This is a genomic window from Xanthomonas hortorum pv. cynarae, from assembly GCF_002939985.1.
In the GTDB taxonomy this organism is placed as follows: Bacteria; Pseudomonadota; Gammaproteobacteria; order Xanthomonadales; family Xanthomonadaceae; genus Xanthomonas; species Xanthomonas hortorum_D.
Genome location: NZ_MDFM01000017.1, coordinates 57,672 through 100,620 on the forward strand (window position 1 = coordinate 57,672; position 42,949 = coordinate 100,620).

27 protein-coding genes and 3 pseudogenes (1 of these 30 running past the window's edge) are annotated in these 42,949 nt (G+C 65.3%); 14 read left to right on the forward strand and 16 right to left on the reverse strand.

What is annotated here, in order from left to right; translation table 11 throughout:
* From btuB to XcyCFBP4188_RS13125, 6 genes and pseudogenes are all read left to right on the forward strand, one after another.
* A protein-coding gene (gene btuB / locus XcyCFBP4188_RS13100; protein ID WP_104592276.1) for a TonB-dependent vitamin B12 receptor crosses the window boundary here: on the forward strand, positions 1-519 show its end. Its footprint begins 1,359 nt before the window's first position; 519 of the gene's 1,878 nt are visible here — the last part of the coding sequence; the start codon falls outside the window, past its left edge; it ends in the stop codon at positions 517-519.
* Positions 520-558: 39 nt separating this feature from the next.
* Positions 559-714 (forward strand): annotated as a pseudogene (locus XcyCFBP4188_RS13105) (cobyric acid synthase); the annotation flags it as partial.
* Positions 698-1,125, forward strand: a pseudogene (locus XcyCFBP4188_RS13110) (bifunctional adenosylcobinamide kinase/adenosylcobinamide-phosphate guanylyltransferase); the annotation flags it as partial. The pseudogenes XcyCFBP4188_RS13105 and XcyCFBP4188_RS13110, both read left to right, overlap by 17 nt.
* On the forward strand, positions 1,122-2,168 hold the full coding sequence (gene cobT / locus XcyCFBP4188_RS13115) for a nicotinate-nucleotide--dimethylbenzimidazole phosphoribosyltransferase (protein WP_006452414.1): 1,047 nt from the start codon (positions 1,122-1,124) through the stop codon (positions 2,166-2,168). The pseudogene XcyCFBP4188_RS13110 and the gene cobT, both read left to right, overlap by 4 nt.
* A pseudogene (locus XcyCFBP4188_RS13120) lies at positions 2,165-2,412 on the forward strand (histidine phosphatase family protein); the annotation flags it as partial. The gene cobT and the pseudogene XcyCFBP4188_RS13120, both read left to right, overlap by 4 nt.
* Before the next feature lie 59 nt (positions 2,413-2,471).
* The gene (locus XcyCFBP4188_RS13125) at positions 2,472-3,386 is read left to right on the forward strand and encodes an AraC family transcriptional regulator (RefSeq protein WP_228996006.1); all 915 of its coding nucleotides are present in this window, start codon (positions 2,472-2,474) and stop codon (positions 3,384-3,386) included.
* Here the strand turns inward: XcyCFBP4188_RS13125 and XcyCFBP4188_RS13130 are convergent.
* From XcyCFBP4188_RS13130 to ybaL, 8 genes are all read right to left on the reverse strand, one after another.
* Positions 3,284-4,579: a type III PLP-dependent enzyme gene (locus tag XcyCFBP4188_RS13130; RefSeq protein WP_006452411.1), complete on the reverse strand. Its 1,296-nt coding sequence runs from the start codon at positions 4,577-4,579 to the stop codon at positions 3,284-3,286. The genes XcyCFBP4188_RS13125 and XcyCFBP4188_RS13130 overlap by 103 nt on opposite strands.
* A complete protein-coding gene (locus XcyCFBP4188_RS13135; RefSeq protein WP_006452410.1) occupies positions 4,576-6,345 on the reverse strand; it encodes an IucA/IucC family protein in 1,770 nt (589 codons plus the stop codon). The genes XcyCFBP4188_RS13130 and XcyCFBP4188_RS13135 overlap by 4 nt, the downstream gene beginning before the upstream one ends.
* Entirely contained in the window at positions 6,323-7,531 is a 1,209-nt protein-coding gene (locus XcyCFBP4188_RS13140) for an MFS transporter (protein ID WP_006452409.1), read from the reverse strand. The genes XcyCFBP4188_RS13135 and XcyCFBP4188_RS13140 overlap by 23 nt, the downstream gene beginning before the upstream one ends.
* Complete coding sequence (locus XcyCFBP4188_RS13145) at positions 7,528-9,330, reverse strand: IucA/IucC family protein (protein WP_043910515.1); 1,803 nt, start codon at positions 9,328-9,330, stop codon at positions 7,528-7,530. Before XcyCFBP4188_RS13145 ends, XcyCFBP4188_RS13140 begins: the two co-directional genes overlap by 4 nt.
* A complete protein-coding gene (locus tag XcyCFBP4188_RS13150) occupies positions 9,327-10,553 on the reverse strand; it encodes a siderophore biosynthesis protein PvsA (protein ID WP_006452407.1) in 1,227 nt (408 codons plus the stop codon). Before XcyCFBP4188_RS13150 ends, XcyCFBP4188_RS13145 begins: the two co-directional genes overlap by 4 nt.
* Positions 10,554-10,805: 252 nt before the next feature.
* Positions 10,806-12,938: a TonB-dependent receptor family protein gene (locus XcyCFBP4188_RS13155; protein WP_006452406.1), complete on the reverse strand. Its 2,133-nt coding sequence runs from the start codon at positions 12,936-12,938 to the stop codon at positions 10,806-10,808.
* Entirely contained in the window at positions 12,939-13,700 is a 762-nt protein-coding gene (locus tag XcyCFBP4188_RS13160; protein ID WP_006452405.1) for an HpcH/HpaI aldolase family protein, read from the reverse strand. It lies immediately after the preceding gene.
* 217 nt (positions 13,701-13,917) lie between these two features.
* Positions 13,918-15,615: a YbaL family putative K(+) efflux transporter gene (gene ybaL / locus XcyCFBP4188_RS13165; protein ID WP_074058044.1), complete on the reverse strand. Its 1,698-nt coding sequence runs from the start codon at positions 15,613-15,615 to the stop codon at positions 13,918-13,920.
* Between the two features lie 488 nt (positions 15,616-16,103).
* Here ybaL and XcyCFBP4188_RS13170 point away from each other — a divergent pair, with 488 nt between their 5' ends.
* Positions 16,104-17,297 carry a cytochrome P450 gene (locus XcyCFBP4188_RS13170; RefSeq protein ID WP_006452403.1) on the forward strand — a complete coding sequence of 398 codons (1,194 nt, stop codon included), beginning with the start codon at positions 16,104-16,106 and terminating at the stop codon, positions 17,295-17,297.
* Positions 17,298-18,116: 819 nt separating this feature from the next.
* Here XcyCFBP4188_RS13170 and XcyCFBP4188_RS13180 read toward each other — a convergent pair.
* The 3 genes from XcyCFBP4188_RS13180 to XcyCFBP4188_RS13190 all read right to left on the reverse strand — a co-directional run bounded on the left by XcyCFBP4188_RS13180 (position 18,117) and on the right by XcyCFBP4188_RS13190 (position 26,168).
* Complete coding sequence (locus XcyCFBP4188_RS13180; protein WP_095575216.1) at positions 18,117-20,516, reverse strand: TonB-dependent receptor plug domain-containing protein; 2,400 nt, start codon at positions 20,514-20,516, stop codon at positions 18,117-18,119.
* A gap of 350 nt (positions 20,517-20,866) precedes the next feature.
* Complete coding sequence (locus XcyCFBP4188_RS13185) at positions 20,867-23,254, reverse strand: TonB-dependent receptor plug domain-containing protein (protein WP_006453068.1); 2,388 nt, start codon at positions 23,252-23,254, stop codon at positions 20,867-20,869.
* Between the two features lie 514 nt (positions 23,255-23,768).
* Entirely contained in the window at positions 23,769-26,168 is a 2,400-nt protein-coding gene (locus tag XcyCFBP4188_RS13190; protein WP_104592277.1) for a TonB-dependent receptor plug domain-containing protein, read from the reverse strand.
* 184 nt (positions 26,169-26,352) lie between these two features.
* Between XcyCFBP4188_RS13190 and XcyCFBP4188_RS13195 the strand changes: the two genes are divergently transcribed.
* Together XcyCFBP4188_RS13195 and XcyCFBP4188_RS13200 are read left to right on the forward strand one after the other, a co-directional pair.
* Positions 26,353-28,212: an ABC-F family ATP-binding cassette domain-containing protein gene (locus tag XcyCFBP4188_RS13195; RefSeq protein WP_104592278.1), complete on the forward strand. Its 1,860-nt coding sequence runs from the start codon at positions 26,353-26,355 to the stop codon at positions 28,210-28,212.
* Between the two features lie 50 nt (positions 28,213-28,262).
* Positions 28,263-28,763 carry a YcxB family protein gene (locus XcyCFBP4188_RS13200; protein WP_104592279.1) on the forward strand — a complete coding sequence of 167 codons (501 nt, stop codon included), beginning with the start codon at positions 28,263-28,265 and terminating at the stop codon, positions 28,761-28,763.
* Positions 28,764-28,786: 23 nt separating this feature from the next.
* Here XcyCFBP4188_RS13200 and ampR read toward each other — a convergent pair whose 3' ends face one another.
* Positions 28,787-29,662 (reverse strand): LysR family transcriptional regulator AmpR, encoded by an 876-nt coding sequence (ampR, locus tag XcyCFBP4188_RS13205; protein WP_074058039.1) that lies wholly within the window; start codon positions 29,660-29,662, stop codon positions 28,787-28,789.
* Positions 29,663-29,762: 100 nt separating this feature from the next.
* Here ampR and bla point away from each other — a divergent pair, with 100 nt between their 5' ends.
* Positions 29,763-30,668 carry a class A beta-lactamase gene (gene bla, locus XcyCFBP4188_RS13210; protein WP_006453063.1) on the forward strand — a complete coding sequence of 302 codons (906 nt, stop codon included), beginning with the start codon at positions 29,763-29,765 and terminating at the stop codon, positions 30,666-30,668.
* Between the two features lie 780 nt (positions 30,669-31,448).
* Here bla and XcyCFBP4188_RS13220 read toward each other — a convergent pair.
* Both XcyCFBP4188_RS13220 and XcyCFBP4188_RS13225 read right to left on the reverse strand, forming a co-directional pair.
* Positions 31,449-33,593, reverse strand: a complete 2,145-nt coding sequence (locus XcyCFBP4188_RS13220) for a phosphocholine-specific phospholipase C (protein WP_104592280.1) — start codon at positions 33,591-33,593, stop codon at positions 31,449-31,451.
* Between the two features lie 228 nt (positions 33,594-33,821).
* Positions 33,822-36,221, reverse strand: a complete 2,400-nt coding sequence (locus XcyCFBP4188_RS13225; RefSeq protein WP_104592281.1) for a TonB-dependent receptor domain-containing protein — start codon at positions 36,219-36,221, stop codon at positions 33,822-33,824.
* Between XcyCFBP4188_RS13225 and XcyCFBP4188_RS22615 the strand changes: the two genes are divergently transcribed.
* Complete coding sequence (locus tag XcyCFBP4188_RS22615; RefSeq protein WP_139051524.1) at positions 36,196-36,465, forward strand: hypothetical protein; 270 nt, start codon at positions 36,196-36,198, stop codon at positions 36,463-36,465. The two genes, XcyCFBP4188_RS13225 and XcyCFBP4188_RS22615, sit on opposite strands and share 26 nt — an antisense overlap.
* A 488-nt stretch (positions 36,466-36,953) precedes the next feature.
* Here the strand turns inward: XcyCFBP4188_RS22615 and XcyCFBP4188_RS13235 are convergent, their stop codons facing one another.
* On the reverse strand, positions 36,954-38,198 hold the full coding sequence (locus XcyCFBP4188_RS13235; RefSeq protein ID WP_006451728.1) for an MFS transporter: 1,245 nt from the start codon (positions 38,196-38,198) through the stop codon (positions 36,954-36,956).
* 449 nt (positions 38,199-38,647) lie between these two features.
* On the opposite strand from XcyCFBP4188_RS13235, the gene XcyCFBP4188_RS13240 reads away from it, so the two are divergent.
* Together XcyCFBP4188_RS13240 and XcyCFBP4188_RS13245 are read left to right on the forward strand one after the other, a co-directional pair.
* On the forward strand, positions 38,648-38,950 hold the full coding sequence (locus XcyCFBP4188_RS13240; RefSeq protein ID WP_006451727.1) for an FmdB family zinc ribbon protein: 303 nt from the start codon (positions 38,648-38,650) through the stop codon (positions 38,948-38,950).
* Between the two features lie 92 nt (positions 38,951-39,042).
* A complete protein-coding gene (locus XcyCFBP4188_RS13245; RefSeq protein ID WP_043909845.1) occupies positions 39,043-39,657 on the forward strand; it encodes a hypothetical protein in 615 nt (204 codons plus the stop codon).
* Positions 39,658-39,844: 187 nt separating this feature from the next.
* Here XcyCFBP4188_RS13245 and XcyCFBP4188_RS13250 read toward each other — a convergent pair whose 3' ends face one another.
* On the reverse strand, positions 39,845-40,618 hold the full coding sequence (locus tag XcyCFBP4188_RS13250) for a DUF3011 domain-containing protein (protein WP_006451725.1): 774 nt from the start codon (positions 40,616-40,618) through the stop codon (positions 39,845-39,847).
* A gap of 156 nt (positions 40,619-40,774) precedes the next feature.
* Between XcyCFBP4188_RS13250 and aspS the strand changes: the two genes are divergently transcribed.
* Positions 40,775-42,526 (forward strand): aspartate--tRNA ligase, encoded by a 1,752-nt coding sequence (gene aspS, locus XcyCFBP4188_RS13255; RefSeq protein WP_074058033.1) that lies wholly within the window; start codon positions 40,775-40,777, stop codon positions 42,524-42,526.
* Positions 42,527-42,949: the final 423 nt, after the last annotated feature.

Genomic DNA, 42,949 nt, shown 5'->3' on the forward strand with positions numbered 1-42,949 from the left:
ACCTGGACGCTGAGCGCGTTCCAGACCCGCATCGACGATTTGATCGCCTACGACGCGGCGTTGGTGGATGCGGCGCATCCGTTCGGGCAGCCGAACAATATCGATCAGGCGCGCATCCGCGGCGTGGAAGCCGGTTACGACACCGAGCTGGCCGGCTGGACCGTGCGCAGCGCGTTGACCTGGTTGCAGCCGGAAGCCGATGGCAGCGTCAATCAAGGCAACTGGTTGCCGCGGCGCGCGCGGCAGAGCGGGCGTATCGATGCGGACCGCAGCTTCGGTGTGTTCGGCGTCGGTGCCAGCCTGTTCGGCTCCGGCAAGCGGTTTGACGATCTGGCCAACACCGAGCGCCTGGCCGGTTACGGTCTGCTGGATCTGCGCGTGAGTTATGCAGTGAATGCGGAGTGGAAGGTGGCGCTCACTGCCAACAATGTGTTCGATCGCCAGTATGAAACCGCACGCTGGTACGCGCAGCCGGGGCCCAATTATCTGCTGACGCTGCGTTATCAAGCAGCGCAGTAAGCCCGGCGATCACACCGGCCGTGCTCACCGTCGGGCGGATCCACACTGCAGCTGCGCAAGCCATTGCATCGCGTGCACGGGCGGCTTGCATTGAACGACGCGGCGGTGAGCGGCTACGCGATCCACTGCGGCATCAGCACGGGCGCTGCGTTGACGCGGCCCTTGCTGCAACAGGACGACGGCCGCGCCATTGGACGATGAGATGCGCGCACGCATCGCGCATCACCGCAGCCAATGCCCGCCACATTGGCAGTGCGTGGAAGAACCCATCGCGTTGGCTGCCCGCTCTTGCAGGCACTGGCCGCGCCCGACCGCTGCGTGCTGGGGGATTGCCTAACGCTATGGCTGAGCAGCCTGCTGGGCGACCCGGATGCCGGCGTATTCGTGCGCGAGCGTGAAGCCTTGCTCGGCACCCTGCCGCAGTTGCCGGGGCAGATCGTGCTGGTCGGCAACGCGGTCGGGCAGGGCATCGTGCCGTTGGGTGAACCGACGCGCCGGTTTGTCGACGAGGCCGGTCTGCTGCATCAGACATTGGCGGTACAGTGCGAGCGCGTGGTGTTCGTCGTGGCCGGCTTGCCGATGGTGCTGAAAGGAGACGCGGTGTGAGTATCGATTGGATCCAGGGTGCCTGTGCGGTGCCGGATGCACGTGTGCGGGCAGCGGCGCTGGCCCGGCAGGGACAACTGACCAAGCCGCCTGGTGCGCTGGGTCGGCTGGAACACCTGGCCGTGCAACTGGCGGCCTGGCAGCGCAATGAATCCCCCACCGTGCAGCGGATCTGGATTGCCGTGTATGCCGCCGACCACGGCGTCGCGGCCGAGGGCGTATCTGCGTTTCCGCAGGCGGTCACCGGCGAGATGGTGCGCAATTTCGCCCGCGGTGGCGCCGCCATTGCGGTACTGGCGCGCGAGCTCGGCGCACGCCTGGAAGTGGTGAATCTGGGCGTGGTCAACGACCCGGGCGAGTTGCCGCGGGTGCGTCGTGCCTGGATCGCGCCGTCCAGCGCCAACATCTGCGAGCAGCCGGCGATGACATCCACCCAGTTGCGCGATGCGCTTGCCGCAGGCGCCGAAAGCATTGCACAGGCAAGGAGTTGCGATACGCAGCTGTTTGTCGGCGGCGAAATGGGCATCGGCAACACCACTGCTGCTGCCGCGCTGGGCTGCGCGCTGCTCTCGCAGTTTCCGCAGGCCATGGCCGGCGCCGGTACCGGGCTGGATGCCGAAGGCATCGCGCACAAGGCGACCGTGATCACCCGCGCGCTGGCCCTGCATGCCGATGCCTCTGCGCCGCTGGAGCGGTTGCGCCGGCTTGGCGGTTTCGAGATTGCCGCCCTGGTCGGTGCCTATATCGCGGCCGCGCAGGCCGGTATTCCGGTGCTGGTGGATGGCTTCATCAGTACCGCCGCAGCATTGGTCGCCACCCATCTGAATGGCGGCGTGCGCGAATGGCTGTTGTTCGGGCACCGCTCGCAGGAGCGCGGCCATGCCGCGTTGCTGCGCGCGCTGGATGCCGAACCCTTGCTGCAATTGGACCTGCGCCTGGGCGAAGCCAGCGGCGCAGCCGTCGCCATTCCGCTGTTGCGTCACGCTTGCGCACTGCACAACGGCATGGCCACCTTCGCCGAAGCCGGCGTCTCCGACGGCTGAGTACGCAGATCAGCATGTTGCGACACGGCGGTACCGGCCAGCGCAGCTATCGCGGCCAGCTCGACGACCCGCTTACCGCGTTGGGCTGGCCGCGATAGCTGCGCACGGCTACCGCCGAGGCGTCTGCGATGTGGTGATCGCCTCCACGCTGCAGCGCTGCGCATTGTTCGCCACCGAATTGGCAAATGTGCGGTGCGACGCCTGGCTGCAGTGCAGCCGATTGCGCCGCCCTCACTGCGCAAGATCGGGACCGCGCGTCACGCCGATCTGCGCGATGCTGGGGCTGCCAACAAGGAATCGTCCATGCCAGCAGCCTCCGTCAGTTTCAATCGGCAACGCAGCGTCGAGCGCGTTGTGGCACACCTGCAGGCCAGCATTCGCGCTGGCGAGCCGCTGCCGGATCTGGCCGCACTGGCGGCGGTGGCGCAGCAATCGCCGCATCATTTCCATCGGGTCTATCGCGCGCTGGCGGGCGAAACCCTGGGGCAGACCATCGCGCGGCTGCGTTTGAGTTATGCGTTGCATCTGTTGGGCGAGCAGGCGAGCTCGGTGACCGAGGTGGCGCTGGCGGTGGGCTATCAGACCCCGCAGGCGCTGGCACGCGCGTTCCGTGCCGTGTTGCAGGCCAGCCCGAGTAGCCTGCGCAATACACCGTCGCTGCGCGCACAGAAACTGCAGCAACTGGCCGCGCCTTCGGTGCCGCCGCAGCTGTCCGGCGCGCCGTTACAGGTGATGGTGCAAGTACTCGACCCGCTGCAAGTGGTGGTGCTACGCCAGCGCGGCGCGTTCGACGATCTGGACCGTGGTTTCGGCCGCATCGCAGCCTGGGCCGAGCGGGTCGGTGCGATCGAGCAGCTGCAGTCGCTGATCGGCCTGCCACTCAGCGACCACCGCGATGTGCCGGCGCACCTGCATCTGTTCGAATGCGGCATGGCCTTCGACACCGCACTGTCGCCGTCGGCGCCGTTGCACCTGCGCCAGCTCGACGGTGGCGCGCACGCTGTGTTGCGTCATATGGGGTCGTATGCAGGTATCGAAGACGCGCTCGACCGCGTGCTCGCGCAGTGGCTACCCGACAGCGGCTACGCGCTACGCGATGCGCCGCTGCATTACCTCTACCTGGACGACCCGGAAACAGTGGCAGAGGGCGAGCTGCGTGCAGACATCCGGGTGCCGGTGCGGCGTTCTACGGAAGCGGATGCGGATGCAGTCGCCTGAGCCGCCACCGGCAGGAACACCATCTGCGGAGGTGGATGCATCAGGAACTGCTGGTGCGAAATATTCCACGCATACGCGCCGGCCAGCGGGAAGGCCAGGCAGTCGCCCGGCGCCAATGCTGCGACAGGCTGATTGCGTGCCAGCACGTCCTTGGGCGTGCACAACTGCCCGACCAGCGTCACCGGCGTGTCGCGCAGCACTGGGGCACGCGCGCCACGCAGCACACGGAACGGGTGATCGTGGCCTTGCGCGGCGGGAGTGCGGAAGTGATGGGTGCCGCCGCGGGCGATCGCAAACCACGCGCCGTGGCTGCGCTTGAGGTCCAGCACTTCCATCAGATACCAGCCGCAGCTGGCACTGACATAGCGCCCCGGCTCCAACCGCAGACGCAGTGCGTCGCCATGTTCGCCTAGCAACGCAGGCAAGCCGGCGCAGAAGCCGGCCCAATCGAACGACGATTCCGGCGCCAGATAATCCACACCGAAACCACCGCCGGCATTCACCCGCAGCGGGCCGAGCCCGTAGCGTTGCCGCCACTGCTGCACGGTGCGCAGATAGGCGGCGATCAGGTGCAGCTGCGCGCCGGCATCGCGCTGGTGCGACATCAGATGGAAATGGAAGCCTTCCAGCCGCAGCGAAGGGCTCGCACGCAGCCGATGGATCGCCGCATCCAGATCGTCCGGGTCCAGGCCGAACGGCGAGGGCTGCCCGCCCATCATCAGGCGCGTGCTCTGCGCGCCCGGCACGGCGATGTTCATGCGCAGGAACACCGGCACGCAGCGGCCGGCCTGCGCTGCAATGGTGGCCAGGCGTTCCAGCTCGCCCAGGCTTTCCACGTGCACGGTGCAATCGGGCAGCGCAGCGGCCTGGGCAAGTTCGCTATCGAGCTTGCCGGGTCCGCCGAACAACAACGCGGCCTGCGGTTGTTGCTGATGCAGCCAGGCGAGTTCGCCGCCGGAGGCCGCTTCGAAGCCATCCATGTGCGGGGCGAGCGTGCGCAGGATCGGCGGCTCGGCATTGGCTTTTGCCGCGTAGAACAGCTCGCACTCGGCCGGCAATTGCGCGCGCATCCATGCCGCGTGTGCGTCCAGTGCGGCCAGGTCGTAGACGTAGGCGCAGATCGGGCCATCGCTGTGTTCGCGCAGGTGTGGCAATGCCTCCATCACTGCGGCGGTGTCGATGCGCAGGCTCATGCCGCCACCTGGCGTGCGGTTGCGATGCGTGGAATGGGATTGGGCAGCGCCGTGTAATCGGACTGACGATCCGCGCGTTGCCACAGCCGCGTGCCCAGGTTGTTCTTGCCGGGCAGCGGCGCGCCGTCGATCAGGCCCTGCAGCGCGGCTTGCGCGCCATGACGTTGCTGCCAGCGTACGGCGATCTCGCCGACGCAGTGCCACAGGCGCGCTTCGAGCACGTCATCGCCTTCGGTGAGGTGGAAGATCGCCTCGGCCAGATTGTTGACCAGCGCGCAATACGCCACACGATTCCAGCCCTGTTCCGGCGTGTAGTACAGCGATTGCCGTGCGCGCTCGCCCACGCCCTGCAAACGCGTGGCGGGCCAGTGGTGTGCGAGCAGCTTGGTGCCTTCCAGATCGCGGATCCATACCCGTGTCGGCCAGCCATCGGCGAAGCCGATCACGGTATTTTGCAGGTGCGGTTCCAGCGCGATGCCGTGCTGGAACAGGGCACTCCACACACCATCCAGCAACAAGCCGGCATAGGCGCGGAACCACAGCAACGTGGCGGTGTGGCGATCCATCTGCGCGCTGCCCAAGGCCTGCAAGCGTGCCGCACACACGCTGTTGCCCTGCGCATCGCAGGTGAACAACGCGGCGGCCACCTGCGGCTGCCAACGCGCACGTTGCGCGGCAGGAAGGGTCTGCCGGTACAGGATGCCGAAGCTCTCCGACAAGCCGCGCGCCGCCAACGGGTCGGCGGCGTGCAGCGCAGGATCGAGCTGCGCGATTTCCAGCGAGGTGGCAGCAGGCTCCAGCATCACATCGAAGCCGGGCACCTGCACCGCCAACGCACGCCAGCTCGGTGCCAGCAGTTCGGTGAGGGCGACCGCGCTTTCCAGCTCGTACCAGGCGTTCTTGCGCACGCAGTTGGTCAGCCGCACATGCACCGAACACTTGAGGAAATAATCCAGCTCCGGGTGATAGAGCGTGCGCACCGAGGAGGTCGGCCGCAGTGCATCGCCCAGCATGCCGACCGGCTCGATCACGCCGCGCGCTTGCAAGGTGCGCAGCAGCGGGTCGTCGAGCAGCCGCTGCGCTTCCCACGGATGGCAGGGATACAGATCCTCGCTGCCGGACAGCTGCCGCAAGGTGGCACGTACATCGCGGCCCTGCATGCGCAAGAGCCGTGGGTCGATGCGGAACCAGAACAGCTGGAACGCCGCACGCGCTTCCGGCGCGCAGGCCAGCACTTGCGCTAGATCGATGCCTTCGCGACTCTTCGGAGTGGGATGCAAGGCATGCCCCCACAGCATCGATTGCTCGGCATCGATCATCGCCTCGCCGGTCGCTGCGGCGCCTTGTGCCTGTCGCAACAACGCAGCAGTGATCGCCACGCTGTTGGCGCTTTGCGCGAGCAGTTCCGGATTGACCGCCTGCGTGCTGCCCAGCGCCTGCAGCAGGCAGCGCGCCAAGGCATGCGCATCCAGGCTCTGCCACGGTTGGCCGGCGCTTTTGAGAAACGGCGTGGAGGCGAAGCGGCAGCGGCCCAGGCGATCGGCATAGGCAATGCGCACGCACAGCGCGCCGGTGTCGCCCAGATCGATGCGCAGCCAGCGCTGCTCGGCCACGCGCGGGCCGGGGCGATCCAGCCCGCGATAATCGAAGTCCACTGCGCGCTGCGGAATCGCGAACTCGCGCAGGTAGCAGTTCAACCAGCAGGTGCAGGCCTGCGCGTCGGCCATGCTGTCGTACCAGGGGTCATGCATCGTGTGCGGCGACATCGGCGGATCTCCTAGAAGGGAAGCGCACCAGAACGGTGAGCGCAGCGGCCGCCGCAGCCAGCGCGGCAGCCAGGAAAGGGGTGGCAGGTCCGGCCGCCTGGGCCAGCGCGCCGGCGGCAGCACCGGCGAACACGCCGGCCCATTTGCCGCAGGCATCGAAGCGGCCGAACAAGCGCCCGGCGCCGTGTCCGCTGGCGACCATGGCCAGGCTGCGGTTGAGTCCACGCAGGCCAAACAACATGCCGAACCCGAACAGCAGGCGCGCAACCGCCAGTGCGACGGGATCGTGCAACAGCGCCTGCCACACGCAGGCCACGGCGAACAGCACCAGGCCGGGCACCAGCCACACCTCGCCATCGCCGCGCCGCCACCACGGCAGCACCACCAGATAGACCAGGTGCGGCAGGCTGTAGAGCAGGCCGGCCAGCGCGTCGTGGCCGGCGCCGCGCGCCAGCGCATACGGGATGAAGTAGGGGAAGGTCACCACCATCGCGAAGCAGAACAGGAACTGCGCGATCAGCAACGCAGGCCACAGTGCGCTGGCCGTTGTGGTTGTCTGGGGTGAAGCCGACTGCGACGACGCAGCAGCGTCTTGGGAGGGTGTCGACGTCGCAGTGGAAGCTGCCGGCCGCAGCGCAGGCCGATCGGCCGGCAAACGCCAGGTCAGCGCGAACGCCAGCAGCGGCAACAGCGCGAGCGCGCGATACAGCGACTGCGCCGGGCCAAGCGCCAATGCCAGGCCCAACAACGCAGGCGCGCTGACCATCGCCAGGCGCGCCGAATACTGCGTCCAGTCCAGCGCACGCGCCAACGGGCCGGCCTGCGGCTGGCTGGCCAGATAGGCATTGGCCGCCGCCAGCGAGCCGCCGCAGGTGCCTTGCACGATCAGCCCGAGTACCAGCCAGCTCAGCGACGGCGCGAAGCCGGCGATCGCAAAGCCCAGCGCCAGGCCCAGTTGCGCACGCAACAGCGAACGCTTGCGTCCATAGCGGTCGGCCAAGCGCCCCCAGGTACTTGCCGTCAACGCCGTGCACAGCGTCGGCAACACGTAGAGCACGCCGCTCCAGCCAACCGCTGCCGACGGCGCCAGTTCGGCCAGCACCTGCGGCAGAAACAATGGCATGCCCAACGCGGTAAAGGCGGCCAGGTAGTGCGCCGCCAGCACCGGGCCCAGAACACGCTTCATCGCTGAGCGCCCGCCTGCCGAGGCGGCGTGTGCTGCGCGCCAGCGAATGCCTCGCCAAACGGATTGGCCGCGCTATCGCCGTAGAACTTGTTGATGTCGCGCGCACCGGTGATCTGTTTGCTGAGCAGGCTGCCGGCGCTGAGCAGGTATTTCACCGGCAGCCGTGGCGCGGCCAGCAGGTGGCGCGCGGGGCTGGTGTCGATGCCATCGACGTCCAGTTGCGCCAGCGTCAAGGCGAACTGCGTCTGCAGCTGCGTGTACAGCGGCGCACGCAGCGCGGGCTGCCATTCGGCCAGGCCTTCCAGCACGGCCTGCAGATCCAGTTGCAGCACGATGGTGCAGAACATCTGCGCCAGGGCGTGCGGATCGTCCACCGCGATACGCGCATCGTGCAGCGACCCAAGCGTGTCGAGATCCGGCAGCTGCGCGCGCAGCTGCGGCATCGCGATGCGCGCGGCGTCGTTGTCCTTCATCAACAGCCGCGTCGCCTGGCCATCGGCGTACACCAGCACGCTGTTCTGCTGGTTGGCCTCCAGTGCGATGCCGTAGCGCAGCCACAGGCGCAGATGCACCGCGAGCAGCAGCTCCGTGTAATCGCGCCACCAGTTCAGTACATCACCCTGCATGAATCGCTCGGCCAGATGGATCGCCATCGGCCGGCCATCTGGCAACAGCGCGCATAGCGCGGCCACCGGCACCAGCGTGGCGTCGTCCAGCGGCGGATAACGCCGCACCAGATAGGCCAGATGACGCGTCTCACCCACGTGCCCGCCATGCGATTCGTCCACGAACACGCAACGGCCGCGCAGTGCGGGATCGAGCGCATCGATGCGACGCAACGCACGCTCCAGCCAGTGGCCGTCGTACAGCGTGGAGGGCTTGATCAAACGCAGATTGAGCGCGCCCAGCGTGCGCATCGGGATCGGCAACTTGAGATGCAGTTGCGGATGCAGCAGCGGCACCAGCGTGCGCACCGACAGGGTAGGGCGCACCTCCAGCCAGGCCTGCGGCGCACGCAAGCTGCCTGCAGGCAGCGCGAAGCCGTCCTGCTCCAGCCGCGCCCACACCAGCGGATGCACCGGCCAGGCGATGTGCGTGCTGGCCAGCTCGGGTGGCAGGCCTAGTGTGGCGAAGTCCGGCCACAGCTCGGCCGGTAACGCGCTGGTACAGGTGACCTGCGCACGCGGAATCGCCAGCCAGCGCAGCGTAAAGGTGGGCGCGAATTCGGGCGCGTAATCGCGCAGTTCCGATGCATCCAGCCCGGCCTTGGCGCGTGCGGTCGGATAGAACGGATGGTCGCGATAGCTCGCCAACTGATCGCAGCGATACGCGCGCTCGGCCGCATCTGCGTGCTGCAGCGCGTTGAGTAGCGCAGGTGCCTGTGCATCGTAGGCCTGGCGCGCCAGGCCAAGGTGAGCAGCGGCGCATTCGGCTTCTTCGGCATAGGCGCGATGCAACTGCTGCGTGTCCATGTCGAGCTGCGCGCTCATGCGTTGCAGCCATGTCTGCGCACCGCGTTCGATATGCACACCGTCAGCACGTTGCACAATCCAGCTATCGCCACAGGCGCTGATGTCCTGCAGGTAGCCCTGCCGGTGGATCGGCAACCACAGCGTGCCGTCGGGCAGATGCGCGATGCGCCACCAGCCCTCCACCGGGCTGGGGTCGGTCCATGCCGCAAGCACGCCTGCCTCGGGTGTTGCGGCGCTGCCGCGGGTGGCGATACCGCGCAGGTCCTCGCGCAGGCAGGCATCGATGATGCGGGTGGCGATATAGCGTTGGTCGGCGGCACTGCTCATGCGCGCAGCTCCGCGCTGTCGATCCGCCATTGCAAGCCCGCTTCGGCATGCACCACTGCCTGCTCCAGCGCCTGTGCATCGCTGGCCAGCGCGCTCAGCACGCCCAGATAATCCTTGTTGGAATGGCTCAGCCGGATGCGTTCGCCGGGCGCGCGCATGCGCCGGTACTGCACATCGCTGTGCGCAGTGTGATGGCGGCGGTCTTCGCTGGCGGCCACCAACTCGCCGTCCTGTTCGGCGACGTAGTAACGCAGCAAGGCATGTGCGCGATCGCTGCGCAGGTGCGGCAGCGGCAGGCCCAGATGCGGCGCCAGCGCGGCGTTGAACCACTGCTTGCCGAACATGCTGTCGAGCAGGAATTCGCGGCGGTCGCCGATGCTGCGGTAGTTGATCTCCACCAGTACCGGGCCGTCGGTGGTGAGAATGAATTCGCTATGGCATAGCCCGAAACCGACACCAAAACTGCGCAGCTGTTCCAGCGCCTGCGCAATCACCGGCGTGTCCACGCGTGCATCCCATTGCGCTTCGCATTCCACAAAATGCGGCGGCGGCGACAAGCGCACCTTGAAGCCGCCCAGCGCCTGCAGCGTGTGGCCGTCGCCCAGCGTTTCCAGCGTAAACAGGTCACCTTCCAGCATGCCTTCCAGCAACACGGTGCGCTGCGGATGGCGCTGCCACACATCGTCCAGGTAGGCCTGCAATTGCAAGTCATCGGCGCAGTGGCGCACATCCAGGCTGGCGACGCCTTCGCGCGGCTTGGCGACCACCGGCCACGCAATGTCGGCCGGCAACGCTGCGCCCGGCGCCAGCGTGCAGAACCACGGCGATGGCAGTCCGCGCGCGCGCAAACGCTGACGCATCGCCGCCTTGTTCTTGGCCGCGTAGCACACCTGCCAATCCTTGCCCGGCAGGCCCAGACCGGCAGCGACCAGCGCAGTGCTGGTCTGCAGATGATCGCTGTTGCTGAACACTGCGCGCGGCGACACGTCTGCGTCGTGCAGCACATCCAGCACGCCGAGCGGATTGAACACATCGCATTCGATCACCCGCTGCGGTGCGTGTGCCGGGTGCTCGCGGAAATAGCTGAGGTGATCGAGTCGGTGATCGGTCAGCAGCCACACCGGCAGGCCCAGCGCGTGCGCGGCAGGCAGAAAGCCTTCGGTGATGGCCGGATGGCAGACATGGGTGAGGATCACCAACGGTGCAGCGGATGTCGCAGTCATGGCAGCTCTCGATTCAACAGGACGGTGGAAAAACCGGTACTGAAACGGGCTGCCTGGCGCCGCGGGGGCGTTGGGTGGCCTGCGATACGGTGATCGCATGCCGCATGCTGCGGCAATGAGGCGTGCGTCATGCACGCCGTGTTGTCTGCGGCGCTCGCCAGCGCGAGCGCCGTTGCCCAAAGGCGCGACCAACGCCCCTGTGCGTCGGTCGTTTGCAGCAGTTATTTATTGGCGCAGGTTTAAAACGTGGGCTTAAAAGGTGTATTCCAGCCCGGCGGTCACGGTGCGCGATGGCGCGGCCTGGCGGCCCCACGGGCTGGTATCCACACCACGGAACCAATACTGCCGATCGAACAGGTTGTTGATCGCCAGCGATGCGCTGAATTTTTGTCCATCGCGTTCGAACAGGGTATGGCTTACCTGCGTGTTCCACACCATGTAGGCCGGCAACTGACCCACCGAGGCGATTGCATTCTCTTGCACGGTATTCGCCGCATCGCTGTAGGCCTTGCTGAAGTAGTAGCTCGACAGTGCGACAGTGGTGTGACCGAGCGTATAGTTGCCGCCCAGCGTGATCTGATTACGTGAGGTGTAAGGCACGCGAAAGCCGCGAAATGCACCCGATTCCTGGCTGGCGTCCAGATACGCATAGCCGGCGTTGAGCGTGAGCGCGCGCAGATTCTCCGGGCTCCATTGCAGTTCCAGCTCGCCGCCTTGATGGCGGGTCTTGCCGAGGTTGCGGAACACGCGTGTGGTGTTGTCCAGCTGGATCTGCTGGTCGAAATCGATCAGATACGCACCGAGCTGGATGCGGGTGCGATCGTTGGGTTGATAGCGCGTGCCGGCTTCGTAATTCCAGGCCAGTTCGGCATCCAGATTGTTGCCGAAGATGATCTGGGTGACCTGCGGCGCGCGCATCGAGCGTTGCCCATCGGCATAGAAGAACCACTGTTCGTTGGCCTGAAACCCGACCGTCAGACCCGGCAACACATCGCGGGTCTGGTTGAGCGTGCTGACGCCGGTGGCGCGATTGAAATAGCGCGAATCCAGCCGCTCGTAACGCAGGCCCGGGGTGATGGTTAGGCGTTCGCCTGGCAGCGTGATCGCGTTGCTGACGTAAGCGGCCAACGCGCGGTCTTCGAACTGCCAATCGCGCACGCTGGTGAACAGGCCATCGCGCAGGCGCAGATTGCCGACCAGAAAATCGATGTCTTCGTGCACGGCGCGCACACCGGCGGTCCACTGCTGACGCACGCCACCGGCATCGCCCATGCTCCAGCTCAGGCGTGGCTCGCTGCCGACCACGCGGAAGTCGCGCGGTGCGGTCTGGCGCAGTTGCGGCGGCAGGTCCGAACGCCAGGTTTCGGTGGCGGCCTGACGCATGCCGACGATGAAGTTGCGGCTGCTGCGTGCGCTGAAGTTGGTCCAATCCAGACGCACATCCTTCATCGGGCCCCAATCGCCCAGCAACTGCTCATAGCTCAAGGATGCACGCGTGGTGCGGCCGTTGAAGCTGTCCAGCGGGCGCGTGGATTGACGCGGGTCGCGCCGGTAATCGTCCGGGCTGAGCGCACCGGCCAGATCCATGTCGACCAGATAACGCTGCACGCTGGCCTTGAGCAACTTGGTGTCGTCCAGCCACCACTCCGCACGCACGCGCAGATTGCTGATATCGGTATCGCTGTGCGCGCGCCAATACTCGCCATAGGTGCGATTGGCATCGACCTGCATGCCGAAGTTGTCGGTGAGGTAGCCGCCGCTGCTGAGCGCGCTGTCCTGCAGAAACTGTCCCTGGCCACCGGCGGTGACCTTGTGCGCCAGCGTGGTGCTCCATTCGCTGGGGATCTCCTTGCTGACCAGATTGATCACCCCGCCCACGTTGTTCGGCCCGTACTGCACGGCCGCACCGCCGCGCACGATATCGATGCGGTCGATCTGATTCAGCCCCACCGGAAACAGCGACAGACTGGTCTGCCCATACGGCGCCAATGCCAGCGGAATGCCGTCTTCCAGCACCTGCACACGGCCACTGCGGCTTTCGTACAGGCCGCGCAGCATCAGCTGCGGCAGCGCGCCGGTGCCGGTTTCGTCGAAGATCTTGATGCCCGGCACGCGTTGCAGCGCATCGTCCAGCGAGCGGTTGCCGCCATTGCGCAGTTGTTCGCGGTCGATCACCTGGCGGCTGCCGGCATAGCGCTGCACATCGTCGGGTTTGGAACGCCCGAGCAGGCTGCCCTGCACCTGGATCGCATCCAGTGCGCGGATCGGCGTTTGCGTATCGGCGGCATCGGCATCCGGCGACTCGATGGCGAACGCCACCTGCGGCAGGGTCACAGTGATCGCAGCGATGGCGATGGCCAGGGCGTGGAAACGGAACGTCGACATCTACGGCGTGCTCCTGCAGGCGGGTGGTGAAGTGGGTACGGCGAATGTGGCCAGGTGGCAGCGCAGTGCACGTTGCATCAGTGCGCGGTCTTCGCCGGCAAGCAGCCAGCGCAGATCGGGCTGTTGCAGCCAGTGCGCGCGTTGCGCATCGGTGCGCGGATTGGGGCAGAACGGCACCTCGGCAGCAATGCACTGCGCATGCAGTTGCAGCAGCAGTTCCCATACCTGTGGATGGGTCGGTTGCGGGCCCAGGCCCAGATCCAGCGCAAGATCCAGTGCGCCTTCCATCACCAGCGCCACGCCGGGCACGGCAAGCATCTCGGGCAACGCAGCAACACCGGCCGCGCTTTCGATCATCGGCACGATGCGGATATCGCGATTGGCTCGTGCGATGTAGCTGGGCAGATCGACGTTGCCAAAGCCGGTGACACGCCCGCCGGTGATGCCGCGCCGGCCCAGCGGCGGAAACCGCGCCGCAGCGATGGCAGCGGCCAGTTGTGCCGCTGACTCGGCGCGCGGAATCACGATCCCGCGTGCGCCGGCATCGAGCACGCGGCCGATCAGTTTTTCGTCCACCTCCGGCACGCGCACCCACGCCTCACAGCCGGACAGCTCGCATGCGCGGATGGCGTGTTCCAGCTCATCCGGCGCGCGCAGCACATGCTCCAGATCCAGCACCACAAAGCCATAGCCGATCCGGCCCAGCAGCTCGCACAGCTGCACGCTTGGCAACGCATTGAGAACGCCAACCGCAAACGCCATGGATGAGGCCGCCAAGGAAACGGGCGCTCATCCTGCTCTTGATGGGAATGATTATCAAGTGTGTCTTGAGGGCAGTTTGTGGTGACCTGGTCGCAGTTTGATCAAGACACTGCGGCAGGCCTTTCCGTACTGAATAAATGGCGGGCAATAAAAAACCCGCAGACAGCGCCGGCGGGTTTTTTGTTTCGTGCGGTGTTGCTTGATGCTGCGCTGCAGCTTACGACGCCGGCACGCGCAACGCCCGATACGGCGGGGTCGACATCACCATTTCGGCCAGCGAATAGGCCAGCTCCCGTTCGGCCAGCACCGCACCATCGGCGCCGTGGGCGAGCAGATGCTTGACCTCGGCATCGCTATGCGCACGCGCCAGCAAGGTCAGTGAGGGATTGATCGCACGCAGCTTGGCCAGCGCTTCGCCGGCTTCGAGCGGCTGCGGGATCGCAAGAATCGCGATCTTGGCGTGCTCAGGGCGCGCTTCGGCCAGCACGCGGTCAGCCGCCGCACTGCCGCGGATGCCGGGGATGCCGGCCGCATGCGCCTTGGCCACATGGTCGCCGTTGTCGTCGATCACCAGCACCGGCACGCCGCGGCTACGCAACAACTGCGCCAGCGCACTGCCCACGCGGCCGTAGCCGATCACGATGGCATGGCCGTCCAGTTGCAGCGGCGGGCCGGGCGGCAGCTCCGGTTCCACCGTGGCGGGTGCGTCCTGCGCCTGCCTGGCCTGCCAGCGATCCAGCCACGAGAACAGGAACGGGTTGGCGATGATCGACAGCAGCGCGCCGGCCAGGATCAGGTCGCGTCCGGTTTCGGGCAGGATCGCCAGCTGCACGCCCAGCCCGGCCAGGATGAAAGAGAACTCGCCGATCTGCGCCAGACTGGTGGAAATGGTCAGCGCGGTACCGGTGGGGTGGCCGAACGCACGCACGATCACAAACGCGGCCAGCGACTTGCCCAAGGTCACGGTCAGGAACGTGGCCAGCACCTGCCACGGATGCTCGACCAGGATCATCGGGTCGAACAACATGCCCACCGAGACGAAGAACAGCACTGCGAACGCATCGCGCAACGGCAGCGAATCGCTGGCCGCCTTGTGGCTGAGCTCGGATTCCTTGAGCAACATGCCGGCGAAGAATGCGCCCAGGGCGAACGACACGCCGAACAAGGTGGCCGACACGAACGCCACACCCAGCGCGATGCCGAGCACCGCCAGGGTGAACAACTCGCGCGAGCCGGTGGCAGCGACTTTTTCCAGCGACCACGGAATCACCCGGCGCCCGATCACCAGCATCACCGCCACGAACGCCACCATCTTGAACAACGTCAAACCGAGCGCGGCCAGCAGCGAGGTGGATTCGCCGTCATGCGCGGCAGCTGGCACGCCGGTGCCCAGCACCTCGGCCAATGCCGGCAACATCACCAGCGCGATCACCATCACCAGGTCTTCGACGATCAACCAGCCCACCGCGATGCGGCCGCGCTGGGTTTCCAGCAGGCGGCGTTCTTCCAATGCGCGCAGCAGCACCACGGTACTGGCCACCGACAGCGCCAGGCCGAACACCAGGCCATGCATCAACGGCCAGCCCATGCTCCAGGCCAATGCCCAGCCCAGCAGCGTGGCGACCACGATCTGCGCCAGCGCACCGGGGATCGCGATCCACTTCACTTCCATCAGATCGTCGAGCGAGAAGTGCAGGCCCACGCCGAACATCAGCAGCATCACACCCAGCTCGGACAGCTGGTTGGCCATGGTCTGGTCGGCCACGAAGCCGGGCGTGAATGGCCCGACGCACACGCCTGCCAGCAGATAGCCGACCAGCGGCGAGAGCTTCACTTTCTGTGCGAGCGTGCCCAGCACGAAAGCGACCGCGAGGCCGACGGCGATGATGTCGATGAGGCTGGTGTCGTGATGCATTCCAATCCGTTGTGAAAGTGTCCGAGAATAGCGAGGGCGACCCAGCCAACGGCACTGCGCCGGGCATCGCCTGCGGGCATTGTGTGGTCATGGCTGGAGTCCGGCGAGGGGAACAAGACCGCATTGCAGGTCCGGTTGGCCGGACGCCCATAGTACACAGCGCTTGATTAACGCGATGCGACACGTGGCGCATGCACGCAAACGGATGCACGCGTTGGGCGCTGCATGTGGACTGCACGAGCGTACGTGCGCCAGTGCGCCAGCGAGATGCACTGCACAGACAGGCAACGCCGAATCAACTTTGACGACAAGGCTTCGCGCCTGGGTAAGGCACGTGCGCGATGTCGGTCGACAATGCCGCTGACAAATTGCCTCTGACAATCAGCGATGTCCCTGTCGAAGAGCCTGCGTTCTTCATCAGGTCCAAGTCCTTATCGCCCCAGCCCCCATCGCCCATCTGCGGATGGTGACGCCACACGAGCCAGGCCATGCATCTCAGCGATTTCGCAACACCCGTCTTTCGGCACGATCCGTATCCGACCTACGCACGCTTGCGTGCCGAAGGGCCGCTGGTGCAGGTGGCCGAAAGGCGACTGATGTCCGGCCACTACAAGATCGTGGACAGCCTGCTCAGCGATCGCCGGGTGGGCCGCGATTATCTGGAAAGCATCCGCCTGCGCTACGGCGAGTCGGCGGTGCAAATGCCGCTATTCCAGGGCATGAGCCGCATGTTTCTGCTGCTCAACCCGCCAGTGCACACCCAGTTGCGCGGATTGATGACACAGGCCTTCGGTGCGCGGCAGATGGACTCCATGCGCGAAATCGCCCGCGACACTGCCGCCAGCTTGATCGAGACGTTTCAAGCCAGGGGCCACTGCGATTTGCTGACCGAGTTCGCGTTTCCGCTGCCGATCGCCATCATTTGCCGGATGCTGGATATCGATGCAGCCGATGTCACCGTGCTGAGTCACGCGACCAGCGCGCTGGCAAAAGTCTTCGATCCCATGATGACGCCCGCGGAATTGGAGACCACCAGCGCTGCCTTCATTCAGCTGGAAACCTATTTCCACACCGTGATCGAGCAACGTCGCAACAATGGCGGCGAGGATCTGATTTCGCGTTTCATCCAGGCCGAAGACGAAGGCCGCCGCTTGAGCGATGAAGAGATCGTCTCCAATGTGATCCTGCTGTTTTTCGCCGGCCACGAAACCACCTCCAACATGATCTGCAATGCGCTGGTCGCCTTGCATCGGCATCCGCAGCAACTGCGCCTGCTGCAGGAAAACCCGAGCTTGATGCCGAATGCAGTGCTCGAATGCCTGCGCTACGACAGCTCGGTGCAGATCGCCACGCGCACCGCGTTGCAGGATTTCGAGATCGATGGGGTGGCCGTCTCCAAGGGCACGATGTTGTATCTGATGCTGGGCGCGGCCAACCACGACACACTGCAATTCACCGACCCGCAGTTGCTGGATATCCGGCGCCAGCAGGGCCGCGCGCTGTCGTTCGGTGGTGGCATCCACCACTGTCTGGGCAATCGGCTGGCGCTGATCGAAATGGAAGCCGCGCTTGCCGCATTGCTCGAGCATCTGCCGGCACTTCGCCTGCCGCAGCTCGACGCGTTGAGCTGGAACGATCGCGCCAACCTGCGTGGCGTCGACGCACTGTTCGCCTCCTGGTGAGGTGAGTGACCAAGAGTAGCCAACGAAACCTCTGGGACGCTGTGCCAATAACGGTAACGTGTTGGCCCACGCGCCTTCGTTGACGCGTGGAGTGATGTCGGGAATTGCAACGATTCGCCCGGATCGAAAGGAACTGATCAAACCGCCCCTCATCGTATTGCCGCGCAACGCGCGCCGCTCTCAACCATATACACCGACCATCGCGACTGGTCCTTGCCCGCCCACCGTCGCGGGACCTTACGCGGCATGGATGCCGCGTAAGAGCTTACAAGGACGTACTTGCAGCGTGTCCCGCGACGGTGGGCGGGCAAGGACCCTGCAGCCAAGCCGCAGATCATCCGCTCTAAAACCGAAGTACTAGCACCGTTCCATCACCTCTCAAGCCGAACCAGATCCGAGCTTCAGCGTCGCTTGAATGTTCCCAAGCCGAGCTGGTCGAGGGCGCGATGCCCTCACCGCTCGCGGGACACGCCGCAAGTACGTCCATGTAGGCTCTTACGCGGCATCCATGCCGCGTAAGGTCCCGCAATCGGTGAGGGCATCGCACCTGCCAACTTGGTCGGGTGCTGATGGTAACTGCACAGCCGGCCGTGCCTATCAGGCGGTGAGCGCAGTCTTTTTGTTGGCCGCTCCTGGCGACACACTGTGCGCCATCGATACGGAGTTCAACGGGACAAACATCATTGCGGCAGATGGCTAACAGCCGCTGCATGTTGCGATGCCCACAACGACAAACACCGCCGAGCGATCGGCGGTGTTTGCGTAATAGATGCGCTGACCGGAACTTTCGATCAGCACTTTGCGATCAAGCGTCGCTACTCAGAACCGGTAGGTAACCCGGCCATACCAGTAGCGCCCGTTGAAACCGAACGGCGACAACGACGAATACTGCAGGCCGCCAGCGCGGTCGTCGTAGGCGGTGTTCAATTGCGCCTTGGTCGGATACTGGTTGGTGAGGTTGTCCGCGCCCACGGTGAAGGTAAACGCGTTCCAGGTCTGGCTGGCGGCCAGATTCAACAACCAGCGCGCGTCGTAGGTCTGATCCTGGCTGCCATCGACCGGGTCGCTGATGCGCTTGATCGATCCGTAGCGGGTGGCGTTGAAATTGAGCCCGAATCCGCCGAAGGTCCAGTCCGCTGCCGCCATGTACTTGGTGCGTGGCGTGGCGTCGGTGAGCAGGCCCTGGCTGGCGCGGCCGAAGTTGGGGTTGGTCAACTCCAGGATGGTGGTCTTGTTGTAGTTGGCGCTGGCACTGAGATTGAGCTTGCCGTAGTTACCCAGATCGGCCAGGTAGCTGTTGATCCAGTCCACGCCGCGGGTGCGGCTGGTGGCGCCGTTGACGAAGAACTGCACCGCGGCCACCTGGCCGATCGGCTGCGCCAGCTGCAACTGGTCCGAATACAGAATCTGGTCCCAGATGCGGATCTGGTAGACGTCCAGGCTGGAGGTGAAGTTGGCGGTCGGCTGCCACACACCGCCCAGACCGTAGTTGGTGGATTTTTCCGGGCTTAGCGGTTGTGCGCCCAGCGCCACGGCAACCGGATCGGAGGTGCGATAGGTGCCTACCTGCACCAGCTCGCCGTCCTGGATCAGCGTCACCACCGAGGCGTAGTTCTGCTGCGCCAGCGATGGCGCACGGAAGCCGTTGGAGATGGTGCCGCGCAGCGAGAAGGTATCGCTGAAGGCATAGCGTGCCGACAACTTGCCCGAGCGCGTGGAGCCGGCGTCGCTGTAGTTTTCATAGCGCCCGGCGATGCCGCCGGAGAGCTTGTCGGTGATGTCCGCTTCCAGGTTGGCGTAGACCGCATTGCTGTGGCGGCCGAACTTGCCGGCCACCGACGGCTCCAACCCCGAGAACACCTGTGCACCGCCCGGATAGGGCGCGCCGGTGTCGGGATTGATGGTATTGGGGTCGAAGAAGTACGACTCCGGCGAACCGGCGCTGATCTGGTAACGGTCCTGGCGGTGCTCGGCGCCGAAGGCCACGTTGACCGGATACGCCAGGCCCCAGTCGAAGGCCTTGCTGACGTCCAGATTGACAGTGCCCTGCTCGGTTTCGAAACCGCCGGAATTGAAGTTGGTCGGCGAGCTGCCGGTGCTCCAGAACAGGTTGGTGTTGATGCTGTTGAGGATGTTGAAGGTCATGTCGTTCTTGCCGTAAACGGCCGACAGGTCCCAGTTCCACTCGCTTTCGGTGCTGCCCTTGATGCCCAGTACCGCCGAGCGATCGTTGGTGGGGTTGTAGATCTGCGGCAGGAAGCCGTTCGGATAGATCGCCTGCACATTGCGCGCGGTGTTGTCGGCCGCGCGGTAATAGCCGTTGGAGGTGACCTCGCGGCGGCTCATGCTGAGGTGACCGTACAGCTCCAGGTTCGGCGAGAACTCATAGCCGAAAGCGGCCAGCCCCTGATAGAAGTTGGAGGCCGGATCGCCGTGGCGCTGGTAGGGCACACCGCCTGGATTGGGCGTGCCCGGCACGGTGGTGGCGCGGTTGGTGTTCTCGCCGCGATTGGTGCTCATGGTGTTCTGGTAGTTCCAGGACAGCCGCGCCCAGCCCGGCGCGGTATCGCCGCCGGTGCCGCCGAAGGCCAGGCCGACAGAACCATCAATGCCGTTCTGCTCGCCATCGCCTTTATCCATGAAACCGCCGTTGATCGACACGGTATTGCTGCCGGTATCGGCGCCATGTTTGAGCACGATGTTGACCACGCCGGCGATCGCATCGGAGCCGTATTGCGCCGAGGCGCCATCACGCAGCACTTCGATGCGCGCGATTGCCGACATCGGCAGCGAGTTCAGGTCGGCCGGCGCCGAGCCGCGGCCGACGTACGGGTTGTAGTTGATCAGCGAGGAGGTGTGATAGCGCTTGCCGTCGACCAGCACCAGCACCGCATCCGGCGACAGGCCGCGCAGCGTGGCCGGGCGCGCGGCATCGTTGCCGTCGGAGATCGCCGGGCGCGGGAAATTCAGCGACGGCAGCAGCTTGCCCAGCGCGGTGGCGATGTCGGTGGCGCCGGTGGCCTGCAGCGACTGCTCGGTGATGATGTCGATCGGCGATTCGGATTCGGCCACCGTGCGGTCGCTGACGCGCGTACCGGTGACGATCAGGGTGTCCAGGGTCTTCTGCGGCTGGGCAGGCTGCGATTGCGCACTGGCAGCGAACGTACAGACGGTGAGTGCGACCGAAATCGCAAGCGAAAGTGCGTTGGAGGTGTGCATGGGAATGAAGGCTCAAAGGGGATGAAGGACGCAGGAAGGAAATGCGCGTGTTGCTCGGGGGAGTGCGACTGGAGTGCGACTGCGTACTGCGTGGCCCGTCGTGCTTGCGCGCCAGATGTGTTCCGCGTGGCGGAGACGGCGTGTGCAGCAATGACGTCGGCCGGTGACGCAGCCATGCTGCTGCGTTGCGCATCCTTGCTGAAGAAGAGCGTTGATCTCCCCCTCTCGCATCGATGCGAGAGGGGGAGCGATGCTGCGGCGTTACCTGCAGCGCCCCAGCGCTGCGTGGTGTGTGGTGCGTTTTGCGAGGTAGGACAAGCGCTGGCCGTTGCCGACCAGCGCGCAGCGCTTTACCACTTGTAGCTCACGTTGGCGTACACCAGCGCACCGTTGAAGCCGAACGGCGAGGAACCGCTGTAGGGCAGGTAGGTGCGCGTGCCGAGGCCGGCCTGCTGACGGTCCGGATATTCGTTGAGCACGTTGTCGCCGCCGACGGTGAAGTTCCAGGCGCCCAGCTTGTAGGAGGCGGCCAGGTCCAGCGTCCACTTGGCCGCATAGGTCTGGTCGCTGCCGGCGTTGGTGCCGAAGGTGGTGAACTCGCCCCAGCGCGTGGCGGTGCCGGTGAACGACCAGTTGCCCGGTGCCCAGGTGCCGCCCAGGAAGAACTTGTCGCGCGGCGTGCCTTCGGTGATACGACCGATTTCGGCACGGCCGATGCGCACCGCGTTGGGGTCGATCGCCACCAGCGCTGCCGGGTTGTCGGCGATCTTCTCCACTTCGGTCTTGTTGTAGTTGTAGCCGGAGGTCAGCTCCACGCTGCTGCCGTCCAGATTCCAGCGATAGGTGCCGACCACATCCACGCCCTGGGTCTTGGTGTCCACGGCATTGGTGAAGTAACGCCCGCCACCGATGCCCGGGAAGCCATTGGCCTGCAGATAGTTGCGCGCCGCGGTCGAGGTGAGATTCTCCGACAGCACGATGCGGTCATCGATATCGATGCGATACGCATCGACGGTGACGTACAGATTTTCGATCGGCTGCAACACCAAGCCCAGGCCGTAGTTCTTGGATTCCTCGGCCTTCAACGGCTCGGCGCCGAGCGCGATCGCTGCGGCATTGTCGGTACGGAAGGTGCCGATCTCGAACGGAATCGCTGTCACCGTGCCGTTGGGCTGGGCCACGTTGAGGAACTGCGTGGCGATCGACTGGAAGTTCTGCTGCTGCAACGACGGCGCGCGGAAGCCGGTGGAGGCGGTGGCACGCAGCGCGACCTTCTCGGTGAAGGCATAACGCAACGACAGCTTGCCGGTGGCGGTGTCGCCGAAGTCGCTGTACTTCTCGTAGCGCCCGGCCAGACCGGCCGACAGCTTTTCGGTCAGATCCGCTTCCAGGTCCACGTAGGCGGAGTGGCTGTTGCGGTTGTAGTAGCCCGAGTCGGAGATCTTGAAGCCAGGAAACACCTGCGCGCCGGGGATCAGCGAGCCGTTGGCCGAGGGAATGCCGCCATTGGCCGAGGACGCCGCATCGCCGGGCGATTGGTTGAACTTCTCGCCGCGCCATTCCGCACCGAAGGCCAGCGTGACCGGGTAGGCCAGGCCCCAATCGAGCGTCTTGGTGAAGTCGGCATTGAGCACGTTCTGGGTGACTTCCAGGGTACCGGCGTGGAAGTCGGTGGGGCTGGCCAGCCCCAGGCTGTTGTTCAAGCTGTTGCGTACATCGAAGGTGAGATTGTTCTGGCCGTAGTTGTAGCTCAGATCGATGTTCAAACCGCCTTCGGTGGAGGTCTTCAACCCGCCCACCCACGACACGTCCTTGCTGACGTTGTAGATCTGCGGCAGGAAGCCGTCCGGATAGATTTCCGGGCGGTTGCGGTTGTCGCCGGCAAAGCGGAAGTAGCCGTTGGACAGCACTTCGCGCCGGCTGACCATGCCGAACGAGTAGAAGGTGAGGTAATCGGTGGGGCTGTATTCGCCATTGAACGACACTGCACCCTGGTCGATGTCCGGGTCGCCGTAGCGCTGCTCCACGCGGCCCTGGAACGGCAACGCGCGGTTGGTCTGATCCGAATGCCCGGCCTGCGCGGCCAGATGCACCTTGCCGGTGCCGGCGAAGCTGAAGCCTGCATCGCCGGACAGCTGGTATTGCTCGCCGTCGCCGGCGCTGTACTTGCCGTAGCGGCCGCTGATGCTGCCACCTTCGCCGCTGCCCTTGAGCACGATGTTGATCACACCGGCGATGGCGTCCGAGCCGTATTGCGCCGAGGCGCCGTCGCGCAGCACTTCGATGCGCTCCACGGCAGCGATCGGAATGGTATTGAGATCGGCCGGCGACGAACCGCGGCCCTGGGTGTCGTTGAGATTGATCAGCGCGGTGGTGTGGTAACGCTTGCCGTTGACCAGCACCAGTACCTGATCGGGCGACAGGCCGCGCAGCTGCGCCGGCCGCACCGCGTCCGAGCCGTCGGAGATGGCCGGGCGCGGGAAATTCAACGAGGGGATCGCGCGGGACAGCGCGGTAGCCAGCTCGGTGGTGCCGGTCGATTCCAATGCCTGCGGCGAGATGATGTCGATCGGCGATGCCGATTCGGCCACGGTGCGATCGGCCACGCGCGTGCCGGTCACGATCAAGGTATCGAGGGTTTTCTGGGCGGGAGCCTGTGACTGCGCGGATGCGCTTGAAGCGGAAAACGACAGTGCAAGAACAACGGCAACTGCGAGTGGACTGGTCTTGCAATTCATGCGGTGACAACTCCGAGTGGGGAACGGATGCATCGCAGGGGGGCCCCTCCCGGGCCGCGTCCGTTGCGGCAGCTGCGGTGCGTTCCCAACCATTAACCACGTGTAACCACATGTCAAATTTTGGTTATGTTGCGCGTGCAACCGTCATCGAGGATGTGCTGATGGCATCGTTGTCATCGCGCACCAAAGTGATGCGTTGCTTGCACCAGAGCTGCTGTGGCACGGCCTTGCTTGCACCATCTTGGACATCGATACCAGTTATGAAACTTCTGCATCAGAACGTGATTTACCCCGCATGAGTGCGGTATTGCGCAGGAGAACCGAGACGGCCGCGCCGGTGTCGCGCTCGGACTCACGTGTGTGTGTGGCGGTATGTCTTACGGGACTGTTGATTGGAAGCAGTGTCGTTGCACTCGCGGCCAACGCAACAACCGCTGCTGCCATGTCTTGAAACGCACACGCCCCGGACTGGCCGGGGCGTATGGTCAAACCTCAAGCTGTGCAGCCGCAGAACTTACCAGCGGTAGTTGATGCGCCCGTACACGTACGCGCCGTTGAAACCGAACGGCGACAGATTGCTGTACGGAAACTGCCCGCTGGTGGAATTGGCAAAGTTGTTCTCGTCCGGGTATTCGTCCAGCAGATTGTCCGCACCCAGCGTCAGCGTCCAGCGGTCGACCTTGTAGCTGGCCGAGGCATCCACCACCCACTTGGCGCCAAAGGTCTGGTCGTTGATCGCCGCGGCCGGACGGGTGCTGTATTTGCCATAGCGCGTCGCACCCAATGCCAGCGTCCAGTGCTCCAGATTCCAGCTGCCGTTGATCAGGAACTTGTCGCGCGGGAAGCCTTCTTCGATGCGACCACGTTCGGTGCGGTCGATGCGCTCCAGGCTCAGTCCGTTGGCCGACAGCGCGGCCGGGTTGGCCGCCACGTTGCGGACTTCGGTTTCCGAATAGTTGTAGCCGGCGGTCAGGTCCACGCTGCTGGCGGCCAGCTGCCAGCGGTAGCTGCCGACCACGTCCACACCGCGCGTGCGCGTATCCACCGCATTGGTGAAGTAGCGCCCGCCGTTGATGCCGAAGATGCCCTGCGCTTCGAGCAGATTACGCACGCCGGTGCCGGTGAGGTTGGACGACAGCACGATGCGGTCGTCCACATCGATCTGGTACGCATCCACGGTGAGGTAGAGCGCATCGGTCGGCTGCAACACCAGGCCCAGGCTGTAGGACAGCGAGGTTTCCGCATCCAGCGGCTCAGACCCCAGCGCACGCGCCACGGTGCTGTCGGCGGGGAAGGTGCGGATCTCGAACGGGGTCGGATTGCCGGCCAGGAAGGTGGTGCTGGTGGACTGGAAATACTGCTGCGCCAGCGACGGCGCACGGAAGCCCGAGGACACCGTGCCGCGCAACGCGATCCTGTCGGTGAAGGCATAGCGCCCGGACAACTTGCCCGAGGCCTGGCTGCCGAAATCGTTGAAGTCTTCGTAGCGGCCGGCCAGACCGGCGGAGAACTTGTCGGTGAAATCGGCTTCCAGATCCGCGTACAGCGCATAGCTGTCGCGCGAATACTGCCCGGACACGCTGGGCGCGAATCCGCCGAAACCCTGTGCACCGCCGGCCAGCGTGCCGGCCTGGAAATACGAGCCCACTTCGCCCGGCGACTGGTTCCACTTCTCGTTGCGGTATTCGGCACCGAAGGCCACCGTCACCGGATACGCCATGCCCCAGTCGAAACCGCGCTTGACGTCCAGGTTGACGATGTTCTGCGTGGTCTCCAGCGCGCCATCGTAGAAGGAGGTCGGCGAGGTCGGGCCCAGGCTCACGTTGAGCGTGTTGCGGGTGTGGAAATCGATCTTGTTGTAGCCGTAGTTGTAGCTGGCATCCCAGTCCCAGCCACTGGCGGTGGAACCGCGCACGCCGGCCACCAGCGAGCGGTCCTTGGCGTAGGTCTGGATTTCCGGCAGAAAGCCCTGCGGATAGACCGACAGGATGTTCTGGGTGGTGCTGCCCGGCGCGCGGAAGAACGCGAACGAGGTGATGTCGCGGTTGCTGGCGGTGGCGAACGCATAGCCGGTGATGCTGTCGCTGAAGGCGAACTCGGTATTGGCCGACACCGCCTGCGCGTTGACGTCGGGGTCGCCGATCTTGAACGCCTTCTGGCCAACGGCCGGCTGCGAGGCACTGGGTGCGCCGGCATAGCCGCGCGCACGGTCGGTGGGGTCCTGCTGGTTGAGCTGGGCGGCCACATGCAGCCAGCCGCGATCGCCGCCATAGGCCACGCCGGTGTCGCCGGACAGCTCGTAGTTGCTGCCGTCGCCGGCCGAATACTGGCCGAAACCGGCCTGCAGGCTGCCGCCCTTCTCCGCGCCCTTGAGCACGATGTTGATCACGCCGGCGATGGCATCGGAGCCGTATTGCGCCGAGGCGCCGTCACGCAGTACTTCCACGCGCGCGATGGCGGCGACCGGAATGGTGTTCAGATCCACCGCCGCCGCGCCGCGCCCGATCGTGCCGTTGAGATTGAGCAGCGAGGAGGTGTGGCGGCGCTTGCCGTTGACCAGCACCAGCACCTGATCCGGCGACAGGCCGCGCAACTGCGCAGGACGGATCGCGCTGGTGCCGTCGCTGAGCGCCGGGCGCGGGAAGTTCAGCGAAGGCAGCGCCCGCGCCAGTGCGGTGGCCAGTTCGGAGGTGCCGGTGGCCTGCAGCGATTCGGCGCTGATGATGTCGATCGGCGACTGCGATTCGGCCACGGTGCGGTCGGACACGCGGGTGCCGGTGACGATGACCGTATCCAGCGTATTCGCGGGCGCATTAGCTGGGCCAGTGGCCGGCGCGGTGGTCTGGGCGAGGGCGGGGGAGGCGAGCAGCGCCGCAACGACGGCGACTGCGAGCGTGGACAACGGGTAATTCATGACAACTCCGAAACATGGGTCCAAGCAGGACCGGCAAGACTGGGCAGGGTCTGGGCGCAAAAACCAATCGCGAATGAAGCCAGCGTCCAGCCTGAAGGCGCTAATTATTCGTTAACGCTAGAATGGCGTCGCAGGAATGCTGCTCATCTGCTCATTCCTTTTCGTTCTATCGGACTGTCCATCAATGATTTCCCTGCGCAACTTCTCCATGCGACGCGGCGAGCGTCTGCTGTTGTCCAACGTCGACCTGACCATGCATGCCGGCTACCGCGTCGGTGTGGTGGGCCGTAATGGCACCGGCAAGTCGAGCCTGTTCGCCGCGGTGAAGGGCGAACTGGAAGCGGACAAGGGCGATGTCGACCTGCCCGGCAAGGTGCGCACCGCCAGCGTCTCGCAGGAAACCCCCTCGCTACCCGATCCGGCGCTGTCGTTCGTGCTCGGCGGCGACATCGAGGTGTCGGCCATCCTGCAGGAAGAGGCGGCGGCCACCGCGCGCGAAGACTGGGAAGCTGTCGCCAACGCGCATCAGAAGATGGCCGAACTGGGCGCCTACGACGCCGACGCGCGCGCCGGCAAGTTGCTGCACGGCCTGGGCTTCCCGGCCGAGACCCATCACCGCGCGGTCTCCTCGTTCTCCGGCGGCTGGCGCGTGCGCCTGAATCTGGCGCGCGCGCTGATGATGCCCAGCGACCTGTTGCTGCTCGACGAACCGACCAACCACTTGGACATGGACGCAGTGCTGTGGCTGGAGCAGTGGCTGCTCAAGTACCCGGGCACCTTGCTGCTGATTTCGCATGACCGCGAGTTCCTCGACAACGTGGCCACGCATACGCTGCATCTGCACGGCGGCACCGCCAAGCTGTACGTCGGCGGCTATACCGATTTCGAACGCCAGCGCATCGAACACCTGCGCCAGCAGCAGATCGCGCACGAAAAGGGCCAGGCCGAGCGCGCGCATCTGCAGAGCTTCATCGACCGCTTCAAGGCGCAGGCCAGCAAGGCCAGCCAGGCGCAAAGCCGCATGAAGCGGCTGGCCAAGATGGCCGGTACCGAAGCGGTGCGCGCCGAGCGCGAATTCCGCATCGAATTTGCACAGCCGAATCGGCTGCCGTTTTCGCTGATCCGGCTGAATCATCTGGACGCCGGCTACGGCGCGGATTCGGTGATCCTGCACGACGTCGGGTTCGGGTTGGAAGCCGGTGATCGGATTGGCTTGCTCGGCCCCAACGGTGCGGGTAAGACCACGTTGGTCAAGACCTTGGTGGGCGAGTTGGAGCCGTTGTCTGGCGAACGCAGCGCGCATCCGGATCTGCGCATCGGCTACTTCGCCCAGCACACGGTGGAGTCGTTGCACGAAGGCCAGTCGCCGATGGATCACTTCCGCGAGCTGTCGCCGGATGGATCCAACCAGGCGTTCCGCGACTTCCTGGGCAAGTGGAACTTCGCCGGCGACCGCGCCTTCGAAGTGGTGGACGGTTTCTCCGGTGGCGAGCGCGCGCGTCTGGCGTTGGCCCTGATCGCCTGGCAGCAGCCGAACGTGCTGCTGCTCGACGAACCAACCAACCACTTGGACCTGGAAATGCGCGAAGCGCTGGCCGAAGCGCTGAGCGACTTCGAAGGCGCGATCGTGATGGTCTCGCATGACCGCCATCTGATCGGCCTGGTCTGCGACAGTTTCTGGCGCGTGGCCGATGGCGTGGTCGAACCGTTCGCCGGCGACCTGGACGAATACGCCGCCTGGCTGCGCAGCCGCCCGGCCGCGCAAGGCACCAAGCAGAAGCTGGCCGAGGTCGCCCCGACCCCGCCACCGCCGACCAAACCGCTGCCGCCGAAGAAGGTCGTCAACCCGCACAAGCTGGCCAGCGCCGAGAAGCGTGTGGGCGAGCTGGAAGCGGCATTGGCGGAACTGGATCGGCAACTGGCCAATCCGGCCAACTACCCCGACAGCGAGAAGATGGCCGTGCTGGGCCGCGATCGTGAAGCGACTGCGCAGCAGTTGGCCGCTGCAGAGGCGGCATGGATGGAGTTGATCGAGGGCGCGTAACGCGCAGGCGTTACGATGCGCGTCGAGCCAAGCACAAGGATGTAGCGAACATGATCAGCGCCACCATCAGTCTGGAAGATCATCTGGCCGCACAGCGCCTGCATGCGAGGCATACGGCCAAGCTGTTGATCGTGGTGCTGGTGGTCCTGCTACTGATCGGGGCGGGTTTGCTTCAACTGATCGGGGCCGGCGAAATCATCGGCCCGATGCTGATCGGCGCCGGGGGCGGCGGCTTGATCGGCCTGGCGTTATTGCACGTCTGGGGCTTGCCACGGAAGATCAAGCGCCTGCACGCCCAGCAGGCCGCGCTGCGCCATACCTACACCTTTGCGTGGGACGAGACCGGGTTGGAGATCACCTGGGCAGACGGGCGGCTGCGCCGGCCCTGGTCCGATTACATCCGCTACCGCGAGAACGAGCACGTGCTGCTGCTGTATCACAACGACCGCTTGTTCGAGCTGTTCGCCCCGCACTGGTTCGCCGACAAGGCGCACTACGAAGCGTTTCGCCGCGTGGCGGTGCAGGGGATCGAGGCGTCCGCACGCCGCTGAGCACGGAGTTGCAGTGAGGTCGCTCAGCCGGAGCGCTGTTGCTCTGCCAGCAGCCAATCGCGCAATCGCGCCTCGGCATCGCCTTCCGGACGCGAGCGCAGCCGGGTGAGCCAGTAGCGTCCGGCGTCGATCTGGATCGGAAACGGGCACACCAGGCGTCCCGCATCCAGGTCCTGGCGAAACATCGGCAACGGCAACAACGCCACCCCGGCACCTGCCGCCGCGGCGCTGGCCAATGTCAGCGACGAATCGAACATCGCACCGCGCGCTGCGACCTCGGTTGCACCCGCCGCGCGAAACCACTGCGGCCACTCGTCCAGTCGATACGAGCGCAGCAACTGCACCTGTGCCAGATCGGCCGGCGTGCGCAACGCGCGCGCCATTGCCGGCGCGCAGACCGGTGCAAACGGCGCCTCCATCAGCGCATGGGCGATCTGCCCGTGCCAGTCGCCATCGCCGAAACGGATCGCCAGATCCAGCCCTTCGCCAGCCAGATCGACCCGGTTGTTGTGGGTGGACAGGCGCAGCTCGATCTCCGGATGCGCCGCATGAAAGGCAGCCACGCGCGGCAGCAACCAGCCGGTGGCGAAGGTGCCGACCACGCCAACGCTGAGCACCTCGCGATAGCGGCCATCGGCAAAGCGCTCCAGGGTGGCAGCGATGCGGTCGAAGGCCTCGCCCAGCACCGGAGCCAACGCCGCGCCCTCGTCGGTGAGCGCCACGCCGCGTGGCAGGCGGTGAAACAGGCTGGTGCCCAGCTGTTGCTCCAGCGCCTTGATCTGGTGACTCAGCGCGGCCTGGCTCACGCACAGCTCGCCGGCCGCACGGGTCAGGTTCTGATGGCGTGCAGCGGCCTCGAAAGCGCGCAGGGCATTGAGCGGGAGGCGGGGCCGGGGCATGCGCAGAGATTAGTTCAATTCATGCCTGGGATCGAAACATCGCGATGGTCGGCTGCGTCGCCTGCATCGATACTGCGGGCTCTCCCAATGAGGTGGCCCCATGTTGAACCGACGGCAGTTCCTGTCCGTGACCGGTGCGAGTGTGTTGCTTGCGGCGTCCAAATCCGCATGGCCGCTCTCCCGGGTGGCGACATTGCAAGAGCCAACGGGCGATCTGCTGGGGGCACGCTGGGCCGAGATCGAACGTGGCACCGGTGGCCGCCTGGGTATCGGCCTGCTCGACAGCGCCACCGGCAAGCACTTCGGGCAGCGCGAAGACGAGCGCTTTCCGATGTGCAGTACCTTCAAATTTGTATTGGCTGCGGCAGTATTACAGCGGGTGGACCAGGGCAAGCTGACGCTGGCGCAACGGGTCAAGATCCGTGCCTCGGACATGCTGTCGCATGCGCCGGTGACCGAGCGCCATGTCGGCGGTTCGCTCAGCGTGGCCGAGCTGTGCCGGGCCACAATGATCTACAGCGACAACCCGGCCGCAAACCTGTTGTTCCCGCTGGTCGGCGATCCGCAAGGCCTGACTGCTTTCCTGCGCGGCATTGGCGATACCCAGACCCGCAGCGACCGTCACGAGCCGGAGATGAATCAGTTTGCCGCCGGCGACCCGCGCGACACCACCACCCCGGCCGCGATGGCTTTAACGCTGCGCACGCTGCTGCTCGGCGATGCCTTGCAACCGGCCTCACGCAAGCAACTGAGCGACTGGATGATCGACAACCGCACCGGCGATACCTGCCTGCGCGCAGGCCTGCCGCGCAGCTGGAAGATCGGCGACAAGACCGGCAGCAACGGCATCGATACCCGTAACGACATCGCCATCCTCTGGCCACCGAAGGGCAGGGCACCACTGCTGCTCACCACGTACTTGAATGGCGCCAGCGTCGACAGCGATGCGCGCGATGCGGCGTTAAAAGCAGTGGCGCATGCAGTGGCGAGCTACGTATCTGTTTGATGCGTGCGCGGCGGGCTCTGGAGCGGCCCGTTTCACAGCGCGATCGAATCGCCGATCTGCAAGCTGCGAACCAGCGTGGTCGGCTGTTGGAGGTCGACGCAGTGTCTGCAGCGGACTGCAGTTGCTGCACTCCGCCTCGAGGCCATGTCTGCAACCAGCGCGGCGGGCGTTTTTTCGACGCCAGTGACTAAGAGCGGCTAACAAAACCTAGCGAGCGAGCGCCTGAAAGTGAGTGCAGTGGTTTTGTCGGCCGCATCTCGGTGGATGCAGTCAAAAGTCCAGATCAAACGCTGAGTGGGTCGAATGCGCGGTGCCCTCACCGCTCGCGGGACACGCCGCAAGTACGTCCCTGTAGGCTCGGTGGCGGCATCCATGCCGCCACACGGTCCCGCAAGCGGCGAGGACACCGCACCAGAGAGTTGATCGGTTGCGTTGTTTAAAACCATACACACCGACCATCTCGACTGGTCCTTGCCCGCCCACCGTCGCGGGACCTTACGCGGCATGGATGCCGCGTAAGAGCCTACATGGATGTACTTGCGGCGTGTCCTGCGATGGTGGGCGGGCAAGGGCCCTGCAGCCAGGCAGCAGATCAGCCGGCCTGCACTGGACTGGCGTGAGTAGTTTTGTTAGCCGCTCTAAATCCTGATCAAGCGCGATGCCGATACCCAAAGTGCGCGAAAGCCTGTCGGCCGACAGGCGTCGACGAGATCATGGCCGCAGTGGAGGATCTCGACATCGACGGTCCCGCCAGTCCGGTCAAGCCACAGCATCGAGCAGTCAAGATCCCGGCGCATCGGCCAATTCGGTCTGATACAACTGCGCCGGCCCACCCATCGCCGGATCGCTCACGCTATCGGCGCCGGTTTCGACGCGACCTGCCAGGCGTTGACGCGCACCATCCTGCTCCAGCCACAGGTCGTACCAGCCGCCGCTCGCTGCGGCCTTCCAGCTGCGTCGTTGGGTGCTGCCCGGCGCGACGGTCAGTTGCTCGCGTGGCTGCGCATTCGCATAGGCCGCCGCTTGCAACGCCACCTGCACTGCGGTGGTGCCGGGATTGTGCAGCAAGAGCGACAACGCGGCTGGATCGTTGGCGTCCTGCGTGATATCGGCCAGCAGTAGCGCAGCGCTGAGATCGCCGCGATAGTGACGATGGAAGCCATTGGGGCCGAGCAACCACAGATCGTAGCGACCGTCGTGGGTGCTCCAGCTGCCTTCCAACGTGGCGCCGTTGCCGAGCGTGTAGCGACGCGGAATCGCCGCCAGGTCGTAGCGGTCGTAGACGTGCAGCACGACCGCAGCACCGTTGTTGGACATGCGCAGCACCACGTCGCCGCGCTCCTGCACATAAGTCAGTTGCACAGTCGGGCGATACGGCACTGCGCGCGAACGCCGTATACCGAATGGCTGCTGCGGCGCTTGCAACGAAACCGGCAGCGGCGGCAACGTGTGCTCGCGCATCGCCGCCGCGCGCGCTGCAGCGGCGCTGACATCTGGCAATGCAGCGACGAACGGGCGCGCATCCGCGGTACTAAAATCGAATGCGGTGGTGAGATCGCCGCAGACTGCGCGCCGCCACGGCGTGATCTCCGGTGCGGGCACACCGAAGCGGCGTTCCAGCAGGCGCAATACCGACGTGTGGTCGTACACCTGCGAATCCACCCAGCCGCCGCGGCTCCATGGCGATATCACATATAGCGGCACGCGCGGGCCCAAGCCATAGGGGCGGCCACGCAGTTCCGGTAGATCCACTTTTTGCTCGCCGGGTGCTGGCTGACGGTGGTATTCGTCGTCGGTGGCAATGCTGGATGCACCAGCAAAACCGGCGGCAGCACGCGGATCCGGCGACGGTGGCGCCGGCGGCGGCATGTGATCGAAAAAGCCGTCGTTCTCGTCGAACATCAACAGCAGCGCGGTGCGGCTCCAAACCTTTGGATCGGCGGTCAGTGCATCCAGCACGCGTGCGGTGTAGGCCGCACCTTGCGCAGGACTGGACGGATCCGGATGTTCGCTGCCGGCCGCATCGGCAATGATGAAACTCACCGATGGCAGTTGCCCGCCAAGCACATCGGCACGTAATTGCTCAACACCGCGCGTGCTCACGCCACGCGCGCGCAGTTGCGCATCGTGCCCCGGTGCAGCACTGAACGCCTGCCGAAACGGCGCGAAGCCTGCCAGCGGGTTGTCGGTGAAGTTGTCGCGCATGTCCTGATAGATCTGCCAGGACACACCCGCTTTCTGAAGATGTTCGACGTACGTCGTCCACCGATAAGGCTCGGCGAAACCGCCCAGTTCCGCAAAGTTGTCATGCGAGTTACCGATCACCGGCCCACCGGCGCGCGCCTGCGGGTCGTTGCCGCCGCTCCACAAAAATACGCGATTGGAGTTGGTGCCGGTCTGGATCGAGGCGTGGTACGCATCGCAAATGGTGAAGGCATCGGCGAGCGCGTACTGAAACGGAATATCCGCGCGCCCGTAATACCCCAGCGCGTGATTGTGCTTGGCGGCGGCCCAATGCCCGAGCCGGCCGTGGTCCCAGGCGCGTTGCGCATCCACCCAGCTATGCGGGGTGCCTTGCACGCGCATGAAGCCGAACTGCGCCGCAGTATCCAGCGCAAACGGCGTCAGCCACTGGCCACCGTCTTCGCTGGGCTGCAGCCACACCGTGCGTGCAGGCGCACCTGGCAGTGGTGGAGCAGGAATCGGAAAACGATCGCCGAACCCGCGCACGCCGGGCAGCGCGCCGAAGTAATGATCGAAGGCGCGGTTTTCCTGCATCAGGATCACCACATGCTGCAGGTCTTCCAACGTGCCGCTGCGACGGTCCGGCGCGATGGCCGCGGCGCGCGCGATGCTGGGCAATAACGCGGCCGCGGCACCGGCGAGTCCGGTCTGCAACACGCGGCGGCGGGGAAGATCGATCATTGTGTCACCTGGTTGGCGCGCCAATCCTGTCTGCGCTGGAGCAGGTCGAGCGTACCCAACTTGTCAGCGCGTGTGTTCTCTTGCCTGCCTGCAAAACTGCCGGTCATGTCCCTTTGCACTTGTGCAGGAGGCGATGCAGGGAGCGTATCGGGTGGCGTGCCTTTAGCCGACCCGATCCCTGCACGTCGCAAAAACCATCCCGCGCAGGTCGGCAATGCGCCGTCTACGCTAGAGATCCAGCGTCAACGTCAGCCCGACCGTGCGCGGTGCGCCGATGAATGCACTGTCGCTGCCATCCACGCCTTCCAGAAAGCGTTTGTCGGTGAGGTTGCTGACATTGAGCGCCAGTTGCAGTCCCTGCAGCTGCGACAGTTCTACACCCAGATTGGCATCGAAGGTGGTCACGCCATCGAGTGCGGCGCGGTTGGAGGCATCCAGATAGCGCTTGCCCAGATAACGCCCGGACACACCGAAACGCCACGCCTGCCCACGCCAATCTGCCGACAGGACCAAGGTGTTGCGCGGCTGGCCGATCACCTGCGCGCCGGGCGTGATCTCCAGCGCAGCATCGCGCGCGGCATCGCCGCTGCCCAGGTAATCGGCCTTGTTGTAGGTGTAGGCACCGTTGATGCGCCAGCCGTTGTCCCAGCCATAACCCAGCGCTGCCTCCACACCACGCGCATGCACGCCGCCGAAGTTTTCGTACACGCCATCGGTTTCGCCGAGATAGTCGATGCCGGTGACGAAGTTGGCCGGCACATACACGATGCGGTTATCGAAACGGATGTCGTACAGCGTCACGCTGCCGGTCAACGGCCAGCGGCTGATGCGCAGGCCGAGCTCGACGTTGTCTGCGGTTTCCGGTTGCACGCGGCTCAGCGCGACCGGGTCGGTTTCGCCGAGCACACCGGACGGAATCGCGGCGAAATTCTGCGAGTAACCGGCAAACGCTTCCAACCCTTGCACCGGGGTGGTCCAGGTCAGGCCGGCCGACAGCAGCGGGTCCGAATGCGAGTCCGATTCAACATGCTGCGCATCGCCGATGCGGCGGTCGCGGGTCTGGTCGACGAAGAACTGCTTGACGCCCACCCGCCATGCAAATGCGCCATAGCGCATCACGTCTTCAACGTAATACATCTGCTCATCGGTCTGGTATTCGTCCTTGAACTGCACCCAGTACGGCTGATGATCGAAGCTGATATTGGTGCCCACATTGAGCAGGCGATGCCAGTCGCGGGTGACGCTGCGGTCATAGCGTTCCAGCCAGGCACCAGCGCGCACGGTGTTGTCGATGGCGCCGAGATCGGCGCGCCATTCCACATCGGCCATCGCGCCGGCGCGGTGGTTGTCGTAGTGGCTGTGGCGATACGACTGCACCGGCACCGAGCCGGCCGGGTAGCAGGCCGGGTTGGACTCGGCCGGTACCGCATCGCTGCCCGCGCAACCGGCCAGCATCGTCGCGGCTGCGCCGCCCGGAGTGAGGTAATACAGCTTGCCCAGGTCGCTGCCGGCATACACGGTGTTGCCGCCACGTGCTTCGGATTCCGGCGCGCCCGCGCCGTCGTTGGTCACGTCCACCAGATACGGCGGAATCCAGTCGCCACGGCCTTGCATGCGATGCGCGTAGCCGGTGAGCGTGGCCTTGAAGCCATTGCCGCCATCGAAGGCGCCGCGCAGATAGCCAAACGTATTCTTGCGCAAGGCGCGCGAGCCGGAGCGGTAGTTCTGGTCCAGATACGGAATGCCGGTGAGCGTGCCGGTCAACAGATCGTGCTCGGGATCGCGTGCGAACTGCTCCGGCGTCACGCTGGTGTATTCGGATTCGTCGGCATCGTCGTACGACAGATAGCCGCTGAGCGTCCACTTGTTCAATGCACTGACGAATTTGCCGGCCAGGTGATCGCGGCTGGTGTGGCCGCTGCCGTCGATCCAGTCGTCGTTGCGCGCGGACGAGCCGCTGACCCAGGCGCGCGTGTTGCCGCCGAGCACGCCGGTGTCGTAGCGCGCGTAATACTTGCGCCCCTGGTTGTCGCCAATACCGCCGATCACGCGCACGCGCTGTGTTTCCAGCGGCTCGCCGGTGAGGTAATTCAAGGTGCCGCCCAGCGCCTCATTGGAGCGCGAGGCGATGTCGGCGGTGCCCTGGCTGACTTCCACAGTTTCCAGATCCGGCATGTCGATGAAGCGGTTGGCCTTGGAGCCGCCGCCATACGCCGAGCCGCCGTTGGGCACGCCGTCGATCGTGGTGCCAATCTGCTGCGTATCGCGATTACTGACGAAGCCGCGCATGCTGATCTGCGTGCCCCAGTCCGACGAGCCGAACGCATCGGCCTCGGTCACGACCACGCCAGGCAGTTCGTTGAGCGCATCGTTGACGCTACCGAGCACGAACTGGCGGTCCAGCATTTCCTTGCCGACGGTGGTCTTGGAATAGGTCATCGCCTGGCCGACCACCTGCACCTGATCCAGCGTGGACACCTGTTCGCCAGTGTTGTTCGGTTCGGCCGCGGCCGGGCCAGATACTGCGCCATCCGGGACCTGCTGTGCGTAGGCGGGCAGGGTGAGCGGAACCAGCAGCAGCGCGAGCGTGGCCGGATGGCGCATGCGCGATGAAGACGTCGAATCCATTGCAATCCAACAAGCGGGGAGGGAGTCTGCAAAGACTCCCGCACTTGCGTTGCGTGATGATGACCGCGCTACAGGTGGGGCCGCGATCACGGGTAAATGGGGAAGCCTCACCGCCAGGACAACGACGATCTGGCGGTGTTTGGATATTCCAGGTCAGGTTGGTTTCAAAACACCCGGAATGTCGTGCGGCAGCGTGGTCTATTCGCTCCAAGACGATAAATTTGGAATCGTTGCGCCGTTGTAGATGCAGTCAAGGGCTTAGATCAAAGGCATGGCTAGTCGAGTGCGCGGTGCCCTCACCGCTTGCGGGACACGCCGTGAATCCGTCCCTGGAGGCTCGGTGGCGGCATCCATGCCGCCACACGGTCCCGCAATCGGCGAGGGCACCGCACCAGAGAGTTAGTCGATAGCTGGTTAGAAAGGCTGGCCGTCTTGCGAGTTGCCTTGGCTTGCCAATGCTGATCGCATCACTGCATGTGAGCTAGCGAGCTAGAAGCACGCGATGCATTGCTGCACCATGCGAACCGACCATCTCGACTGGTCCTTGCCCGCCCACCGTCGCGGGACCTTACGCGGCATGGATGCCGCGTAAGAGCCTACACGGACGTACTTGCGGCGTGTCCCGCGATGGTGGGCGGGCAAGGGCCCTGCAGTAAAGTCGCGGACCAGCGTTGAGCTGCAGCCAAGCGGCAGATCCTAGGCTCTGCAATAGACCGACGCGACGTAGTTAATTTAGCCACTTCTAGTGTGAGGCGCCGCTTCGGTCTGCTGCGTTTCCGGCATCAATTCCAGTGCCGATGGCGTCGTACGCAGCATCGGGCGGAAGGAGATCGGATGGGTGCGGCGGCGCGTGAAGCGCAGCAAGCGGGCCAGCGTGAAGCCGGCCATTGCCAGCAGCATCACCGCGAAGTACACCGGCAGTGCTGCCGGACCGAATTTCTGCATCGCGCCACCGGCCAACGCCGGGCCGATCGCCGCGCCCACGCCATGCACCAGCAACAAACTGCTGCAGCCGGAGAGTAGATCTTCGCGCGGCAGGTAATCGAGCATATGCGCCACCGCAAACGGATACAGCGAGAACGCCAGCCCGCCATACACGAAGAACAACACGAACAGCATGGTGGTCTGCGCCTGCACCATCGGCACCGCGGCGGCAATCGCAATGCCGGCCGCCAGCACACTCACCGTGACCAGCCCGATGCGCCGGTCATGGCCATCGCTGATGCGCCCGATTGGCCACTGCAACACCGCGCCGCCGATGATGGCGGTGAGCATGAACATCGCCACGCCATCAGCATCCAGCCCGATGCGGTTGGCGTACACCGGCAACAAGCCCCAGAATGCGCCCATCGCCAGGCCCGACAACCCCGCGCCGATGGTCGCCACCGGCGCCAACGCGTACAAGGTTTTCAGGCGCAAACGCGACACGTGCGGCACCTCGGGCGGAATCAGTCGCGTGGTCATCACCGGCATCACTGCCGCGCAAATCAGGATCGCTGTCAGCGTGAACATCGCCGGCGCACTTGCATCGCCGGCCGTAAGCAGGATCTGGCCCAACGCCAACGCGGACAGATTGATCGCCATGTACACCGAAAACACCCGGCTGCGTCGGCGCGCATCCGGCTCGGCGTTGAGCCAACTTTCGATCACCGTGTACAGGCCGACCAACGCCGCGCCGGTGATCAGCCGCAGCAACCCCCAGCCCCAGGCGTTCAACCAGATCGGATGCAGCAGCACCGCAATGGCGGCCAATGCCGCATAAAAAGCAAACGCACGGATATGCCCGATGCGGCGAATCAGTGGCGGCGCGAAGAAGGTGCCGAGAAAGAAGCCGGCAAAATACCCGGACATGATCAGGCCCAGCGCACGCGCATCAAAGCCGGCTTGACCACCGCGCACGGCAAGCAAGGTGCCGAGCAGCCCGCTGCCGGTCAGCAACAGGGCCACGCCCAGCAATAAGGCGGTCAGTCGCAACATGGATGCGGCTCTTGTGGGGGAAAAGGCGCGTCGATCACATGTTCGAGTGTAGCAGGCCGCTATGTGGCGGCTTGATCGAAACGTGTGGTGCAGGCTGATTCAAGGGGCTCCTCTACGACTCCCGACCGTCGCCGGTAGTCGTCAAGTCGGCGCAACGTGCCGGTTGTCTGCGCGCTGCAGGACGAACGCTGTATTCCGCGCAATCTCGCTGGCCTGACAACGACTCGTCACGTTTGCTCGAGACTGCGGCATGCGCAGTTGGCTTTTGCATCTGCAGGCGGCAACCGCGGCGTTGAACGTGCGCGGTCAGCGTGCAGGTGTGACAAAGCGACGATTGATCGATGCCTGTCGCTCGCAACAATCTACCGCGCGCCAGCGCCCAGACAGCACCGGCTTGCCCGCATACGACTAGAATCTGCGCCCCTGCATCATCATCAGCTGATCCTGCCATGCCCATCTACGGTTTCCAGTGCACCACCTGCGGTCACGCCTTCGACCGCCTGCAGAAGATGGCCGACCCCGATCCGCAGACCTGCCCGGCCTGCGCGGCGGCCACGATCAAGCGCCAGATCACCGCGCCCTCGTTCCGCCTGTCCGGTAGCGGCTGGTACGAAACCGACTTCAAGTCGGCGGGCGAGAAGAAGAAAAACCTCACCGAGAGCAGCAGCGGTGGCGAAGCCAAGCCAGCCGCAGCCGCCGAGAGCAAACCCGCCGCCAAGCCTGCGTCCAAGCCAGCATCCGATCCGGCATGATCCACGGCCGCGCGCGCAGGCCGGAGAGCGGCGCGTCGCTGAGAACAGCGCTCGCTCACCGCATTTCGTTGGCCACTCCAGGGTTGGCCGTGCTGATGCTGGTCGCCGCCGTGAGCGGATGTGCCACTTCTTCCAGGTCCAAGTCCACGTCTGCGACGTCGCCCACACCGATGAGCGCTGTACCCGCCGAGCGCTTCCTTGCCGCGCTCGCCACGCACTGCGGACAAGCCTTCGCCGGCCGCGTCCTCGTCGATACCCCGGTCTCCGCAACGCCAAGCGCGTTCGCCGGCAAGCCACTGGTGATGCATGTGCGCGGCTGCGACGACCCTGCACGCGAACTGCGCGTGCCGTTTCATGTGGGCGACGACCACTCGCGCACCTGGGTACTGACGCGCACTGCCACCGGCCTGCGCCTCAAGCACGATCATCGCCATGCCGACGGTAGCGCGGACGCATTGACCCAATACGGCGGCGCTACCATCGATGCAGGCAGCGCGAGCCGACAGGAATTCCCGGTCGATGCCGAATCCATCGCGCTATTCAAACGCCTCGGCTCGACCGCTTCGCTGAGTAATACCTGGGCGATGGAAATCCAGCCCGGCCGCAGCGTCGTTTACGAACTGAGCCGCCCAGGCGGGCGGCTGTTCCGGGTCGAATTCGATCTCACCCAGCCGGTCGCTTTGCCGCCCGCGCCTTGGGGAAGTTGAACCGGTCGATTGGCCGGGCAGTCGGCATCGTCTGCGGTCCCAGCACAGGCGTCTTCAGCTGGAGACCAGATCAAACAGCGTCGCAGCAGCGCACTCTCCCGCCGGGAACGCGTGTCATCCGCCAATCGATCGATGACAGGTGGAGGGCTTAGGCCGATCCGGATCCAGGACCGGCCCGCGCGCCGCCTCAACGCGCCTCGAACCGCGCCCGGCAACCGTCATTCACCCACACCGTCGCGCGGCGCTCGTCGTAGCCCCAGCTGCGGCCCTCTTCGCAGCGGGTGTCGGACAACTGGCGGGTCAGCACCGGACGGCCGTAGCGGCCATCCCAGGCGCAGGTGCGCAGGCGGCGGTCGTCGCTGGCGCAGCTGATGGCGTAATCGTTACGCGGGCGGTCGTCGCGGCCGCCGTAACCGCCATCGCCACGGTCCCAACCGCCACCGCGCGCTTGCGCAAACTCGCCCCGGCAGCCGTCGTCCACCCAGATCCGGCCACCGTCCTGGCGCCAGTTGCGGCCTTCCACGCAGGGCGTGTTGGAGAGCTGGCGCACCAGCATGGCGCGGCGCCAACCGGTATCGCAGATCTTCTGCCGCTGGTCGTTGCTCTCGCAGCGCACCGTGCCGGCCACCCCGCCAGCGCCGCCGTTGTTGCCGCCCCAGCCGCCGCCGCTCCCGTTGCGGCCATCCACAAAGCGCGCGCGGCAGCCGTTGTCCACCCACACGCGGCCGCGGTCGCTGCCCCAGTTGCGGCCTTCGATGCAGCGCGTGCCGGAGATGTTTTCGACCAGCACCGCGCGGCCGCGGAACGGCGTATCGCACTCGCGGCGGCGGTTGTCGTTGCTGGAGCAGGTGATGCTGGGGCCGTTCCAGCCGCGGTCCTGCGCGGCGGCAGGCGCGCTGGTGAGCAGGCCGGTCAGGGTGATCAGGCCGAAGCCGGAGAGCAGCAGGGCGGTGCGCAGCATCGTGGCGTCCTTGGTGCGGAAGGGTCTGGCGCCTATTCAGCCGGGCGCTGACTTAAGCGACCATGAGCGCCCGCGCATTTGCTCCTGTCGCCCGCCGGCCCCAGAATATCCGGCTCTCCGGCGCTGTCCTGCGTCGGGTTTTCAGCGGAGCTTTCGATGCGTACCCACTTCTGCGGCCTGGTCGACGAGACCATGATCGGCCAAACCGTCACTCTCGCCGGCTGGACCGACGTGGCCCGCAACCTGGGCGGCGTGTGCTTCATCGACCTGCGCGACCACGAAGGAATCGTGCAGGTGACGGTGGAGCCGGAGAACGCCGAGGTGTTCCCGGTGGCCGCCAGCCTGGGCTACGAAGACGTGCTGCAGGTCGAAGGCGTGGTGCGTGCGCGACATGCGGTCAACGACAAGCTGCGCAGCGGCAAGGTCGAAGTGATCGCCACCCGCATCAGCATCCTCAACAAGGCCGCGCCGCTGCCGTTCCACGCGCACGAAAATCCGGGCGAAGAAACCCGCCTGAAGTACCGCTATCTGGACCTGCGTCGTCCGGAAATGCAGCGCATGCAGCGCACCCGCATCAAGCTGGTGCAGGCGCTGCGCCGGCATCTGGATGCGCGCGATTTCCAGGACATCGAAACCCCGATCCTGACCAAGGCCACCCCGGAAGGCGCACGCGACTTTCTGGTGCCCGCGCGCATGCATCCGGGCGAGTTCTATGCGTTGCCGCAGAGCCCGCAGCTGTTCAAGCAGATCCTGATGGTGGCCGGCTTCGACCGTTACTACCAGATTGCGCGCTGCTTCCGCGACGAAGCGCTGCGTGCCGATCGCCAGCTGGAATTCACCCAGCTCGACATGGAATTCGCCTTCGTGCGCGAGCGCGACGTGCAGGATTTTGTCGAAGACATGATCCGCGCCATCTTCAAGGAAGTGGTGGATGTCGAGCTGGCCGCGCAGTTCCCGCGCATGACCTGGGCCGAGGCGATGCGTCGCTATGGCTCGGACAAGCCGGACCTGCGCATCGCGCTGGAATTGGTCGATGTGGCCGAGCTGGTCAAGTCCAGTGAATTCCCGGTGTTCACCGCCGCCGCCAACGATGCCGACGGCCGCGTGGCCGCGCTGCGTATCCCCGGCGGTGCCGCGCTGTCGCGCAAGCAGATCGACGAGTACGCCGCCCACGCCGCCAAGTACGGCGCCAAGGGCCTGGCCTACATCAAGCTGTCGGAAACCGGCGAAGTCAGCTCGCCGATTGCCAAATTCTTCAGCGAAGAGGCGTTTGCTGCGCTGCTCGCGCACGTCGGTGCCGGCAACGGCGACATCGTGTTCTTCGGTGCCGGCGGCTACAATACCGTGTCCGATTTCATGGGTGCATTGCGTCTGAAGGCCGGCAAGGACTTCAAGCTGGTCGCCGACACCTGGGCGCCGCTGTGGGTCACCGACTTCCCGATGTTCGAGTGGGACGAAGAGGCGCAGCGCTATGTGGCCCTGCATCACCCCTTCACCGCGCCGGCCGTGGACGATATCGCCGACCTGCGCGCCAATGCCCGCACCGCGGTGTCGCGCGGTTACGACATGGTGCTCAACGGCAATGAAATCGGCGGCGGCTCGATCCGTATCCACCGCCCGGACATGCAGAGCGCGGTGTTCGAGCTGCTTGGCATCGGCGCCGAGGAAGCGCGTGCCAAGTTCGGCTTCCTGCTGGATGCCTTGAACTACGGCGCACCGCCGCACGGCGGCATCGCCTTCGGCATCGACCGCATCGCTGCATTGATGGCGGGCACCGAATCGATCCGCGACGTGATCCCGTTCCCCAAGACCACTGGCGCGCAGGATCTGATGACCGACGCCCCGTCGCCGATTCCCGCCGAGCAGCTGGCCGAAGTGCACGTGCAGGTGCGTCCGAAGCAGGTCTGACCTGCGCTAGCAGATGGCCATGCCGTGTGCGTGGTCATCTGTACAAGGCGCCTAGCGCAGCCAGCGCTGCGCGCTTTGGTGGAACCGTTAGCGCCGGCTGGGTGTTGCGCACGGGGCACCGCCGCCGATCACCGGCGGCAGTGCGTCCTGCAGGTCCGTCCCAAGCGCGCCTGAGCTCCGCAAGCAGATAGCCATCCCTCGCAGTGTTTATCTTTCCTGCGCGGTGCCATGCGGAGCCGGTCGTGCGCGCTTGGTTGAACCCGTCAGCGCCCATGCCGAATCCTGCACACGCGGAATCCACACATCGCAGATGCTTTCCCGATTCCCGATTCCCGATTCCCCAATCCCCAATCCCCAATCCCCAATCCCCAATCCCCAATCCCCAATCCCCAATCCCCAATCCCCAATCCCCAATCCCCAATC

Coding starts and splice junctions, on each gene's coding strand:
- XcyCFBP4188_RS13125 (WP_228996006.1), top strand. CDS start 2,472: ATGCCAGCAGCCTCCGTCAGTTTCAATCGGCAACGCAGCGTCGAGCGC.
- XcyCFBP4188_RS13130 (WP_006452411.1), bottom strand. CDS start 4,579: ATGAGCCTGCGCATCGACACCGCCGCAGTGATGGAGGCATTGCCACAC.
- XcyCFBP4188_RS13135 (WP_006452410.1), bottom strand. CDS start 6,345: ATGTCGCCGCACACGATGCATGACCCCTGGTACGACAGCATGGCCGAC.
- XcyCFBP4188_RS13140 (WP_006452409.1), bottom strand. CDS start 7,531: ATGAAGCGTGTTCTGGGCCCGGTGCTGGCGGCGCACTACCTGGCCGCC.
- XcyCFBP4188_RS13145 (WP_043910515.1), bottom strand. CDS start 9,330: ATGAGCAGTGCCGCCGACCAACGCTATATCGCCACCCGCATCATCGAT.
- XcyCFBP4188_RS13150 (WP_006452407.1), bottom strand. CDS start 10,553: ATGACTGCGACATCCGCTGCACCGTTGGTGATCCTCACCCATGTCTGC.
- XcyCFBP4188_RS13155 (WP_006452406.1), bottom strand. CDS start 12,938: ATGTCGACGTTCCGTTTCCACGCCCTGGCCATCGCCATCGCTGCGATC.
- XcyCFBP4188_RS13160 (WP_006452405.1), bottom strand. CDS start 13,700: ATGGCGTTTGCGGTTGGCGTTCTCAATGCGTTGCCAAGCGTGCAGCTG.
- ybaL (WP_074058044.1), bottom strand. CDS start 15,615: ATGCATCACGACACCAGCCTCATCGACATCATCGCCGTCGGCCTCGCG.
- XcyCFBP4188_RS13170 (WP_006452403.1), top strand. CDS start 16,104: ATGCATCTCAGCGATTTCGCAACACCCGTCTTTCGGCACGATCCGTAT.
- XcyCFBP4188_RS13180 (WP_095575216.1), bottom strand. CDS start 20,516: ATGCACACCTCCAACGCACTTTCGCTTGCGATTTCGGTCGCACTCACC.
- XcyCFBP4188_RS13185 (WP_006453068.1), bottom strand. CDS start 23,254: ATGAATTGCAAGACCAGTCCACTCGCAGTTGCCGTTGTTCTTGCACTG.
- XcyCFBP4188_RS13190 (WP_104592277.1), bottom strand. CDS start 26,168: ATGAATTACCCGTTGTCCACGCTCGCAGTCGCCGTCGTTGCGGCGCTG.
- XcyCFBP4188_RS13195 (WP_104592278.1), top strand. CDS start 26,353: ATGATTTCCCTGCGCAACTTCTCCATGCGACGCGGCGAGCGTCTGCTG.
- XcyCFBP4188_RS13200 (WP_104592279.1), top strand. CDS start 28,263: ATGATCAGCGCCACCATCAGTCTGGAAGATCATCTGGCCGCACAGCGC.
- ampR (WP_074058039.1), bottom strand. CDS start 29,662: ATGCCCCGGCCCCGCCTCCCGCTCAATGCCCTGCGCGCTTTCGAGGCC.
- bla (WP_006453063.1), top strand. CDS start 29,763: ATGTTGAACCGACGGCAGTTCCTGTCCGTGACCGGTGCGAGTGTGTTG.
- XcyCFBP4188_RS13220 (WP_104592280.1), bottom strand. CDS start 33,593: ATGATCGATCTTCCCCGCCGCCGCGTGTTGCAGACCGGACTCGCCGGT.
- XcyCFBP4188_RS22615 (WP_139051524.1), top strand. CDS start 36,196: ATGCGCGATGAAGACGTCGAATCCATTGCAATCCAACAAGCGGGGAGG.
- XcyCFBP4188_RS13225 (WP_104592281.1), bottom strand. CDS start 36,221: ATGGATTCGACGTCTTCATCGCGCATGCGCCATCCGGCCACGCTCGCG.
- XcyCFBP4188_RS13235 (WP_006451728.1), bottom strand. CDS start 38,198: ATGTTGCGACTGACCGCCTTATTGCTGGGCGTGGCCCTGTTGCTGACC.
- XcyCFBP4188_RS13240 (WP_006451727.1), top strand. CDS start 38,648: ATGCCCATCTACGGTTTCCAGTGCACCACCTGCGGTCACGCCTTCGAC.
- XcyCFBP4188_RS13250 (WP_006451725.1), bottom strand. CDS start 40,618: ATGCTGCGCACCGCCCTGCTGCTCTCCGGCTTCGGCCTGATCACCCTG.
- aspS (WP_074058033.1), top strand. CDS start 40,775: ATGCGTACCCACTTCTGCGGCCTGGTCGACGAGACCATGATCGGCCAA.